The sequence below is a fragment of the Bacillus sp. EKM202B genome (assembly GCF_011066025.1).
Classification (GTDB): domain Bacteria; phylum Bacillota; class Bacilli; order Bacillales; family Bacillaceae_G; genus Bacillus_A; species Bacillus_A toyonensis.
This window is the reverse complement of sequence record NZ_JAAMNK010000010.1, coordinates 1-57671: the sequence shown is the minus strand read 5'-3', so window position 1 is coordinate 57671 and position 57671 is coordinate 1. Positions and strand designations below refer to the sequence as shown.

General features: G+C 33.1%; 59 protein-coding genes and 4 pseudogenes (1 of these 63 running past the window's edge). 46 read left to right on the top strand and 17 right to left on the bottom strand.

Annotated elements, in window-relative coordinates:
• A protein-coding gene (locus G9F74_RS14400) for an aspartate-semialdehyde dehydrogenase (RefSeq protein WP_016108382.1) crosses the window boundary here: on the top strand, positions 1–212 show its final stretch. 832 nt of this gene lie to the left of the window's left edge; only the last 212 of its 1044 coding nucleotides appear in the window; its start codon lies beyond the left edge, outside the window; it ends in the stop codon at positions 210–212.
• Positions 213–321: 109 nt separating this feature from the next.
• Here G9F74_RS14400 and G9F74_RS14395 read toward each other — a convergent pair whose 3' ends face one another.
• Complete coding sequence (locus tag G9F74_RS14395; protein ID WP_080119771.1) at positions 322–1224, bottom strand: LysR family transcriptional regulator; 903 nt, start codon at positions 1222–1224, stop codon at positions 322–324.
• A gap of 130 nt (positions 1225–1354) precedes the next feature.
• On the opposite strand from G9F74_RS14395, the gene gabT reads away from it, so the two are divergent.
• From gabT to G9F74_RS14365, 6 genes are all read left to right on the top strand, one after another.
• Positions 1355–2680, top strand: a complete 1326-nt coding sequence (gene gabT, locus G9F74_RS14390) for a 4-aminobutyrate--2-oxoglutarate transaminase (protein WP_033668506.1) — start codon at positions 1355–1357, stop codon at positions 2678–2680.
• Between the two features lie 11 nt (positions 2681–2691).
• On the top strand, positions 2692–3384 hold the full coding sequence (locus G9F74_RS14385; protein ID WP_002038647.1) for an MOSC domain-containing protein: 693 nt from the start codon (positions 2692–2694) through the stop codon (positions 3382–3384).
• Positions 3385–3641: 257 nt separating this feature from the next.
• A complete protein-coding gene (locus tag G9F74_RS14380) occupies positions 3642–4526 on the top strand; it encodes a GNAT family N-acetyltransferase (protein WP_016108385.1) in 885 nt (294 codons plus the stop codon).
• 33 nt (positions 4527–4559) lie between these two features.
• A complete protein-coding gene (locus tag G9F74_RS14375) occupies positions 4560–5156 on the top strand; it encodes a DUF1349 domain-containing protein (RefSeq protein WP_016108386.1) in 597 nt (198 codons plus the stop codon).
• A 222-nt stretch (positions 5157–5378) separates the two neighbouring features.
• Positions 5379–7133 (top strand): ABC transporter ATP-binding protein, encoded by a 1755-nt coding sequence (locus tag G9F74_RS14370; RefSeq protein WP_016108387.1) that lies wholly within the window; start codon positions 5379–5381, stop codon positions 7131–7133.
• Positions 7126–8922: an ABC transporter ATP-binding protein gene (locus tag G9F74_RS14365; protein ID WP_016108388.1), complete on the top strand. Its 1797-nt coding sequence runs from the start codon at positions 7126–7128 to the stop codon at positions 8920–8922. The genes G9F74_RS14370 and G9F74_RS14365 overlap by 8 nt, the downstream gene beginning before the upstream one ends.
• Positions 8923–9169: 247 nt before the next feature.
• On the opposite strand, the gene G9F74_RS14360 is transcribed toward G9F74_RS14365, so the two are convergent.
• Positions 9170–9430, bottom strand: coding sequence for a hypothetical protein (locus G9F74_RS14360; protein WP_001281132.1), 261 nt, complete (start codon positions 9428–9430; stop codon positions 9170–9172).
• Between the two features lie 459 nt (positions 9431–9889).
• Entirely contained in the window at positions 9890–10474 is a 585-nt protein-coding gene (locus G9F74_RS14355) for a LysE family translocator (RefSeq protein ID WP_001121301.1), read from the bottom strand.
• A gap of 117 nt (positions 10475–10591) precedes the next feature.
• Between G9F74_RS14355 and G9F74_RS14350 the strand changes: the two genes are divergently transcribed.
• Positions 10592–11149 (top strand): helix-turn-helix domain-containing protein, encoded by a 558-nt coding sequence (locus tag G9F74_RS14350; RefSeq protein ID WP_016108389.1) that lies wholly within the window; start codon positions 10592–10594, stop codon positions 11147–11149.
• A 380-nt stretch (positions 11150–11529) separates the two neighbouring features.
• Here G9F74_RS14350 and G9F74_RS14345 read toward each other — a convergent pair whose 3' ends face one another.
• On the bottom strand, positions 11530–12063 hold the full coding sequence (locus G9F74_RS14345) for a BclA C-terminal domain-containing protein (RefSeq protein ID WP_016108390.1): 534 nt from the start codon (positions 12061–12063) through the stop codon (positions 11530–11532).
• A gap of 212 nt (positions 12064–12275) precedes the next feature.
• Here G9F74_RS14345 and G9F74_RS30680 point away from each other — a divergent pair, with 212 nt between their 5' ends.
• The gene (locus G9F74_RS30680) at positions 12276–13205 is read left to right on the top strand and encodes a DUF4183 domain-containing protein (RefSeq protein WP_016108391.1); all 930 of its coding nucleotides are present in this window, start codon (positions 12276–12278) and stop codon (positions 13203–13205) included.
• Positions 13206–13268: 63 nt separating this feature from the next.
• Here the strand turns inward: G9F74_RS30680 and G9F74_RS14335 are convergent, their stop codons facing one another.
• On the bottom strand, positions 13269–13466 hold the full coding sequence (locus G9F74_RS14335; protein ID WP_016108392.1) for a hypothetical protein: 198 nt from the start codon (positions 13464–13466) through the stop codon (positions 13269–13271).
• A gap of 479 nt (positions 13467–13945) precedes the next feature.
• Here G9F74_RS14335 and G9F74_RS14330 point away from each other — a divergent pair, with 479 nt between their 5' ends.
• Entirely contained in the window at positions 13946–15190 is a 1245-nt protein-coding gene (locus tag G9F74_RS14330) for an exosporium glycoprotein BclB-related protein (RefSeq protein WP_016108393.1), read from the top strand.
• A gap of 81 nt (positions 15191–15271) precedes the next feature.
• On the opposite strand, the gene G9F74_RS14325 is transcribed toward G9F74_RS14330, so the two are convergent.
• The 3 genes and pseudogenes from G9F74_RS14325 to G9F74_RS30430 form a co-directional block, all read right to left on the bottom strand.
• Entirely contained in the window at positions 15272–15439 is a 168-nt protein-coding gene (locus G9F74_RS14325; protein WP_002096615.1) for a hypothetical protein, read from the bottom strand.
• 121 nt (positions 15440–15560) lie between these two features.
• Entirely contained in the window at positions 15561–16193 is a 633-nt protein-coding gene (locus G9F74_RS14320) for a cupin domain-containing protein (RefSeq protein ID WP_016108394.1), read from the bottom strand.
• Between the two features lie 294 nt (positions 16194–16487).
• Positions 16488–17024 (bottom strand): annotated as a pseudogene (locus tag G9F74_RS30430) (HD domain-containing protein); the annotation flags it as partial.
• A gap of 155 nt (positions 17025–17179) precedes the next feature.
• On the opposite strand from G9F74_RS30430, the gene G9F74_RS14305 reads away from it, so the two are divergent.
• From G9F74_RS14305 to G9F74_RS14295, 3 genes are all read left to right on the top strand, one after another.
• Positions 17180–17485 carry a luciferase domain-containing protein gene (locus G9F74_RS14305; protein ID WP_000010317.1) on the top strand — a complete coding sequence of 102 codons (306 nt, stop codon included), beginning with the start codon at positions 17180–17182 and terminating at the stop codon, positions 17483–17485.
• 93 nt (positions 17486–17578) lie between these two features.
• The gene (locus G9F74_RS14300) at positions 17579–18889 is read left to right on the top strand and encodes a phytoene desaturase family protein (protein ID WP_016108395.1); all 1311 of its coding nucleotides are present in this window, start codon (positions 17579–17581) and stop codon (positions 18887–18889) included.
• Complete coding sequence (locus G9F74_RS14295; RefSeq protein WP_000447155.1) at positions 18867–19736, top strand: sigma-70 family RNA polymerase sigma factor; 870 nt, start codon at positions 18867–18869, stop codon at positions 19734–19736. The genes G9F74_RS14300 and G9F74_RS14295 overlap by 23 nt, the downstream gene beginning before the upstream one ends.
• A gap of 32 nt (positions 19737–19768) precedes the next feature.
• Here the strand turns inward: G9F74_RS14295 and G9F74_RS14290 are convergent, their stop codons facing one another.
• Positions 19769–19927, bottom strand: coding sequence for a hypothetical protein (locus tag G9F74_RS14290; RefSeq protein WP_001100984.1), 159 nt, complete (start codon positions 19925–19927; stop codon positions 19769–19771).
• A gap of 304 nt (positions 19928–20231) precedes the next feature.
• Here G9F74_RS14290 and G9F74_RS14285 point away from each other — a divergent pair, with 304 nt between their 5' ends.
• The 3 genes from G9F74_RS14285 to G9F74_RS14275 all read left to right on the top strand — a co-directional run bounded on the left by G9F74_RS14285 (position 20232) and on the right by G9F74_RS14275 (position 23110).
• Positions 20232–20825, top strand: a complete 594-nt coding sequence (locus G9F74_RS14285; protein ID WP_002093755.1) for an O-methyltransferase — start codon at positions 20232–20234, stop codon at positions 20823–20825.
• A gap of 314 nt (positions 20826–21139) precedes the next feature.
• Complete coding sequence (locus tag G9F74_RS14280) at positions 21140–22252, top strand: toxic anion resistance protein (protein WP_000137414.1); 1113 nt, start codon at positions 21140–21142, stop codon at positions 22250–22252.
• 24 nt (positions 22253–22276) lie between these two features.
• Positions 22277–23110: a DUF3974 domain-containing protein gene (locus G9F74_RS14275; protein WP_000008388.1), complete on the top strand. Its 834-nt coding sequence runs from the start codon at positions 22277–22279 to the stop codon at positions 23108–23110.
• Positions 23111–23165: 55 nt separating this feature from the next.
• Here the strand turns inward: G9F74_RS14275 and G9F74_RS14270 are convergent, their stop codons facing one another.
• Positions 23166–24725 carry a glycoside hydrolase family 10-like protein gene (locus G9F74_RS14270; protein ID WP_000605563.1) on the bottom strand — a complete coding sequence of 520 codons (1560 nt, stop codon included), beginning with the start codon at positions 24723–24725 and terminating at the stop codon, positions 23166–23168.
• A 226-nt stretch (positions 24726–24951) separates the two neighbouring features.
• Here G9F74_RS14270 and G9F74_RS14265 point away from each other — a divergent pair, with 226 nt between their 5' ends.
• The 7 genes from G9F74_RS14265 to G9F74_RS14235 all read left to right on the top strand — a co-directional run bounded on the left by G9F74_RS14265 (position 24952) and on the right by G9F74_RS14235 (position 31516).
• Positions 24952–25257, top strand: a complete 306-nt coding sequence (locus G9F74_RS14265) for a PTS sugar transporter subunit IIB (RefSeq protein WP_016108396.1) — start codon at positions 24952–24954, stop codon at positions 25255–25257.
• An 11-nt stretch (positions 25258–25268) separates the two neighbouring features.
• Entirely contained in the window at positions 25269–26552 is a 1284-nt protein-coding gene (locus G9F74_RS14260; protein ID WP_016108397.1) for a PTS sugar transporter subunit IIC, read from the top strand.
• Positions 26553–26630: 78 nt separating this feature from the next.
• Positions 26631–26897 carry a hypothetical protein gene (locus G9F74_RS14255; RefSeq protein ID WP_001021950.1) on the top strand — a complete coding sequence of 89 codons (267 nt, stop codon included), beginning with the start codon at positions 26631–26633 and terminating at the stop codon, positions 26895–26897.
• A gap of 21 nt (positions 26898–26918) precedes the next feature.
• The gene (anmK, locus tag G9F74_RS14250) at positions 26919–28073 is read left to right on the top strand and encodes an anhydro-N-acetylmuramic acid kinase AnmK (protein WP_016108398.1); all 1155 of its coding nucleotides are present in this window, start codon (positions 26919–26921) and stop codon (positions 28071–28073) included.
• Between the two features lie 15 nt (positions 28074–28088).
• Positions 28089–28988, top strand: a complete 900-nt coding sequence (locus G9F74_RS14245; protein WP_016108399.1) for a BadF/BadG/BcrA/BcrD ATPase family protein — start codon at positions 28089–28091, stop codon at positions 28986–28988.
• A 138-nt stretch (positions 28989–29126) separates the two neighbouring features.
• Positions 29127–29675, top strand: a complete 549-nt coding sequence (plsY, locus tag G9F74_RS14240; protein WP_000610843.1) for a glycerol-3-phosphate 1-O-acyltransferase PlsY — start codon at positions 29127–29129, stop codon at positions 29673–29675.
• Between the two features lie 245 nt (positions 29676–29920).
• Positions 29921–31516 (top strand): aminotransferase class V-fold PLP-dependent enzyme, encoded by a 1596-nt coding sequence (locus G9F74_RS14235; RefSeq protein WP_016108400.1) that lies wholly within the window; start codon positions 29921–29923, stop codon positions 31514–31516.
• Positions 31517–31620: 104 nt separating this feature from the next.
• Here G9F74_RS14235 and G9F74_RS14230 read toward each other — a convergent pair whose 3' ends face one another.
• Positions 31621–31758, bottom strand: coding sequence for a DUF3956 domain-containing protein (locus tag G9F74_RS14230; protein WP_000443202.1), 138 nt, complete (start codon positions 31756–31758; stop codon positions 31621–31623).
• Between the two features lie 334 nt (positions 31759–32092).
• Between G9F74_RS14230 and G9F74_RS14225 the strand changes: the two genes are divergently transcribed.
• Positions 32093–32305, top strand: a complete 213-nt coding sequence (locus G9F74_RS14225) for a hypothetical protein (RefSeq protein WP_000416118.1) — start codon at positions 32093–32095, stop codon at positions 32303–32305.
• Positions 32306–32553: 248 nt separating this feature from the next.
• Here the strand turns inward: G9F74_RS14225 and G9F74_RS14220 are convergent, their stop codons facing one another.
• The gene (locus G9F74_RS14220; RefSeq protein WP_000415068.1) at positions 32554–32883 is read right to left on the bottom strand and encodes a YkvA family protein; all 330 of its coding nucleotides are present in this window, start codon (positions 32881–32883) and stop codon (positions 32554–32556) included.
• A 204-nt stretch (positions 32884–33087) separates the two neighbouring features.
• Here G9F74_RS14220 and G9F74_RS14215 point away from each other — a divergent pair.
• Positions 33088–33349 (top strand): annotated as a pseudogene (locus G9F74_RS14215) (nucleoside triphosphate pyrophosphohydrolase family protein); the annotation flags it as partial.
• Positions 33350–33475: 126 nt separating this feature from the next.
• Entirely contained in the window at positions 33476–34162 is a 687-nt protein-coding gene (locus tag G9F74_RS14210) for an MBL fold metallo-hydrolase (RefSeq protein WP_000691128.1), read from the top strand.
• A gap of 46 nt (positions 34163–34208) precedes the next feature.
• On the opposite strand, the gene G9F74_RS14205 is transcribed toward G9F74_RS14210, so the two are convergent.
• Positions 34209–35000, bottom strand: coding sequence for a hypothetical protein (locus G9F74_RS14205; protein ID WP_080119699.1), 792 nt, complete (start codon positions 34998–35000; stop codon positions 34209–34211).
• A 29-nt stretch (positions 35001–35029) separates the two neighbouring features.
• Here G9F74_RS14205 and G9F74_RS14200 point away from each other — a divergent pair, with 29 nt between their 5' ends.
• From G9F74_RS14200 to G9F74_RS14180, 5 genes are all read left to right on the top strand, one after another.
• Positions 35030–35299, top strand: a complete 270-nt coding sequence (locus G9F74_RS14200) for a hypothetical protein (RefSeq protein WP_016108402.1) — start codon at positions 35030–35032, stop codon at positions 35297–35299.
• 73 nt (positions 35300–35372) lie between these two features.
• Entirely contained in the window at positions 35373–36773 is a 1401-nt protein-coding gene (locus G9F74_RS14195; protein WP_016108403.1) for a DEAD/DEAH box helicase, read from the top strand.
• 302 nt (positions 36774–37075) lie between these two features.
• Positions 37076–37786: a class I SAM-dependent methyltransferase gene (locus G9F74_RS14190; protein WP_000787488.1), complete on the top strand. Its 711-nt coding sequence runs from the start codon at positions 37076–37078 to the stop codon at positions 37784–37786.
• Between the two features lie 118 nt (positions 37787–37904).
• Entirely contained in the window at positions 37905–38312 is a 408-nt protein-coding gene (locus G9F74_RS14185; RefSeq protein ID WP_000072495.1) for a VOC family protein, read from the top strand.
• 342 nt (positions 38313–38654) lie between these two features.
• Entirely contained in the window at positions 38655–39437 is a 783-nt protein-coding gene (locus tag G9F74_RS14180) for a class I SAM-dependent methyltransferase (RefSeq protein WP_000381789.1), read from the top strand.
• 178 nt (positions 39438–39615) lie between these two features.
• Here G9F74_RS14180 and G9F74_RS14175 read toward each other — a convergent pair.
• Positions 39616–41301 (bottom strand): annotated as a pseudogene (locus tag G9F74_RS14175) (alpha-keto acid decarboxylase family protein).
• Positions 41302–41418: 117 nt separating this feature from the next.
• On the opposite strand from G9F74_RS14175, the gene G9F74_RS14170 reads away from it, so the two are divergent.
• From G9F74_RS14170 to spoIISB, 5 genes are all read left to right on the top strand, one after another.
• Positions 41419–41901, top strand: a complete 483-nt coding sequence (locus G9F74_RS14170) for a MarR family winged helix-turn-helix transcriptional regulator (RefSeq protein WP_000191892.1) — start codon at positions 41419–41421, stop codon at positions 41899–41901.
• Positions 41902–42068: 167 nt separating this feature from the next.
• Entirely contained in the window at positions 42069–42806 is a 738-nt protein-coding gene (gene gpmA / locus G9F74_RS14165; protein WP_000594132.1) for a 2,3-diphosphoglycerate-dependent phosphoglycerate mutase, read from the top strand.
• A 186-nt stretch (positions 42807–42992) separates the two neighbouring features.
• Positions 42993–43733, top strand: a complete 741-nt coding sequence (locus G9F74_RS14160) for a type II toxin-antitoxin system SpoIISA family toxin (protein ID WP_000155917.1) — start codon at positions 42993–42995, stop codon at positions 43731–43733.
• A gap of 112 nt (positions 43734–43845) precedes the next feature.
• The gene (locus G9F74_RS14155) at positions 43846–43971 is read left to right on the top strand and encodes a hypothetical protein (RefSeq protein WP_000588713.1); all 126 of its coding nucleotides are present in this window, start codon (positions 43846–43848) and stop codon (positions 43969–43971) included.
• Between the two features lie 75 nt (positions 43972–44046).
• Positions 44047–44223, top strand: coding sequence for a stage II sporulation protein SB (gene spoIISB / locus G9F74_RS14150; protein WP_000808012.1), 177 nt, complete (start codon positions 44047–44049; stop codon positions 44221–44223).
• 48 nt (positions 44224–44271) lie between these two features.
• Here spoIISB and G9F74_RS14145 read toward each other — a convergent pair.
• A pseudogene (locus tag G9F74_RS14145) lies at positions 44272–44660 on the bottom strand (YxeA family protein).
• Positions 44661–44903: 243 nt separating this feature from the next.
• On the opposite strand from G9F74_RS14145, the gene pepD reads away from it, so the two are divergent.
• From pepD to G9F74_RS14125, 4 genes are all read left to right on the top strand, one after another.
• Entirely contained in the window at positions 44904–46373 is a 1470-nt protein-coding gene (pepD, locus tag G9F74_RS14140) for a beta-Ala-His dipeptidase (protein WP_000287565.1), read from the top strand.
• 310 nt (positions 46374–46683) lie between these two features.
• The gene (locus G9F74_RS14135; RefSeq protein ID WP_016108406.1) at positions 46684–47493 is read left to right on the top strand and encodes a papain-like cysteine protease family protein; all 810 of its coding nucleotides are present in this window, start codon (positions 46684–46686) and stop codon (positions 47491–47493) included.
• Positions 47494–47520: 27 nt separating this feature from the next.
• Entirely contained in the window at positions 47521–48123 is a 603-nt protein-coding gene (locus tag G9F74_RS14130) for a hypothetical protein (protein ID WP_000517300.1), read from the top strand.
• A 515-nt stretch (positions 48124–48638) separates the two neighbouring features.
• Positions 48639–49820, top strand: coding sequence for an agmatine deiminase family protein (locus G9F74_RS14125; protein ID WP_016108407.1), 1182 nt, complete (start codon positions 48639–48641; stop codon positions 49818–49820).
• A 425-nt stretch (positions 49821–50245) separates the two neighbouring features.
• On the opposite strand, the gene G9F74_RS14120 is transcribed toward G9F74_RS14125, so the two are convergent.
• Positions 50246–50497 (bottom strand): response regulator transcription factor, encoded by a 252-nt coding sequence (locus G9F74_RS14120; RefSeq protein ID WP_000827556.1) that lies wholly within the window; start codon positions 50495–50497, stop codon positions 50246–50248.
• A gap of 247 nt (positions 50498–50744) precedes the next feature.
• Here G9F74_RS14120 and G9F74_RS14115 point away from each other — a divergent pair, with 247 nt between their 5' ends.
• The 6 genes from G9F74_RS14115 to G9F74_RS14090 all read left to right on the top strand — a co-directional run bounded on the left by G9F74_RS14115 (position 50745) and on the right by G9F74_RS14090 (position 57293).
• A complete protein-coding gene (locus tag G9F74_RS14115; protein ID WP_000397971.1) occupies positions 50745–51623 on the top strand; it encodes a helix-turn-helix domain-containing protein in 879 nt (292 codons plus the stop codon).
• 140 nt (positions 51624–51763) lie between these two features.
• Positions 51764–52042, top strand: coding sequence for an AbrB/MazE/SpoVT family DNA-binding domain-containing protein (locus G9F74_RS14110; RefSeq protein ID WP_000842219.1), 279 nt, complete (start codon positions 51764–51766; stop codon positions 52040–52042).
• Between the two features lie 469 nt (positions 52043–52511).
• Positions 52512–53762, top strand: coding sequence for a hypothetical protein (locus G9F74_RS14105; protein ID WP_001032371.1), 1251 nt, complete (start codon positions 52512–52514; stop codon positions 53760–53762).
• A 67-nt stretch (positions 53763–53829) separates the two neighbouring features.
• Positions 53830–54588 carry a TSUP family transporter gene (locus G9F74_RS14100; protein WP_000347979.1) on the top strand — a complete coding sequence of 253 codons (759 nt, stop codon included), beginning with the start codon at positions 53830–53832 and terminating at the stop codon, positions 54586–54588.
• A gap of 252 nt (positions 54589–54840) precedes the next feature.
• On the top strand, positions 54841–55500 hold the full coding sequence (locus G9F74_RS14095; RefSeq protein ID WP_016108408.1) for a CatB-related O-acetyltransferase: 660 nt from the start codon (positions 54841–54843) through the stop codon (positions 55498–55500).
• Between the two features lie 479 nt (positions 55501–55979).
• Positions 55980–57293 carry a D-alanyl-D-alanine carboxypeptidase family protein gene (locus G9F74_RS14090; protein ID WP_033658416.1) on the top strand — a complete coding sequence of 438 codons (1314 nt, stop codon included), beginning with the start codon at positions 55980–55982 and terminating at the stop codon, positions 57291–57293.
• Positions 57294–57528: 235 nt separating this feature from the next.
• Here G9F74_RS14090 and G9F74_RS30545 read toward each other — a convergent pair whose 3' ends face one another.
• Complete coding sequence (locus G9F74_RS30545; RefSeq protein WP_472926357.1) at positions 57529–57621, bottom strand: IS3 family transposase; 93 nt, start codon at positions 57619–57621, stop codon at positions 57529–57531.
• Positions 57622–57671 lie beyond the last annotated feature (50 nt).

Here is a 57671-nt window from a genome sequence, read left to right as displayed (position 1 = left end):
GTGTTATTTTACAAGATAACCCTAGTGAACAGCTGTATCCAATGCCATTATATGCAGAAGGGAAAATAGATACGTTTGTCGGAAGAATTAGGAAAGACCCTGATACGCCAAAAGGATTCCATCTTTGGATCGTTTCCGATAATTTGTTAAAAGGTGCGGCTTGGAATTCAGTTCAAATCGCAGAGACGTTGGTGCAAAAGGGAATCATTTAGTATAGAGATGCACAGAACTAGGAAACTATTAATTGTAAAAGTATCCTAGTTCTTATTTTAGTGAGAATTTAAAATAAATTAGTTTTTATAGTGTTTTTATAAATATCCATTAGTTTTGTAAAGAATGTACTGTTATTTTTAGTTGTTCAATAAATTCTCGAGTTGCAGCGCACATATATTTATCTTTTCTATAAATCAGTCCTATATCTATAGTTGGAGTAGGATCTTCTATTTTAATAGCTTGAATGTTTTCGTTTTGCAAAAAGTCTATATACGGTTTGGGTAACACTGTAATTCCCATACCTTTTGAAACCATTTGAATTAAAGATTCCATCGTACTAATTTCTAAAATTGGTTTTGGTTTGAAGCTAAAGTTTTGACAATAGGTCGTAAGTAGTTCTGTTAAATAAAAGTTTTTTGGTAGAAGGATTAAAGGGTAGTTCTGTAATTCTTTAATAGACACGTGATCAAGCTCACTTAAAGGATGACCGATTGGAATAACTAATGTAAGTTCACTTTTATATAGCGGGATAGAAACAATTTCTTTATCTTGTACCGGGAGAAATGTAATACCAATATCTAATTCGTTTTGTAACAATTTTTCGCGAATTTCTCCTGTGCGAAGTCCTAACACAGAAAGCTCAATGTTTGGATAAAGATTATTGAAGTGTAAAAGGGTTGGCGGTAGTAAATAATTTACAACGGTTAACAATGAACCGATTGTTAAGGATCCGTACTGTAATCCATTTAAGTCCTGGATAGCAGAACGGGCTTGTTCGACTTCATGAAAAATGGTTTTACTATGTGATAATAAAATCTTTCCTGCTTCAGTTAAAGATATCTTTTTACCAATTCGATCGAAAAGTGGCATTCCTACTTCATGTTCTAACGCACGTATTTGTTGACTTAGTGAAGGTTGGGAAATGTTTAATTTTTCGGCTGCCTTTGTGAAATGCAATTCTTTCGAAACAGCTAAAAAGTATTCTAATTGTCGTAATTCGATTGGAATCACCTCAAATTTAATCATAGGATATACCTATCATTATTATATAAATAATTGAATTGAACAATGGTTTTGTGCGATTTATAATCACTTTATTAGAAATAGATTGATGATAAAGATTAGATGAGGTGAAGAGGAATTGTTGAAATCGAGCGTATTACCAGGCAGTTATTCAAAAGTACTTCAAAAAAGGTATGAGGAGGCTGTACCGACAGGAATATATCATTTAACACCTTTATATGTAAAAAAAGCTAGCGGAGCGATCATTACAGATGTAGATGGGAATCAGTTTATTGATTTTGCTGGTGGTATTGGAATGCAAAATGTTGGTCATTGTCATCCGAAAGTTGTAAGAGCGGTACAAGAACAAGCAAAGTCATTTATTCATCTTTGTTTTCATGTAACTCCATATGAAAACTATATTGCTTTAGCAGAGAAAATGAATGAAAAAATACCAGGAACAAGTAAGAAAAAAACGATGTTTGCAAATAGTGGTGCGGAAGCGATTGAAAATGCTGTAAAAATCGCACGTAAAGTAACAGGGAGAAGTAAAGTAATTTCGTTTGAACGAGGATTTCATGGGAGAACATTAATGACGATGTCTTTATCAACGAAAGAAAACCCATATAAAGCAGGATTTGGCCCGTTCGTTTCAGACATGCATATATTGTCGTATCCGTACTATTACAGAGCTGCAGAAGGAGTTTCTTCTGAAGAAGTGGATTCTCAAGTCATCTATCAGTTTGAAAAATTTTTAGAGGAAGTATCACCTGAAAAAGTAGCGGCAATCGTAATGGAACCAGTACAAGGAGAAGGGGGATTTATTGTTCCTTCCATTTTATTTGTAAAACGAATCCGGGAAATTTGTGATCAATATGGAATTTTAATGATCATGGATGAAGTGCAAACTGGATTTGGCAGAACTGGAAAATGGTTTGCAACGGAACATTTTAATATAGAACCTGACATTATTGCATTATCAAAATCAATAGCTGGAGGCTTACCATTAAGTGCGATTGTTGGGCACGCTGAGTTTATGGATGTTCCTGGAAGGGGTCAAATCGGTGGGACTTTTGCAGGAAGTCCGTTATCATGCGCAGCCGGTCTTGCTGTATTTGAAATTATGGAAGAAGAAAATCTAGTTGAAAGAGCTCAACAAATTGGAAATAGAATAATGTCACATTTACATGCAATGCAATTAAAATACGAAGTCATAGGTGACGTTCGTGGCATTGGTGCAATGGTTGCAATGGAACTTGTAACGGATCGTATAACAAAAGAACCAGCAAAAGAACTAACAGTACAATTAATTGATGAATTCTGGAAGAATGGGCTTATAAGTATTGGGGCAGGGATATTTGATAATGTACTACGTTTTTTACCGCCTCTAGTTATTTCAAATGAAGAAATTGATAAAGGTTTTGAAATAATAAATCAATCTTTTAAAAAATTGTGCGGAAAGTGAGAGAGGCAATTATGATGAATAAACTATATGAGGTACTATCACTAAATATAGGATTTCCAAAAGAAGTTATGTATGGAGGAAAATTAATTCATACGGGTATAAATAAAACGAAAACAAAGGAACCTATATATTTATCATTTTTAAAATTTAAAGGTGATGGTCAGGCGGATTTAGTTCATCATGGAGGGGTGGATAAAGCGGTTTGTGTGTATTCGGGTGAACATTATAGTTATTGGGAAGAAACATTGAATCAAGACCTTGAATATGGAGCATTCGGAGAAAATATAACAGTAAGTGGTATGCGTGAAGAGGATGTTTGTATCGGTGATACGTTTGAGCTCGGAGAAGCGATAGTACAAGTAACGCAACCAAGACAACCTTGTTTTAAGTTAGCTAAGAAATACAATATTCCAAAGTTACCACTGTATTTTCAAGAAACAGGATATACAGGATTTTATTTTCGTGTATTAAAAGAAGGGTGGGTATCGCCAGTTGATACGTTAAAGTTGCTGAAATCTGATCCAATAAGTATTACAGTAGCGTTTGCTAATCGTATTATGCATAAGGAAAAACAAAATATAGAAGGGATAAAGAGAATTTTAGAAGTACATGCACTTTCTACTAGTTGGAGAAAGACATTTGAAAAGCGACTGAGGGGAGAAGAAATAAATACGAAGGAGAGGCTTGAAGGAATAAAAGAATAAAAAAATATTTTTATAAATAGTGCATTTCTATTAGTAAAAACTAACTAGAAAGCACTGTTTTTATATAATAACCTTATTAATATACAAAAATCTTAATATTGTTTTATTCGACTTTTTTTCTAATTGTGAAAACATAAAATTAATTGGATTATTTTTTTATATTTTATGATAGTATATTGATTTGTAAGACCTATTATTTTAAGGGCAGGTCATATAACCATATATAATTTTATGGAATTGAAGTATGGAGGGACAACATGGGGAATGTTGAAAAATTTGCAAATCTTCTAATAGAAGAACTGAAAAGAGAGCAGTTATTTCCTTTATTTGAAGAAGTGTTTGGTATTGAAAGTCAAACATTACGTGATTTTACGGAGAAAGGATATTGGGATTATACATATAAAGCTTTATCATTTTTACAAGATAACAAAGTGATTGCGAATGTTGCTGCATTTTCACTTCCGCTTTTAATGAATGGTGAAAAAATAAATGCAGTGGGTATTCAATCGGTAATGACACATCCGAATCATCGTCGACAAGGGTTAATGAAACAATTGTTTAGTAAGATGATAGAAGAAATTGATGAGCAATGTGAGTGTGCGCTTTTATTTACTGAAAATCCAGAACTATATAAACCATTTGGTTTTCAAATTGTGCAAGAATATTTGATGAAAGTATCATACGAAAACAAGAGTGATAAAGATTCTCAACTTAAAAAGTTAGATTTTTATAATGAAGAGGATAGACAATTAATACATGAGATGATTGAAAATGGCCAAAGGCTTTCTAATACATTTTCAACGTTAAATTACCGCTCGTCGTTTTATTTAAATATGTATGATTCAACATGGAATGAAAACCTATATTATTCAGAGAAATTAGATACGTTGATTGTTTTTACAATAGAAAATCAAAAACTAAAATTATATGGAGTGTTTGCTCCGGTACTTCCGATTTTAGATGAATTATGTGAGGAAATCTCTGGGGAATTTAAGGAGATTGAATTTTATTTTTGCCCAGATCAATTAGGAATTGATGATGTACAATATACAGAATTACAGACTAGTAAGTATTTAATGGTTCGAAGTAATAAGGAATTAGATTTTAAAGGTTATAAATTCCCGGTGTTAACCGAGTTTTAAATATTAATTTAATTGCTTTTTTATGGAGGAATTATGAAAACATCATATATACCAAATCATATTGAGCAACTTACCGTAATGAATGTACCTGAATATTACAAACTGGAAGAAAATCATACATTCATTGTCCATTCGAAGGCAGAAACAGATTTTTGGCTGAAAACACATTATGGCTTTGAAATAATGAATGGTCATGTATTTTATAATGAGATTATGACAGATTTTCAGGCTGAAGTTCAGTTACGTATGAATCCAAATGCGACATACGATCAAGCAGGTCTTTTTGTTATGATTTCGGAGAACTGTTGGTTAAAAACTTCTTTAGAATATATCCCTGAGGGGCCATCTCATTTAGGTGCTGTCGTAACGAATAATGGATATTCTGACTGGTCAACGCAAGATTATCCAACTGAAGCAGCTAAGCAACAACTTCGTTTTCGAATTATTCGAAAACGCGGTGATTATTCAATATATGTGAAAATAAGTCAGCGATGGGAACAAATAAGAATCGCTCATTTAATGGAGGATATAGGGAATGAGCCTGTTAAAATAGGCTTTTACACGTGTAGTCCTTCTAAAAACAAAGGATTTGAGACTGAGTTTTTCGATTTTACAATTGAAGAAATATAGATAAAAAACCGCATTCTTTTCATTAAGAATGCGGTTTTTGTATTTGTATATTTATAAAGCACATTTATTGACCGAAAAGTCATTAATGCTTATCATTTAATAATGTTAAATATTAATTTGCATAATATAATAAAAGTAAAGAAGAAATTACAAACTATAGGGTTTAAATAAGGAGGGATATGAATTACTCAGTGGTAATTTCATGGAAAAAGGAGATTATGTATGAAATCATTTCGCAAGCTATTACAGTATTTAAAACCATACATGTTCTTCGCTATTATTGGACCGCTATTTATGGTACTTGAGGTTGCGATGGACTTAATTCAACCGACTATTATGCAACATATTATTGATGTTGGGATTGCAAATAGGGATTTGAATTATGTAATAAAAATGGGGCTTCTTATGTTAGGAGCAGCGGCACTTGGGTTAGTTGGAGGACTTGGGTGTATGATGTATTCTACAAAAGCAGCTGTAAATTTCGCTACAGACATACGAAAAGATGTGTTTACAAAAATAGAAACATTTTCTAGTAAAAATCGGGATGCATTTGGAACCGGAAAATTATTAACGATTGTGACAAATGATATTACATCAATTCAATCGGCGATGACGATGACATTACGTGTTCTCGTTCGTGGCCCTTTGTTATTTATCGGAAGTATAATTATTGTTTTTGTAACAGCGCGAGAGTTATTTCCAATATTACTTGTAGTTGTACCAATTTTATTACTGGCGATTATTTTAATTGCAAGTAAAGCGAGTGGAACGTTTAAAAAGGTGCAAGAAGCATTAGATAAAGTGAATACAAAGTTACAAGAAAATTTATCTGGTGTACGTGTTATAAAAGCGTATGTAAGACAAAAATATGAAATTTCTCAGTTTGGAAATGTGAATACAAATTTAACGAAGATAAATATTCGAGCTGTGCAGCTTATTTCCTTAATGATGCCAATTATTATGCTAGTTGTCAGTGGTGGAATTGTCGCAACACTATGGATTGGTGGAGAAAAAGTATTTAATGGAACTCTTCAAGTAGGTGCGATTTTAGCATTTATTAACTATTTGAATATCATTTTAATGGCACTTATGTCTATTAGTATGGTATTTATTCAAATTGCTCGAGCTTTTCCATCTGCGGATCGTGTACAACAAGTCTTAAATACTGAAGTTGATATTATGAACGAAGCTAACGCAATTGAACCTGAGAAAATCGAAGGGAATATTGATTTTAGAGATGTTAGTTATAGTTATACGAAAAATAATGAATACGTTTTAAAAGATATTTCATTCAGCATACGTAAAGGTGAAAAAGTAGGGATTATCGGTTCTACAGGGAGTGGTAAGTCTACTTTAGCTAAACTGCTACCACGCTTATATGATATTGAGCAAGGTGAAATTTGTATTGACGGAATAAATGTTAAGAGGTACGATTTACAAAAATTACGTGCTTCGATAGGTTTTGTACCTCAAAAGGCATTGTTGTTCTCAGGAAGTATAGAAGAGAATTTACGTTACGGTAAAGAAGATGCAATACACGATGAATTGGAAACAGCAGCTTCATCTGCGTGTGCGACTGAGTTTATTAACAAGTTGGAAGAATCGTATCATTATAATTTAACACAAGGTGCGACGAATTTATCAGGTGGACAAAAACAACGTGTATCCATTGCAAGAGCGCTTGTGAGAAAACCATCTATTCTTATATTAGATGATTCTACATCAGCAGTTGATGCGAAATCAGAAGCGAACATTCAATCGGCATTAAGAACAGAATATAAAGGAACAACGACATTATTAATTGCTTCTAAAATCGCATCTATAATAGATGCTGATAAAATTCTCGTATTAGATAATGGTGAATTAGTTGGTGATGGTACACATGAACAACTGCTAGAACAATGTGAGGTATATCAGGAAATTTATCTTTCCCAAGGTGGTAATTTGCATAAAGAAGGTGGGAAAGAACATGCGTAATTTTCAAGGACAATTTGCTAATAAAGGTGGACGTAACGCACCTAAGAGTGGAAAAGTTAAAAATACTAAAGGAACTGTAAAACGGATTTGGAACTATATGGGGTATGAAAAGGCTGCTCTAATGTTCGTTATATTTCTAGTATTTGTTACGACATTACTTGGGTTATTAGGTCCATATTTTATGGGAGTAATTATAGATCAATATATTGTACCGAAAGATTTAAACGGTACGGCAAGAATGTGTATGTTACTTATTGCAATTTACGGTGTAACGGTGCTTTTAACATGGTTACAAACGTATGTCATGATTAATGTTGCATTAAAGACAATTCAAAAAATACGACAAGATATATTTGGGAAAATCCAAACGCTTTCTTTACGGTTCTTTGATGTACGTTCTCAAGGTGATTTAATGAGCCGTGTGACAAATGATATTGACAATTTAAATCAAGCGTTGACGCAAAGTGTCGTACAGATTATTTCATCAGCTTTAACCTTTATAGGTGTGACGATTGCGATGTTCTCATTAAATTGGATTTTGGCACTTGTAACTTTAATTACAGTACCTATTATGTTTTTCGTTACAAAAAAACTTGTTGCATATAGTGGTAAAAACTTTGCAAAGCGTCAAAAAGATTTAGGAGAATTAAATGGTTTTATTGAAGAAGCTATAACAGGCGCGGATGTTACAACGTTATACGGGAAAGAAAAAGAAACCGTACAAAATTTCAATAAAATTAATGAACAACTAAGAATTTCAGCAACGAAGGCTGATACATTTTCAGCTTTTATTTTTCCGAGTATGAACTTTATTAATAACTTAGGAATGGGGCTTGTAATTGGGACTGGATCCGTTATGGTATTAAACGGTATGACAACAGTAGGTGTCATTGCGGCGTTTATTAATTATTCTCGTCAATTCTCAAGACCACTAAGTCAATTTGCAACGTTAATGAATACGATTCAAGCGGCAGTTGCGGGGGGAGAACGAGTTTTTGAAATTATGGATGAGGTACCAGAAATTCAAAATAAAAAAGACGCATTCATTGTACAAAATATACAAGGGCATGTTGAACTTGAGAATGTTTCGTTTGGTTATGTGGAAAATAAAACAATTTTAAAAGAAGTAAGTCTTAAGGCACAGCCTGGAGAGACAATTGCTTTAGTTGGTCCAACGGGATCGGGAAAAACAACAATTATAAACTTATTAACTCGATTTTATGATATACAGCAAGGGCAAATTCATATTGATGGAAAAGATATAAAAGATTATGATATCAATTCTTTACGAAGTAAAATAGGAGTAGTTTTACAAGATACGTATTTATTTGCTGGGACAATCATGGATAATATCCGTTATGGACGATTACATGCAAGTGATGAAGAAGTAATCAATGCAGCAAAGGCTGCATCGGCACATTCTTTTATTAAACATTTACCGAAACAATATGAAACAGAGATTGCTTCAGAAGGATCGAATTTAAGTCAAGGACAAAAACAACTTCTTGCGATTGCAAGGGCAATTTTAGCAGATGCAGACATATTAATTCTTGATGAAGCGACATCTAATATTGATACGAGAACAGAATTGCAAATTCAAGCAGGATTAAACAATTTAATGAGAGGTAGAACGAGTTTCGTAATCGCTCATCGACTCAAAACGATTGAAAAGGCAGATCAAATCCTCGTTATAAAGGATGGGAGTATTTTAGAAAGAGGGAATCATGAATCTCTCATGGAGGATCGAGGGTTTTACTTTGAATTGTATACGAGTCAGTTTAAAATTTAATAATAATATTCATGTGGTGTGGTTTCTTTAGAAAAGAGAAACCGCATTTTTCATGATTGTAAACATCGCTAAACCCAATAGTCTTTCATTAAATGCTTTGACAGTATCACCTTGAATCTCTGGTAAAACATATGAATAGCGTTTTAGATTGCAAAAATGCAGATTAAACGTAGTTAAGTTACAAAAAGGGTGGAATATACAGTTGTTCAGGTATGTAATTTATGTGTTTTTGTAGAATTACGAGTTGTTAGTAAAAACTAGCGGCCTCAGTGACAGATGGTAGAAATAGTTTACGTGGTATTGTAATAATCTCAAGCGCTATCTGCGTTGAATATAGGAGTATTTGAGTTAAATCTAAAGCGAGTGTTAAAAGTATTATGAAGCTTGTAAGAATTACAAAACTACCCCAAAAGAAACTTTTTGAAGTGTTGCGGAAATCTTTTATTAAGGAAAAGAAAGAAAAAAATGCGGTAACAATAAGAATGAAAATTTTATACTTATCAGACATTATAACCCTCCCAAAGAACAGTAACTTATATTATACCGTATTTTTCAATATTATTATAAATAGATTTTAAAGTGAATATTACGAAAAAAGAAAACCACAACTAATGTTTTAAGTTGTGGTTTTCTTTTTTGAGTACTTTGTTTTAGAAGATAGATAATCTAGAATTGAAAAAACTTTAAAGGGATTACCATACTTTATTTCCGATCCAGCATCAGGTGCTCAATGAAACGGTATGAAAGGTTATAGGCTGGTAATACGAGAATAAATAAGGGCGGATCTGTGTACAACAATATTCCCATATCAAAGTTCTACTAGAGAAAAGTAGTTAGTTAAGGGCAGTATGTGAATAAAAAACAGATGGGTGTGGAAACTAAATATTTATGACATTAAGGACAAAGATTAGGAAATATAGATTGGTATGAAAAAGTACAAAAATCTAAAATTAGAATGAGCATTGAACTAGTGTATAACGATTGAAACGGCACTGAAGACTAATAAAACGGCCATAATGATGTTAAATAATTGGTTATGTTTTATTAATAATTTTTGGAATATTGAACCAAATAAACTCCAACTACATGTACTCATTAAACCGACTACACCTAGAAATAATGAAAAAAGTAGAAAACTTGAATATGAATTGTAGTAAGGGAGTATGAAAGTCGATACTACAGTCAGTCCGAATAATATCCCTTTAGGGTTAACGAATTGAAGAGAAATCCCCACTGTAAATAAGTTTTTATTATCTTTTTCACTGGGATTCGTACTGCCTTTACTAGTGAGTATTTTAAAAGCTAAATATAACATGTATGTTACACCTAAAACTTTTAAAGGGAATTCGATTATGGGTAAGATATTAAGTAGTACTACATTAAAGAAACTACATAAAGAAGTGAGGATGAAAAAGCCGAAAGCTACTCCAAAGCAAAATTGCATGCTCCTCTTTAACCCGTATTGATTGGCGTATGTCATAGCTAAAAAATTGTTAGGGCCGGGTGTGAAACTACTTATAAAAACAAATAATAAAAAAGAAAATATAGGCATTTCAAAACCCCCTTATTATTTTTTGTATGTTATAATGACCGAAAAGAACAATATAACGTGTGCTTTTTATTATACATAACGGTCGTTATATTGTATATAGTGTAGGGGTGTTTTTTTATGGAAGAAATTCAACTTATTCTAGCGAAAAATTTAAAAACAATACGAGAAAAAGAAAAATTAAGTTTAGAAAAGGTTTCTCAATTAACAGGAGTGAGTAAAACGATGATTGGACAAATTGAAAGAGGAGAATCAAGTCCGACACTAACAACAATATGGAAAATTGCTAATGGATTGAAAGTGTCTTTTACTTCTTTAATCAATAATCCACAACCCGATACAAAAGTGGTTTTACGGGATGATGTTCAAGTATTGTCTGAAGATAATGGGAAATATAAAGTGTATCCTTCTTTTCCTTTTCAAGATGATAGACATTTTGAAATCTATACAGTTGAAATAGAAACGGAAGGGAAACTAAGTTCAGAAGGGCATAAAGAAGGAGCAGAAGAATTTATAACGGTATTTGAAGGAGAATTGACAATAAAAGTGAATAATTGTCAGTATACATTAAATAGTGGAGATTCCATTCGTTTTAAGGCCGATAGATCACACTCTTATCATAATTTAGGAAAATCTTTGACTCGATTAAGCATGACAATTTATTATCCAGCTACATAAGTGTGCATTTATATATAGAAAAGATAAAACCATCTATGCAAGGTGGTTTTTATTTTGTGTTAAATTACAAAAAAAGACACTCGTTTGAGTGTCAACATAGTATTGCTCTCGCGTATAGGATTGGAGTATGTTTCTCAAATACGTATTGAGAGATGGTTCGTAAAGGAGAAACTGTCTTCTTATTTAATGTAACATCGGTAAGGGTGAGTGTAAATTGATAATGTATATACGGAAAATTTAGTATAGATAGTTTCTACTATAAATATAGTGCAATTTGTTCTGTGTTACGTAATCAACACCATGAAATAATTGGGTGGTTCTTATTATTATGACAGACTTGGTATTTAATAATGTGTATTAAAAAAAGAATGAATCATTTTTTAATCGATTCGTATAATTGTTAGAGAGGCACCTGTTGAACCACCTCCAACTAAATTAACAATGGATAATATACCGAATAATTGAAGTGAAATTGTATTACCAGCAATTAAATTAGTAATTAAATTATTATTATAATTTGAAGTTGATATAGCAGGAGAAAAAACAGAGCCAGAAAGTGGAGTAGAAGTGTTTAATAGTAACCTTGTTCCAGCAAGAAGAGAAGTTGTCGTATTAACTTGATAGGTTAAATGATATCTTCCGGTTACAGGAATTGTAAATACATCGTTTGAAGCGTTAACTGTAAAATTACTGAGGCTTTGGTTATTAGAAAGTGGAATATTAGTTCCACCTAATATAACTGAGATGGGACCACCTAATGTATTATTAGCGAACATAGAGTTTGTTGTAACTATTGACCCAGAACTGCCGGTAGGCCCAGTATTCCCAGTAGGTCCTGTAAGTCTGTATGGAAGAATTATTTCAAGAGCCATTGATAGTAGTTCTTCTTTTATTTTTTCATTTTTATCTTGCATATAAATCACCTCATTTTTAAATTAGAACCGAATAAGTGTAGTATTTTTAGAATGGAACTATCATTTTATTCTATTAATAGAAGTAGTTTATAGTAACGGTAAAATGTTTAATAAATATATGAATCATTTGGAAAGAAAAAGAGTAGTTATTCCTTAATAATAGAGCCATAATAATGTATGTTAGTTAAAAATATGTGGAATGAGGTTTTGAATTGAAGCGGAATGATAAATTATCAATGAATAAAGGTAGGATAGGACCTGAGAATATTGGCCCTACATTTCCAGCTCTTCCACCAATTTATGTTCCGACTGGAAGTACAGGGCCAACAGGAGCAACCGGAGCAACAGGAGCAACCGGAGCAACAGGAGTAACAGGAGCAACCGGAGCAACAGGAGTAACAGGAGCAACCGGATCAACAGGAGTAACAGGGCCAACGGGAGTAACAGGAGCAACCGGAGCAACAGGAGTAACAGGAGTAACAGGAGTAACAGGAGTAACAGGAGCAACAGGAGCAACAGGAGCAACCGGAGCAACAGGAGTAACAGGTCCAACGGGAGTAACAGGAGCAACCGGAGTAACAGGAGTAACGGGATCAACGGGAGTAACAGGGCCAACGGGAGTAACGGGATCAACGGGAGTAACAGGGCCAACGGGATCAACCGGAGTAACAGGGTTAACGGGAGTAACGGGGCCAACGGGAGTAACAGGAGTAACAGGTCCAACGGGAGTAACAGGGTCAACGGGAGTAACGGGGTCAACAGGAGTAACGGGAGTAACAGGTCCAACGGGAGTAACAGGTCCAACGGGAGTAACAGGGTCAACAGGAGTAACGGGGTCAACGGGAGTAACAGGAGCAACAGGTCCTACTGGGGGGATTGGCCCCATAACAACAACCAATTTGTTATATTACACTTTTTCAGATGGAGAGAAAATTATATATACAAATGCAGATGGCATAGCTCAATATGGTACAACGAATATATTATCACCTAGTGAGGTTTCATATATTAATTTGTTTATTAATGGAATTCTGCAACCACAACCATTTTATGAAGTTAGTACTGGTAAACTAACTTTATTGGATAATCAACCACCATCGCAAGGTTCGTCAATTATTTTACAATTTATCATTATTAATTAAAAAAGACAGATCCTTAAATGAAAAGGAATCTGTCTTTTTTGTTCTACATTAAAGTAGTTAAAATTAAGTGACGATAAATTCGATTGTGATTGGAATTCCGCCGTCTAATGCATCTCCACCAGGAATTGTAATAGCGCCAGTAGTACCCGCATCGTTTAAGCAAGCTGTGGCAGCAACCGCAAAGGCTGCGCCTGTGCCAGTCCCGGCTCCTAGTGTAGATGTGAATCTTCTAGATGCCATAAATGGTTGAATGATAGGCAATTAAGTCTCACTCCTATTCATATTTTATTGGAACGAAGTATTGAATAACTTGTCCACTATATTGTATGAGAGTTTTCTATAATAGAAACGGCTTTAGGATTAGAAGAGTGGCATAATTTTATTAAAGGTATAATTTTTACTACAATTAAAAAGCGATGTTGATATTTGTGGAATATATGCTAAGGGTTAATTTGAATTTTTGTATTCAAATTAATATGTATTCTTTGGTTTAAGAGATAAACGTGGAAAAATAAAATAAACTCTTAAGTTTAGGTGTTTAATCTAAGCACTCAATTATTAAAAACATATAATTAATATGTGAGTCATGAACATAATTAAATGACGTTTTCAAGTTTGATTATCATTCATGTTTCCTATTTTAAGAGAAACATATAACTTAACTACTTTTTTCAATCGCATCTTTTATAGTACTTAGAATAGGAAAACACTCAACTAAAAGAAAAGTAAGGAGGAAATAAATGAAACATAATGATTGTTTTGATCATAATAACTGCAATCCGATTGTTTTTTCAGCAGATTGTTGTAAAAATCCACAGTCAGTCCCTATTACTAGGGTACAATTAAGTCAATTAATTACTTTACTAAACTCATTAGTATCAGCTATTTCAGCATTTTTTGCAAATCCAAGTAATGCAAACAGATTAGTATTACTCGATTTATTTAATCAATTTTTAATTTTCTTAAATTCCTTATTACCTTCCCCAGAAGTTAATTTTTTGAAACAATTAACTCAAAGTATTATAGTTTTATTACAATCTCCAGCACCTAATTTAGGACAATTGTCAACATTATTGCAACAATTTTATAGCGCCCTTGCACAATTCTTCTTCGCTTTAGATCTTATCCCTATATCCTGCAACTCAAATGTTGATTCTGCAACTTTACAACTTCTTTTTAATTTATTAATTCAATTAATAAATGCTACTCCAGGGGCGACAGGTCCAACAGGTCCAACAGGTCCAACAGGCCCAGCAGGAACTGGAGCAGGTCCAACAGGCCCAACAGGCCCAACAGGTCCAACAGGCCCAGCAGGAACCGGAGCAGGTCCAACAGGAGCAACAGGCCTAACAGGAGTAACAGGTCCAACAGGTCCAACAGGTCCAACAGGTCCAACAGGTCCAACAGGTCCAACAGGTCTAACAGGTCTAACAGGCCTAACAGGAGCAACAGGCCTAACAGGGGCAACGGGAGCTGGAGCAGTTATTCCGTATGCATCAGGTGGGCCAGTAGCATTAGCAACTGTTTTAGGTGGATTAGCAAACACAGGAGCACTTCTTGGATTTGGAAGTTCATTCTTCCCTGTAATTGTCCCACCTGGTGGCCCGATTACTATAGGCCCTGTACCTCCAGTATTTGATTTCGCATTTGTAGCTCCTCGCGCAGGTACAATTACTTCGTTAGCAGGATTCTTTAGTGTAACTGTAGCGGTTGCTTTAGCGTTAGGAAGCATACAAATTCAAATGCAGTTGTACAGCGCACCAGCAGCAAGTAATACTTTCACTCCAGTAGGTACACCGTTACTATTAACACCAGCATTTAGTGGTCTTATTGCTATCGGTAATACCGCGAGTGGTATTAGCGCACAAGCAATTGCGGTCGCTCCACAAGATAAGATATTACTTGTTGTTTCATCAACTACACCAGGTTTTGATATAGCTACTGCTATTACAGGATTCGCAAGTGCAGGGATAACATTCGTCTAAGCATCGCGTCTTAAATGGTGACCATTGAAAAAAGGAATACTCTTTTTAAGAGTATTCCTTTTTGTATAGCTAAAAAAGATCTTATTTATTTTTATTGCAGTTACATCCTTTTTTCTTTACATAGCCTTGCTCGGCTAAATCTCTTTGTGATTGGGAATTGGAAGACTGAGAATTGGAAGATTGAGAGGATGCTGATGAACTACTATTTTTATTATTAGAGTAGTTTTTTCGATAATTATAATTACTCATAGTACTATCACCTCCAATTAAATATATAACTATTATATGTATGTACTCTATTAATTGTTACGATAAAAAATCTCCTAGGTATTTTCCAAGGAGATAAATGATTGTTTCTTTATGGTATAAATTAATATCCCCAGTAAAGAGGGAAATAATATGAATCTTGGTAATATAAATTTTGTTTTTGATTAGGGTGTGGAGTCGGTGGATTTATCATTCCTCGGTTTTGATTACAGTTTGCTGGGGGACCAATTACTGTAGTAGATTGAATGGGGGATAGCGCTTGTTTCCATTGTTGTTCATTGAGGCAATAAGTATGAGCCATCATATTGGCTGGAGTTAATCTTAAAATATCAGAACCAAAAATAACTTCTGGGGTTGGGGCATCGAAAATAGCTAATAAATGAGTATTATCCGCTGAAGCGATTTCGTAATGCCACCATGCTTGTGGAATGTTGGCAACTTGCCCTGGTTTTATCGGTAAGTTTAATATTTGATTTGTAAATGGATTAAGTAAAGAAACAACAGCAGATCCTGAAATGCAGTAAACAAGTTCAGCTGCATTTTGATGAATATGTGGTTCTACAACATTGCCTGTACTTAAATAAATATCTAGTAAAGAAGTATTTTCTAAAGTATTTAATTGTTTTATGCCAAGTACGTTTATATAGTTTTGGGCATCTTTCTTAAAAAAATTACTTTTACTTACATCATGAGTGAAATTGGTTGAAGGAGAGGTGTAGTCGATATTGGAAGTCAATTGTATTACCTGCCTTTCTATTGGAAAGTATGGGTACAAATTTAGGATATGTGCCTAGTGTTAGTTATGTGCATTTGTTTATATCGTAATACATTCACTTATTTTATAAACAATATGGCCTGTACTTCTTATTTCTCATAATGTTAATACGGATAAAAATTAGAGTGAACGAATGAAAGACGGAATTCGTGATGTTAGGTAAGGAGTAAAAATATTAAAGTATATTTTAATGGTTACGTTATATGAAAAGACCAATGCCTTTTAGAAAGGAATTGGTCTTGTATTTAAGATAGGTTATTGCTGAATAATTAATTGTGCTTTAGCGGTATAGGCGTAATTTAGCCACAATAATGCCAAGTTTTATTTTAAACTAAAATGGATTTCTATGACGTCAAAATGGGATACCGTTGTTTTAAGTGTAACAGGTATGCCAATTACTTTTACTTGTTTCATGTTATATGCAATTCTTGGAAATGCAGAGAAAGTAAAATCAATAATTGTAGCACCATCTGGTAAATAAATGGGTTATAAATCTGAAGTATAAGCCGTAATGATATTTTCAAATAGTTCATACGATACTAGATTGTGGAAAGCGATTGGATCTGTAGTTAATAAATTGTTATTAAAATGGCTATTTTCAAGTGCTATATTGTCTTCGAAATCGTTTATAGTTGGTTTGTAAAATTGATGAATCATTCCAAGGATTTTATAGCAATCTAACACACTTGTAGTGGTGATACATATTCGTGAAACACTTGATACGTTTTGAGATTCTTGTAGTTGTGAGTAGGCAGAGTAAATGGGGCTGAGTTCATAACGTATTTCAATAGAATAAACCTCCTTTAAAATTGTTTTAAATATGTAAAAAATAAAGGTGTTGAGATTAAACTATATTCGTATTCCCATTCATACTTTGGATTGATGGAAAAAAGTAATGAAAATGTTAATTTAAAAGTACATCAATCATTTATAAGGAGTGAATGTTCATGTCATTTAGTGAAATGATTAGAAATGAAGTACTCAGCTGGGCGGGTGTTTCTGAAAAACCGCACCGATTTGGTGGTATTGAAATAAATTATGGTAAGAAAGAACTTGGCCATCTTCATGGTGATAAATTAGCTGATTTACCATTTCCGAAGTTAAAGCGAGATGAATTAGTGAAGCAAGGATTGGTAAAACCACATCACGTATTACCTGAATCAGGATGGATCAGTTATTATATAAAGAGTGAAGAGGATATTCCATTTGCAATTGAGTTATTTCGTATGCAATATGACCGAATTAAAAAGTAATGAAATAAAGTAGGGTAATAAAAATTTATTTTTATGTCACATCCCTCCTTAATCGTTCGTCTTGTATGTAGAACGATAAGGAGGGATTTTATTATGAAGAAATTTGATGTAGCAATTGTTGGTGGTGGGCTTGCTGGATTAACAGCATCTATATATTTAGCGAAAGCAGGAAGGAAAGTGATTGTATTAGAAAAGTCCAGTCACTTCGGTGGCCGAGGGATGACTATAAATAAAAATGGAATCTGCATGAATCTTGGTGCACATGCTTTATATAGAGGCGGGGCAGCGTTTATAACTTTTAATGAGCTCGGTATGAATCTTCCAGGTGGAATACCATCTACAAAAGCACATGGAATATGGAAAGGGGATATATTCACTATCCCAACAGATTTTCGCTCAATTTTATCAACACCACTACTTTCGTGGTCTGCAAAAGTACAATTCTCACGTCTTATGATTCGTTTAGGAAATTTAGATGTAGGAGAAGTTCCGGAAATGAGTCTAACTACATGGGCAGAAAATGAAATAAAAGATCCAATGGTTCGCAATATATTTTATGCGCTATGCCGGACAACAACATATACGTTTGCTCCTACAATACAATTAGCATCATCTGTACTAAAGCAAATACAGCTTTCTATAAAAGAAGGAGTGCTTTATGTAGATGGTGGTTGGGAGACGATTATAACAAAATTAAGAGATATAGCCAATAATGTCGGGGTGCAATTTTTGGCTAAAAAGCATGTTTTGGAAATAGAGCATGATGAAGATAAACAAAGAATACATTGTTTTGACGATGATGTATTTGAAGTAGGTACAGTCATCGTGACGACTCCACCGAAAGAGGCTTGTAAAATAATAAAAGGGACAGAAGGAACAAGTTTGCATAGATGGAGTGAACAATCGGTACCGGTTACCGTTGCTGCATTAGATATTGGTTTGAGACGATTACCCAATCCTACACATCAATTTGCATTAGGGTTAGATCAACCTATATTTTTCACAAATCAATCAAGAGCAGCTAGATTAAGTGAAGATGGATCCATTGCAGTGAGTCTAATTAAGTACCATAATCCTGCGCTAGAGATGAATCATATTCATGAAGATAAAGAACAGTTAGAAAGTGCGATGGAGTTGTTACATCCAAATTGGAAAAGAGAAGTTGTTGCGCAGCAATATTTACCGAAAATAACAGTAGCATATGATTTTCCTCATATTGAACGAGTTGAAACTCCAGGTCCTAATATCCCTGAAATGCCAGGTGTTTACGTTGCAGGTGATTGGACTGGGCAGGATGAATTATTAGCTGATGCTGCAGTAGCAAGCGGAAAACGTGCAGCGTTACACATTTTAAAGCAATTAGAAAGTGAGGGTGTTCATCATGGAAACGGAGCAGTTATATGAAGCGTATCAACCATTATTATTTTCGTTAGCATATAGAATTCTTGGGAGTGTTATGGATGCCGAGGATATCGTTCAGGATGTATTTATCTCGCTGAATAACATAGAGAATATTCAGTCTATCGAAAATATGAAAGCATATTTGTGTAAGATGGCAACAAATCGTTCAATTGATAAATTACGTTCGGCAGCGCATAAACGTAACGTGTATGTGGGGATGTGGTTACCAGAGCCACTTGTAGAAGAGAGTGATGAGCCATCAGAGTCATTTGTAATGAAAGAATCCCTTTCCACAGCATATTTATTACTTTTACAACAACTGTCTGAAGTAGAAAGGATTGTTTTCATATTAAGAGAGGTTTTCAGTTATGAATACGAAGAAATAGCTTCAATTGTTGATAAGAGTAGTGTGAACTGCAGGAAGATCTTTCAACGTGCACGAAAAAGCATTTTGGAGAAACCGAAGCAATCAAAATTAAGCACAGAGAAAATGGCTGCTTATGTTGAAAAGTTTGTATCATCATTACAGTGTGGGGATGCGGAAGGCATGCTAGAAGTATTAAAAACAGATGCTATACTCAAAGCTGATGGTGGTGGTAAAGTTACGACTGCGATCCATCCGATTTATTCTGCGGATCGAATTATACGTTTGTTCTTTGGAATTGCACAACGATTGACTGAAGAGTACACTGTTGATTTCAAAATGGTAAATGGTATACCAGGAGTTATAGTTACAATAAATAATAAAGTAACTTATGTTCTTTCGTTTGCATTTGAGGATGAGAAAATTTCAAATATTTATATGATGGTTAACCCTGAAAAACTTATGCATTTAAATGTAAAAATATAAAAAAGCGCATTTCTTCAGAAATGCGTTTTTTATTATTTTTCTAACATTTCAAGAGGTACATCTTTTTCGCCAGCTACCTCAAATTTAATTTCCCCGTCTTCTTCATAAATACGTGTAATAATCGGTATAGTAATCATTAATTTTTTATGCTGCTTTCGTTTTCGAGCAGCATCTAAGCTAATCACGTTCATTTGTAAGCATCCTTTCTTCTGGAAATATATAAACAAAGAAAATGCGTCCGAAAAGGGCGCTTAATTGAATTTGAAATACCGATTCATTTAAATGGGGTTTATATAATTTAATAACTGCAATTTTAATGTGAAATAATATGAATGGAATAATTGCACGTAGAAATTAACTTTACCAAAAAACGAAACAATATGCTATAAAAAATTATAAATCTTTGTCATATAACAGGAAAAAGGTTTTTGTTTCGCATATAATAAAAAGTAGACGGGCAGCAAGAGCTTTTTCATCATATTGCTTGGAAAGGCGATGAAAAGAATGGATACAGTAGATTCATTATTATTGCAACTTGAACAATATGGAGAAGAGCATGATCGAAATAAAAAAACAAGGGAAGAAAAATTACGGAATGTTTCTCGTGAAATGGGGCAATTTTTATCAATTTTAGTAAAAGGGTGTAATGCAAAAAAAATTTTAGAAATTGGAACTTCTAATGGCTATTCTACATTGTGGTTAGCGAATGCGGTAGAAGAAACAAATGGAAATGTAACAACTGTAGAGCTTTCTTCAGAACGAGTTGGAGAGGCACTTGCCAATTTTGAAAAGGCACACCTGTTACAAAGAATCGATATTCATAATCAAGAAGCAGGGGCATTTTTAGATTTGCAATTAGATCATTCATTTGATTTTATTTTCCTAGATTCAGAGCGTACGCAATACATGTGGTGGTTTGAGCATATAAAACGTATGTTACAACCAAAAGGTTTTCTTGTTGTTGATAATGCAACTTCTCATGCGAGTGAATTAGGTGAGTTTATAAAAATGATTGAAGAAGATGATACGTTTGAAACGGTGTTATTAGCTTTTCAAAAGGGGGCATTTGTAGCGCGCAAGAATAAATAGAAGTGAACGTAATATAATTATCACATTGAAAGCGGGCAAATGTCAAAAGATTGACTACAGCATGACAGAAAGAATGTAAATTATATAGATAACATACGAAGAATCCGCCTTCAGCATGTTCTTCTCTAGGTCTTAAGTCTGAGGAAAATAATGTGGATAACAGGTATACTTATACTAAGAAACAGGGAATGACTGCATAAGCAGATATTTCTTGAAAAATCGATTTCAAACAGACTGATTGTACATGAAATACGATAAATGAAATGAAAAATAGTGCATATAAATTCGCACATATAAATAAAGGAGCGATTTTGTTGACTGAACTCGAGAAAAAAGAACCCGTATCAATTGTGAAAGATAATAATGTAGGAGTAGTAGTTGATACAGTTATAAAAGATGAAGAACTTGATGAATTGAATAAAGAAGCTGATCTTTATGTACAAAAGTTAAATAGCGAGCAAAATACAGATTTATCAAAAGTATTGTCTCAGCTAGGAGATTTAGGGGATAAAGAGCAACAAGCAGCAGGACAAACGTTATCGGCGTTAAAACGTCCTGTAACAGCGATGATGAATGGGAAAAATGAAGAAATTCCAAATACATTGTTAGAGTTACGAAAAGTGGTATCAGAGCTTGATCCGAATTCATTAAAAGCAAGTGGTATGAAGAAAATAATGTTTAAAGTATTCAAAAAAAATCCACTTGAAACATATGTGCATAAATACCAATCTATAGATAAGCAAATCGAGGAGATTATTAGATCCCTTCTAATTGGCCGTGACAATTTGCAAGAAGATACGGTTGGCCTTGAAATGTTAAAAGAGCAATCGCATGATAAAATTCATGCTCTTGATAAACAAGTATACTTAGGGAAAAAACTTGCTGGGATGCTTGAAGCTGAGAAGCAAAACCCAGAGCGTCAAAGAGATATTCCATTAATAAACGATGCATTAGAAAAGATACTTGTACGTACACGTAATATGCAGCAAGCGAAAAGTGTACTATTACAATCGATTGCATCTGTAGATATCATTAAGAAAAATAATGAAAAGTTAACAGAGGCAATTCGTAATGCAATTACGATGACGCAAAACGTTGTAACAGTTTCAGCTGCTATTCAGCTAGCATTAACGAATCAACGTAAAACAATTGATGCTGTTAATGCGACAAATGAAGCAATTGAATCAATGGTATTAAGTAACTCTCAAGCATTGAAACAAAATACAGAAGAAACAACAAAGTTGCTTGAAAATCCTGCTATTAGCATGGATAAATTACGTGAATCATTCCAAAATGTATTCGCAGCGATTGAAGCTTCTGAGAAATCGTCAGAACGTATTATTGAGTCTAGTAAGAAATTTGTCATTGAATTAGACACATTTAATGATGAGATGAAGCAGAAACTCATTCAACGTCCAAGAAAATAACAGATTATTAGAGGAGGTGAAAAAATGAGTTTCATTCAAACAGTATTAGTACTATTAGGTACATTACTTTTAATCGCATTTACTGTCGTTGTTTTAGTAGTATATTTCGGACGTAAACTGTATTTTTCATGGACGAAACCGTACAAGAGGGCGCAAGATTCTATAGAAAAGTTATCGAATAAATCGACACCGTTTTTACAAGAGTTTACGCAACATCCACTTTTTTATCGATGGATTCGTACAGAAGGAAAGAAAGAACAACATACATTGAATACTCTTTTCTGTACATCAAGTCAACGTACGAGAGAGCAAGTATTTTCAATGTTACCGAAAGAAAAACAGAAAAAAGTGCATGTAATGGCAAAAACAACGAAAAAGCTTACAAATGAAGATATTGATGTGGCCGCGATGAAAGTGAAAGATTTCTTAAGACAAGAAACGCAGCAAACTGTAAAACCGTCAGACCTATCGTTTTATAAATTGTATTTTTATGATCGATATCCAGATGCATTGAATACAATTCAAACGTATAAACGCTCGATAAATCCTTCATTACAAAGAACAGTTGATGATATTACAATTTCAGTATTAAATGCATTGCCGTATTATCAAGAGCAGCGTATGTTTGAACAACAACATAAACTTGAAACGTTCTTAATGAAAGATTTAACTGCGATGTTATCTTTAGTGGTGCAATTACCTCCGTCACAACGACCAGAAAAAGAAGAAGAGTTAAAAGTCTACTTGCAAAATTTCAAAAAAGAAATGGAAGTAGTAGAGCGTGATATTCGGGACTCCATTGATCATGATTTGAATGTGAAGATGAGAGCAGCGACTGAGAAGTTTAAGAATAAATAGAAAAAGCGCCTTAAAAGCTAAGTGTTTCTCAGCTTTAAGGCGTTTTTTTGAGATTTTATTTTGCCTTAACGGTAGTATAACTAGAAGCAACACTTTCGTTATGCAATCGATCAACTGCAGTTACCACATACGTATAAGTTTCTCCAGAAATAGCCGTTTTATCTACGTAAATTTCTCCAAGTTTTGTTTTTCTTACAGTGGTAAGTAAATGTTTTGGGTTGTGTATATCCACTTCATTTTTTCCATTCACACGGTAAATGGCGTAATAAGCAGAGTCATTATCTCTATTGTCAATTATTCCTACAGCAATACCGTCATCTCTTGGAATGGCACCTTTTAAAGTAGGTTGTTTTGGTGGATCATGATCAAGCCAAGGCATGGGCGGGATTAATGCAGGATGTATATATATGTCTTTGGAGAGTCTATCTTTTATTCCAAGTGGATTGTTATTTATATCTTTTAAACTGAAATGCATACTACCTTTTATTTGTGGATATTGATGGTTTAAAGCGATTTGCTTCGGATATTCTTCTGGATTAGACCAAGCAGGGACAGAGTTGTTATTAATTTTATAAGCCGCTTGACCGATGTAAAGGTGAATAGGTTTGTTATTTGTTTCTTTTACCCACCAATCTACTAATATGTCATATGCAGCAGGTGTGAAACCGATATTCCAATATATTTGCGGTGTAATGTAATCAATGTACCCTTTTTGTATCCACTCACGTGTGTCAGCATAAAGATCATCGTAGTTTCTTTGACCTGCAGTTGTGTTAGAACCAGTCGGATCGTCAGCTATATTTCGCCATACGCCGAACGGACTAATGCCAAACTTTACGTATGATTTTTCTTGTTTTATAGCAGTATTTAAACCTTTTACGAGTTCATTTACATTATTGCGACGCCAATCTTCGATAGTTGAAAAATTCCCGTTATTATATAATTCAAATGTTTTTTGATCAGGAAATTCTTCGCCAACTACTTTATAAGGATAAAAATAATCGTCCATATGAATTGCATCAACATCATAATTTTTTACGATTTCTAAAGCGCCTTCTGTTATAAAGTTTTTCACTTCTGGAATACCAGGGTTGTAATATAGCTTCCCGCCGTAAGGTACAACCCAATCGGGATGTTGTCTTGCAGGGTGATTTTCTGATAGTCGATTTATATCAGTGTGATTCATCGTTATTCGGTATGGATTAATCCATGCGTGGAATTCTATATTTCTTTTATGTGCTTCTTCAATCATAAATGCGAGCGGGTCGTATCCAGGGTCTTTTCCTTGTGTACCTGTAATGTATTCAGACCAAGGACCGTAATTTGAAGGATAAAAAGCATCAGCGGTTGGTTTTATTTGTACAACGACTGCGTTCATACCAGTGTTTTTTACATCGTCTAATAATTTTATAAATTCTTGTTTCTGCTTTTCGATAGGTAAGCCAGTTTTTGAGGGCCAATCAATATTAAGAACAGATGCGATCCATACAGCGCGTAATTCATGCTTTTTGTAAGTAGTATTTACTTCAGCATAGGTAGAGTGAGGGGAAATGAAAGAAAAAGGAGTAAACAAGATGATGATACAACACATCATTAATAAACGTTTCATAATCATTTATACGCCTCCCTATTATACGATTATTTAAAATAATATATGATGTGAGGTTGGCCTTGCAATTGAGAAAAATAAATATTGAAACATTAATTTAATAGGAAAAATATTTTTAGTGAAATTTACTTTCAGTATAACTAAATCGTTTCATGTCTTCATATGCTTGTTAGTAAAGTGAAACTTTCTTTCATTTGAAGGAAATAATTTATAAGTATAGGAGGCTTCAATAATGAAAGTTTTATTCGTTTGTTCTGGAGGAATGTCCAGCGCAATTATTGTAAACGCTTTAAAAAAAGAAGCGGAGAAAAAAGGTGTGAGTATGGAAGTGCATGCAATTGGAACGAATGAGGTAGAGGAAGAAGTAAAGAATGGTTGGGATGTTGTAATGGTTGCACCTCAAATAAGACACCGATTTGACTCTGTAAAAAAATTTGCAGAAGAGGAATCCATTCCGTGCGGTATTATTCCACCGCAAGCATACACACCGCTTGGTGGACCGACTTTGTTGAAAACTGTAAATGAATTAATTAGTTAGGGGGAAGCGTTATGAATAAGTTTGTCACGTTTCTTGATAAAAACTTATCTGGACCGATGGCAAGGCTTTCTGAACAGAGGCATTTACAAGCAATCCGTGATGGAGTTATTTCGGCGTTACCATTTATTATCGTAGGGAGTTTCTTTTTAATAGTAGCATTTCCACCATTACCGAAAGATAGTTTCATATCAGTATGGGCATTGAAAAATCAAACAAGTATATTAATACCATATCGGTTAACGATGTTTATTATGTCTTTATATATAGCATTTGGAATAGGATATAATTTAGCAAAAAGTTATAAGCTAGATGCTTTATCAGGAGCACAGCTTGCGGTATGTTCACTGCTATTAACGTTAACCCCTGAATTAATTGATAAAAAAGGATTTATGCTTCCGATGACAAATCTCGGAGGTCATGGATTATTTGTGACGATGATTGTTTCTATTTTATCCGTAGAGATTTTAAGGTTTTGTAAGACGAAAAATGTAATGATTAAAATGCCAGAACAAGTACCGCCATCTGTATCACGTTCATTTGAAGCACTTATACCTGCTGCATTCGTTATTATTATAATGAGTCTAGTAACTGTCGTTTTTAGCATTGATTTACACCATGTTGTTGATAAATTAGCAGCACCATTAGTAAAAGCTGGTGATAGTTACTTCGGTGTAATCATTCCAGTGTTTTTAATTACATTTTTTTGGTCATTCGGAATCCATGGTGTGTCGGTTGTTGGAACTGTTGCTCGGCCATTATGGGAAGTTTACTTAGGGAAAAATGGTGAAGCAGTTGCTAGTGGAGCAGATCAGTTACCATTCATATCACCAGAGCCGTTATATCAATGGTTTATATGGATTGGCGGTTCTGGTGCGACGTTAGGGCTTGTATTAGTTATGATTGTATTTGGTCGATCAAAATATTCGAAAGCATTATCAAGAACTTGTATTGTTCCTGGTATTTTTAATATTAATGAACCTGTTATTTTCGGATTACCGATTGTACTAAATCCAATTTTAATTATCCCGTTTATCATTACACCACTCGTAACAGCAACTGTTGCATACTCAGCAACTGCGATGGGATTTGTAACGCCAACACATATTATGCCGCCGTGGACATTACCAGCTCCAATTGGCGCGTATTTAGCCACAGGTGGGGATTGGCGCGCAGTGGTATTAGTTTTTATAAATATAGCAATATCATTTCTTATTTACCTACCATTCTTTAAAATGTATGACAAAAATATGCTTGAAATTGAAAAGAATGGTAACGGGGAATCTGTTAGTTCTTAAGCTTTATACGGTTATTTTAAGTGATAGACTTTTTGTCTATCACTTCTTTCGTATTAAACTGAGAGAAGGTGTAAAGGAATGAATATAAAATTTAGTTATAAAGGTGTATTTATATTATTGTTTGGAGTAATATGTGCAAATTTACTCTTAGTACCTGTATTAAGAATGCTAAATCTATCACAAATGCATAGTATATGGCTCGTTACAAGTATTGCGGCAAGTGTTTTGCTTACGATCGTTGTTTCTTTCATTGATGGCACCTTTGTATCGAAAGTCCAGTTGTTTATTAGATTTATATTGTTTTCTGTAGGTTGTACGTTGTTTACTTACATAATTGTTTTTTAGTGAATAGGGGGCATGCATAGTATGTATATTGCAGGGATAATGTCCGGTACATCGTTAGACGGAATAGATGTAGCGCTCGTTCATATTGAAGGAAACGGTGTAGATTCTAAAGTTGAACTCATTCATTTTACTACTGTTCCGTTTTGTAAGGATATAAAAAATGAGATACAGCAGGCTTTATCAAATAATACATCTAATGTTCAATTAATATGCAGTTTGAACTTTAAGCTTGGTTTATGTTTTGCTAATGCTGTAAAGGAAGTTTGTAAAAAGGCTAATTTTTCATTGGAACGATTAGATTTAATAGGTTCTCACGGACAAACGATTTATCATCAGCCAAAGCAAGAAGGCAATTTTATTTCTTCGACATTACAAATTGGAGAACCAGCAGTTATAGCATATGAAACGGAAACAACAGTAATCTCTAATTTTCGAACGATGGATATGGCAGCAGGAGGACAAGGCGCACCACTTGTACCATATTCAGAGATTATTTTATACCAGCATCAAACTAAAAATAGGATACTGCAAAATATTGGTGGGATTGGTAATGTTACAGTCATACCAAGTAAACGAAGTAATAAAAGTGTTATTGCTTTTGATACTGGTCCAGGAAATATGGTAATTGATGAAGTGTGTCAAAGATTATTTCATTTACCATATGATCGAAAGGGTGAAATTGCAAAACAGGGGGTAGTTGTAGATGAAATATTAACATACTGTATGAACCATCCATTCTTAAAAATGAAACCACCAAAATCAACAGGTAGAGAACAATTTGGAAAAGAGTTTGTGAGTGAATTATTAAAGCGATTTGAAAAGTATAGTAAAGAAAGTATATTGACGACTGTCACGATGTTTACAGCAAGTTCAATTGTTCAGCATTATAAGGAGTTTATTTTTCCATTGTATGAAATTGATGAGGTAGTTCTAGGTGGAGGCGGAAGCTATAATGACACACTTGTCGAAATGATACAGAATAAATTAAGAGAAGAAAGATGCAGAATATGTATTCAAGAAGATATTGGGTATTCTTCAGCGGCGAAAGAAGCAATCGCATTTGCAGTTTTAGCAAACGAAACGTACCATCGTAATCCGAGTAATGTGCCGAGTGCTACAGGTGCTAAGGAACCGGTTGTTTTAGGGAATATAACTTTCCATACGACTAGAAGATGAAAGTAGGGCAAGTAAATGAAGTATATGATTGGAGTAGATGGTGGGGGGACGAAGACAGAAGCAATTGCATTTGATCAAGACGGAAATGAGCTTGCGAGAGGTACAAGTGGATTTGGAAATATAGTAATAAATTATGAGAATGCACTCACACATATTATAGATGCGATTAATCAATGTTGGGAACGTTTAATAAATGAGCATTGCGTTTGTATTTGTTTAGGATTAGCAGGTATAAGTGGAGCAAATACAAATGAATTAACAATACGTCTAAAAAAGAAGTACGGAACACAAATTGAAGTTTTTAATGACGCAATGATTGCACATGCAGCTGCTTTAAAAGGGAAGGAAGGAATTTTAACAATTGGCGGTACAGGTGCGATTTGCCTAGGAAAGAAAGGGACAGTATACGAGTATAGCGGTGGATGGGGACATATTTTAGGGGATGAAGGAAGCGGATATTGGATTGCATTACAAGCTTTAAAGAAAATGGCATTACAATTCGATCAAGGAGTTAGCCTTTGTCCATTAAGCTTGAATATTCAAAGGCAGTTTCAACTTTTGACACCGTCTCATATAAAAAGCCTAGTATATACTTCTTCAAAAGATAAAGTTGCAGCAATCGCACCATTAGTTATTCAGGAAGCGAGAAATGGGAATGAGGGTGCACATGAAATTATGATGCAAGCTGGTAAGGAATTAGCGAGAATTACAGTAGATGTTTATAATAAGATGCAATGTAAGTTTTCAACTCCAATTGCAGTAAGTGGTAGCATATTACGTTTAGTTCCTGAAATATATGATGTATTTAAGAAGTGCTGTGAGGAAAGGATTGAAGAACTTACATTTTTATCACAATCAGAAATGGCAGTGAAAGGAACATACTATTTAATGAAGGATTTATATTTTAAAGTGTAAATAGATAAATGAGAATTTTTGTCTGATTTGTAAAAATATGATGTTAAAATGTACAAAGGGATGTAGATTAAAAAATGTACAATATACGTAGTAATTGAATAGTGTATATGTATTCCCATGTAGAAAGTGAATGATTACATGATTAATAGTATGCAGTTTTTGTATTTGGTGGCTTCTTATTTATTTGGTAACATCTTGACCGCTTATATAGTAACAAAGTTGAGACATAATGTTGATATTAGGGATGAAGGAAGCGGAAATCCTGGCGCAAGAAATATGGGGCGCGTATATGGAAAATGGTATTTCGTCGCTACATTTTTAGGTGATGCCATTAAAGGTGCAATTGTAGTTTGTATAGCAAAATATCTTTTTGAAGATGCTACATTCGTAATGTTAACATTATTGGTCGTTATTATTGGACATATTTACCCAATGTTGTTTAAAGGTAAGGGCGGAAAGGGCATTTCAACATTTATCGGAGGACTCATCGCATTTGATTATTTGATAGCGCTTACTCTCATAGGTATTTTTATTGTTTTTTATTTAATATTTAAAGGATTTACAAAGCCAGGGTTAATTACAATCGCTTGTTTACCAATTTGTATGGTTTTTTATTCTTACTCTATTGGTACGACTATATTAAGTGTACTTATTATTGTTCTTATTTTATATGTAAATCGAGAATAAAGTGGACCTTTTATCCCACGCTATTTGCCGGGCAGTAAGACCCCCATCTCAAAATTCAGCGGAAGCAAAGAAGTTAGGTGGGGGTCGGGCTGCCCGTAAAAGCCCGATTGGTGAAGGCTAATAATCAGTGGGGGATGAAAAAAACCCCCACTGATTAAAGTTTCACTTTATAAGTGGGGGTATCTCCACTTATAATTTTTATGAATTAAACAACGAGCAATAAGTAGAGAGAAAGGGGATAGGACATGGGGATAATTTATAAAATTGCTGATCAAGCTTGGGAATTTGAAAGTATACATAAATTGAACTATAAAACATTTGTAGAAGAAATTCCGCAACATGAAGAAACGGAGGAACGTTTTCGTATAGATCGATTTCATGAAGAAAATACATATTTAATTTGTTTAGACGGTGTGAAGTTAGTAGGTATGGTCGCGGTAAGAGGAAAACGCCCATTCTCATTACATAATAAAATCTCAAATTTAGATGTATATTTAAACAAACATGGTGAAAACGTATATGAAATTCGTTTGCTTTCAGTAGAACGTGAATATAGAAATGGTAGAGCGTTGTTAGGATTAATTCGCTTTTTACATCGTTATTTGCTTCTAAATGGATATGAATTGGCACTCATTTCAGCTACAACACGTGAGCTGCCTTTATATGAGCAAATGGGGTTCAAATCTTTCCATACGTTAGTTGGAACAGAAGAAGCAGCTTTTCAGCCAATGTATGTTACACCTACTATGTTCGAAGAATCGAGTGTTGGAGGTATTATGACGAAAGAATTTACGTTTTTACCTGGTCCAGTAGACATGGAAGAGAATGTTCAAAAGGCGTTTTCTACTAAGCCTATTTCGCATCGTTCTAAGTCATTTCAAGTGACAATGGACAATGTAAAGAAACGATTACTTCAAATGACAAAAGCAAAACATGTACAAATTATGTTAGGAACAGGGACGTTAGCGAATGATGCGATTGCTTTACAGATACGTTCTTTAAAAGGTAAAGGGTTAGTTTTAGCGAATGGAGAGTTTGGTAATAGATTAATTGAGCAGGCAAAACGAGCACATTTAAATTTTGATACGTATAAAAAACAAATGGGAGAGTCGTTTAAACAAATCGAATTAGAAAAAATAATTGTAAGTGGAAATTATGAATGGCTTTGGTTTGTTCATCATGAAACATCAACTGGAATGTTAAATAATTTGGACGAGCTAAATGTCTTTTGTAAAAAGTATCATATGAAACTATGTGTAGATTGTATTAGTTCAATTGGAGCAATACCGATAGATTTGAAGGATGTATATTTTGCAAGTGGCGTTAGCGGGAAAGCGATTAAATCATTTACAGGATTATCTTTCGTTTTTCATAATCACAATATAAAGAAAAACGAAGCAATACCTGCGTATATGGACATTGGTATGTATGAAATGAATGACAGTATTCCATATTCACATTCATGGAATTTAATTTACGCACTGCAAGAAGCATTGAAGAAATTTGAGGATGAAACGGTGTTTGTAAAAATAAAAGAGACATATGCTTATATGGAAGAAGCTATTACTAATATGGGTTTAAAGCTTGTTTCACCTAAAGAGCACACCGCGCATATTATACTCACCATTCAGTTAAATGAAGGGTATTCTTCTAAAGCAGTAGGCGATGCATTAGCATTGCAAGGATACATTGTTCATTATGAGTCATCTTATTTGCAAAAAAATAATTGGATCCAAATTGCATGTTTAAATCATTATAAAGAACGTGATAGGAAGAGGATGTTGAATTGTTTGCAGGTGTGTGTTACAGAAAGTCCTTTTAGCGTAAATAATTATTTATAAATTTTATAAAGTTATAATTTACACTTGCTAAGCGAATAGAAGTACATGTATTGACAACAGTTTAAAAGAGAGCGAAAGCCCTCTTTTAAACTTACTTAAATGGACTACTCACAGATTGGAATACCGAGAACTCTCAAAGCTAGTGCTACTTGAAGAGTAATTTCCAATCTAGCAATTTCGATGCCAGCAACTGTGAGTACTAAAAAAGGTTGGCCGTTTACGAACACAATACAACTTTCCATATATACGCCTCCTTTCTAGTAATCTACTACAGTATATGAATAAAACTATAATACGTTATAGTCGGATTTATGAATTTTATGAAAAATAATAGATTTAACCTATGTTCACGAAATAAATGGGCTCATAGTGTCAATCATATAATAAAAAGCATCTAAAATAAGATGCTTTTTATTATATGTACGTTTTAAGTGTGACAATAAATAAAGCGAATCAATAATCAATAGAGAGGGAAATATATTGATAAATATTTGTATGAGGTAAACTAAGAAGGTTTTAGAAAAACAAAAAGGAATTTTTATACTTGTAACATAAAAATTCTAGGGGGATGTTAATATGGAAAAAACTATGATGGTAGAAACAACAAACATGATGATGTCTATGGAAAAAATGATGTGTGAAATGAAGTGTATGAAAATGATGATGAATAACATGATGCAAATGGATGTAGAAATGGATAAGGCAATGATGGTAAAAATGAACGAATGTGATGAAATGATGAAGACAACTATGTCTATGATGAAAGCGATGAAAGAGAAATGTTGTTGAAGTAACAAAGTATAGCGTAAAATGATGCGGATTTTGCAAATTTGAATTAGAAAAGAGCCTGTATTAGTTGGTACACTAAAATAGGCTCTTTTTAAAGATTGTTCAAAAATAAATTGATTTGATAAAAAAAGAACTAAAGATTATTTTAGTTCTTTTTTCTGTTTTAACACTGTTCAAATCATTGGATTAAAAGCTATAGAAGATGGATAAATAGTGAACAAAGACAAGTGAGAGCCTATCTTTCTTCGTTAAATGTGTGCTGAAGTAAACAAGGACTCCATTTTAATTTTACTCTTTTCACGAATTTCAGCGTCTGCATGCCTCATAACGTATTTATGCGCTACAGCAATTGCTAAAACATCATCTAATAAGCCAATCCCGATAATAGCAGCTATATCTGGAATGAAATCGATTGTTAATACGTAATAGGATAAAGCAGCTAATATTATGAGTTTTGCTTTAGTAGGTAACGTTTTCTTTTTCATTGTGTAAAATAAAATAATACTTTCATATACGCTGGATTTTCCAAGGTTTGCGGAGCTTTTTTTGAATTTTTTCCAAAGCGTCTGTTTCTCCATATAAACACTCCTTTTACAAAAACATATATTTTTTAAAAGGATGGACAAAGAAGTGAGGGAATAATCCATTTTATTTTTGTTTCTTAATTTATAATTCCATAAGAATAGGAAATTACCTGTTCAAAATAATATAATGTTTATGATGCAACGACCTACAGTGTTTCATTACATAGTATGGATAATAAAATTTATGTAGTCAAAAATGGTGAGGTTGCTGATATTGTAAGAAAGGCTATTTTCCATGGGCATGGATTTGATCCGGTTCATTGTTTATGAGAAGAGAACGGCAATACTTATAGGTTAGCTTTAGAATTGGGTGACATTATGTACTATAATCTCTATCACGGCTCATGAGGTGGAATATACGTTAGATGACATCGCTCAAATGAATATATCTAAATTAGCAATAAGATACTCAGACGGATTTAATCGAGAAGCTTGTCGGAAATCTGTTGATGGGAAGTGAGACCAAGTTTGAATTTTGTACAGAAACTAAAGAAGCCCATACTTCAATTCGTGATATGTATAGTAAAATGTATGTGGATGATGCAGTTATTATTAAACATTTAATAAACGGTATGGGGGAAGGGAAATGAAGATAATAGAATTACCAATTGAATTTGAATGTAACGGGCGAAAACAATGGATTTATCCGAGCTTAATTGTATTAAACAATGAATTAACTTTAGTAGATACAGGTTATAAAAATTTTTTACCTTTAATTGAAAATGAAATTTTAAAACATGGATATGAGATGAAAAACTTAAAAAATATAATTATTACTCATTATGATGATGATCATATAGGGTCTTTATACGATTTCAAAGTGAAATATCCTCAACTTCATGTTATTGCTAGTGAAATAGAATCCAACTACATTAATGGTGAAATAAAATCGGAGAGACTAGTTCAAGCTGAAGAAATGTTAGAACATATGCCAATTGAAGAGAAAGAATTTAGTGAATGGTTTATACAACAGTTAAAAAATATAAGACATATTTCTGTCGATGAAAAAGTATATGATGGTCAAATGATTTTGAATGATAAATGTCAAATAGTAGCGACGCCAGGACATACTTCGGGGCATATTTCATTATATTTTCCGGACTTAGACTGTGTAATTACAGGGGATGCGGCCGTTCAAGATAATAATGAATTAGTAATAGCTAATCCAAATTTTTGCTTAGATATAGAAAAAGCGGAAGAATCTTTAAAGAGAATTAAAAACCTTAAAGCAGCAAGTTATTATTGCTATCATGGAGGAAAACTCATTATATAAAATATATAAAAAAACCGATCTTTCTTATATTGAAAAGATCGGTTTTTTAATTCATAGATTCCGCAATTCTTATTAAATCAGTAACATTGTATTTTCTTTTTATGTATAGTTTGTTACCAAGGGCGATTTTATATTGAAAACCGTCCTTCTGAAAGATAAGTTCGTATGCTAAATCAAAATGAGGATTATATACTGCCTTTATATTATGTTTTAAAATGTAAAATTTAGTGCCCTTATGTACATATTGATCTAATTTATGTTGAACTGGTAAAACAGTGATTTTAAAAATCCCATTACTATCTTTATTGTAGTATCGTAGTTCTAAGTAATCGTTATAGATGTACCCTTGAAATTCATGAATTTCGAACGGGAATTTTGTAGGAGTAAGTATATGTTCCTTACACTTCATTTCATATTTTTTTACAATAGTAGCTTCTCTCATTAGAGGATTAGTTCCATCATAAATTTGATTAATTTGAGATATTTTATTGTTTTTTGTTATTATTTCTAAAATGTAACCGATAGTAAATTCATCATCAGTGTCTTTGAAATAGGAAATAAGAATTGTAGTATCCTCTTTTGGAGATGGTATTATTTTAATTTCATGAATAGGTTTTTCCTTTTGGAATGTAGGTAGTTCAATCCCTTCTGTTACATATGACCGCATTAATTTTTTATCATTTTGGAGTAAAGCTTGTTTAAATTCACTTATCACATTTGTTTGAGATTTCGCCATAATAATTGAGGTCGAATGAAAATATAGTAAGAACAATATACAAAATATCTTTATGAATGTATTGGTCAATTTTATCACCTTGTAACTATGTTTCCTTAACATTGAAATATATATGTATAGGAGGGGAAAAGATGAGTTTATTGCTTGATGTAATAATGGCTATAATTACATTTTATCCTCGAAATGATATGAAATTAAAACATCATATTGCAAAGTTAAGTGAATTCGAGTGGTTTCGAAAGCTAGACGAAGATACAAAGTATACAAGACTAATTTGGAGTAATAGAAAAATTAAAAAGTTCATTTTGTCTACTACTAACATGGAAGCATTAATAAATTCCGAGACAAAACAAAAAGAATTTGTCCACCTAGTACATGATGAATATAAAAAAAGAAGGTAAGAATTTTTTTATTTTTCATATTTGGCGAAACAAATGGTACAATGAAAGCTAATGTGAAAAATAAGGAAAAGAAGTGGTCTATTTGAAAAACTTTTTAGAATTAGGAATTAGTGAAACTTTTAATCATACATTACGTGAAAATGGAATTACGGAAGCAACACCAATTCAGGAAAAAGCAATTCCTGTTATTATGTCAGGTAAAGATATTATTGGGCAAGCGAAAACAGGAACGGGTAAAACATTAGCATTTGTCTTACCGATTTTAGAAAAAATCGATCCAGAGTCTAGTGATGTTCAGGCTTTAATTGTTGCACCAACAAGGGAACTAGCATTGCAAATTACAACTGAAATTAAAAAAATGCTTGTTCAAAGAGAAGATATTAATGTACTAGCGATTTATGGCGGGCAAGATGTAGCACAACAATTGAGAAAGTTAAAAGGTAATACACATATTGTTGTAGCAACACCAGGACGATTATTAGATCATATACGACGTGAAACAATTGATCTAAGTAATCTTTCAACGATTGTACTAGATGAAGCGGATCAAATGCTTTATTTCGGTTTCTTATATGATATTGAAGATATTTTAGATGAGACACCTGGTAGCAAACAAACGATGTTATTCTCAGCAACGATGCCAAAAGATATTAAAAAATTGGCGAAACGTTATATGGATGAGCCGCAAATGATTCAAGTACAAAGTGAAGAAGTAACGGTAGATACAATTGAACAGCGTGTTATTGAGACGACAGATCGTGCAAAGCCAGATGCACTTCGTTTTGTTATGGATCGTGATCAGCCATTTTTAGCAGTTATTTTCTGTCGTACAAAGGTTAGAGCAAGTAAGTTGTATGATAATTTAAAAGGACTAGGTTATAATTGTGCTGAACTTCATGGTGATATACCTCAAGCGAAACGTGAAAGAGTTATGAAGAGTTTCCGCGAAGCTAAAATTCAGTACTTAATCGCAACGGATGTAGCAGCTCGTGGACTTGATGTAGATGGTGTAACGCACGTATTTAACTATGATATCCCTGAAGATGTAGAAAGTTATATTCACCGCATTGGCCGAACAGGACGTGCAGGTGGATCAGGTCTTGCAATTACGTTCGTTGCAGCGAAAGATGAAAAACATTTAGAAGAAATTGAAAAAACGCTTGGTGCACCAATACAAAGAGAAATAATCGAACAACCGAAGATAAAACGTGTAGATGAAAATGGAAAACCGGTACCAAAGCCGGCTCCAAAGAAATCAGGTCAAAATCGTCAAAGAGATAGCCGTGAAGGTTCAAGACGTGATTCGAGAAATAGCTCAAGAAGTGATTCGAGAAATAGCTCAAGAAGTGATTCGAGAAATAGCTCAAGAAGTGATTCGAGAAATGGTTCGAGAAATGAAAATAATCAATCATTTAATAAGCCAAGCAATAAGAAAAGTAGTACAAATCAAGGTCAGAAAAGACGTGGGCGTTAAAATATGAAGTGGTAATTGGGATGAAGAGATATATTGTTTGTTAATAGAGAAATCGATATATAATAAAACAATCCTGATACAATTATGAATGCAGAAGGAGTCACAAAAATTTGTGGCTCTTTTTGTATTTTAAGATTAGGTTGGTATGCATTTGCTCAATGCGAGTAAAGTTGATAATTTCATTTACCGTATTTAAAGTGAATTGAAAAATAAAGAAAGAATAAAATGTGGAGTTTCATTTGTCTGAATGTTCAGGAGGTTATATAATGATTTTCTGACTATTAAAATATGGAGGAGTGCAAATGAAAAATGAAACGTTACACACACAAGAAGACATTTTAAAAATGCTTGATTCATTATTAAGACCTGCAGAACCATTTTGGAATGAATTTTATGCCAATAGAGAAAAGGATGTTCCGTTTTTTGAAAATATTCCAGATGAGAATCTAGTTTCGTATATACAAAAAGAGAGAGTTTCAAAAGGGAAAGTATTAGAACTTGGATGTGGTCCAGGTAGAAATGCCATTTATTTAGCGAATGAAGGATTTGATGTTACAGCAGTGGATTTATCTGCAGAAGGCATTCAGTGGGCAAAAGAGAGGGCGTTGGCAAAAGGGGTACAAATTCACTTCATTTGTGATTCAATTTTCAATTTAGAGGTTCAAAATGAATTTGATTTTATATATGATTCTGGTTGCCTTCATCATATTCCACCACATAGAAGAATGAATTATATAGAGTTAATTGATAGATATTTAAAATCAGGTGGTTATTTCGGATTAACATGTTTTGCAGCAGGTGATTTGGATGAACGAAATGGATCAGAAATAACAGATTGGGACGTATATAGAGGTTGGAGTTTACAAGGTGGTCTTGCATATTCTGAAGAAAAATTGAGAGAGATATTTAAAGAGTTTGAAGTAATTGAAATTAGGAAGATGAAACAAATGAAACAACCGAATGATATGTTTGGGGAATCATTTCTTTGGACAGCATTGTTTAAGAAGAAATGAAAATTAGATAATTGACAAATTTACCGTTTTTATAGACAATACATTTATAAGAATGTACGTTCGGTTTTGTTGAACGATGTATGTTTTGCATAAATACATAACAAGGGGCTGTCTCTATATGAGTAACACAAATCAAAAAATTACTACATTTTTAATGTTTGAAGGAAAAGCTGAAGAAGCGATGAATTTTTACACATCCCTATTTGATCAATCAGAAATTGTAAGTATCTCTCGCTACGATGAAAATGGACCTGGTAAAGAGGGAACTGTAATTCATGCAACTTTTACGCTAAACGGACAAGAGTTCATGTGTATTGATAGTTATGTAAATCATAATTTTACATTCACTCCAGCTATGTCTCTTTATGTAACTTGTGAGACAGAAGAAGAAATTGAAACGGTCTTTCATAAACTAGCGCAGGATGGAGCAATTCTTATGCCTTTAGGTTCTTATCCGTTTAGTAAAAAGTTTGGCTGGTTAAATGATAAGTATGGTGTATCTTGGCAGTTAACTCTTGCTGAATAAAAAAGAAGCATCACTTATTTGTATAATGTGTTCAGTTAAGAGTTTGAAAAATTAAATAACTTTAAAAAGCGTTCCAACTGTCAACAGGTTTGGAACGCCTTTTTTGTTGGTATATCATTTTTGGGGAATTGTTAATTAATATCGTTTATTTTAAATGAATTGAATAGTTGTCTAATTTCGTGTTTATTTAGAATGTTTTTATATTTACGGTCGATTATCTGTTAAGATAAATATATACAACTAAGTATTTACTATCTGGTAGGTTAATAGAAAAAGGAATGTATAAATAGTTAATAATCTTACACTTAAATTGCAACTAGATAGTTAGGGGGAAGAATCGTAATGGATACTACACAACAAAACAGTAATGCATGGGATAAGAAGGTTGAAGAAGGTTCTAGATACACGCAGCCTGTAAGTAGCGAGGTTATTGAGAAAAGCAAATCAGGTGAATGGGAGATTACAGTAACTACGGAAAAATCAGTTCCTAGAGAGTGGTTTCCAAAGTCATTAGATGGATTAAAGATACTTTGCTTAGCATCAGGTGGCGGACAACAAGCACCAGTTCTAGCTGCTGCTGGAGCAGATGTAACAGTTACTGATATATCTAAGAAGCAATTGGCACAAGATGAAAAGGTAGCAAAACGGGAGGGTTTGACTTTAAAAACAGTACAAGGAGATATGTCAGACCTTAGTGATTTTGAAGATGGATATTTTGATATTGTCGTAAATCCTGTTTCTAATTTGTTTGTAAAAGATGTTAATCTTGTATGGAATGAAGTTTCAAGGGTTTTAAAGAATAAAGGTATTCTTATTTCTGGATTTACAAATCCTTTACTATGGATTTTTGATGACAACCAAGAACAAAAAGGTATTCTTGATGTTAAACATTCAATACCTTCATCAACATTGGATTATTTACCAGAGGATGAAGTTCAAGATTACATCAATTCAAATCAAACAATAGAATACGCACATACTTTAGAAAACCAAATCCAAGGTCAAATTGAAGCTGGTTTTGTTATAGTGGGTTTTTATGAGGATGATTTTGGTGGAACAAGGATATTAGATAAGCATATTAAAACCTTTATTGCTACAAAAGCTATAAAGTTAAAGGTTGATTAAGAATTTTAGCTTGTTACACAGGGTGTTAATCGAAGAAGGGGTTTATAAATAGTAAAAGTTCAATGTATGTCAAAAAGGATGGCACTTACCATCCTTTTCCTTGTGTATTTTGAGTGGCAAACCAAGTTTTACAACTTTTAGCTGAACCTGTTATTACTTATAGCGACGCTTTTTCTTTTTAAGAATTTTGGCTGCCGAATCTTTTTCCAAGTTTAGCTAACAATTCAGGCTGATCCCCTTGACTCATTACAACTTAAATAAAGATAAGTCGATTCATATTAAAACTTATTTTATTTAAGACTTCTGCTAACTCTATTTCATTTTCTACTTTAAATGTGAGACTTTTTTCTTCTGATCCGAATACATTTGGTAGTTTATTATAATCCCACATTTGTATGTCATTATATGGTTGGTCTCGTCCATGAATCGCGCGTTCAACAGTATATCCGTAGTTATTAATTAAAAATATGATTGGTTTTAAATTATGACGTAACATAGTGGATAATTCTTGAACAGTTAACTGGAATGAACCATCAACAATAATTAAAATGTTACGCCGTGTTACATTAGCGAGTTGTGTTCCTAATAGAGCGGGAAGTGTATATCCGATAGATCCCCATAACGGTTGTCCTACAAATGTAGCGTTATTAGGTAGAGGGATAGCGGCACTACCGAAGTATGGTGTTCCTTGCTCTGCAATTAAGACGTCGTTTTCTTGTAAGAAGTGGTACAATTGTTGCCAAAAACGTTGTTGTGTAACGATTTGTGCTTTTGGATTGAACTCTTTAGTAATAGATGATGATTCTGAAATAAACGACTTAATTTCCAGTGTTTCTTCATTACGATGCTCGATCGAATCACTTAAATGTTGTAGTACATCTTTCATTACAACCGGTCCGTATTTTTTATCTATAATTTTCACAGTATAGGGATGGATTTCAATAACTTGTTCTTTCGTAAAACCTTGTGTAAAGCCACCGGTAATAGTATCAGTTAATTTCACACCGATACTAATGATACAGTCAGATTCATCAACTCTTTTTCGCAAGTATGGAGGACTAACATCGCCAGTATAAACCCCTATAAATTGAGGGTGTTTTTCTGGGAATATTCCTTTTCCCATACTTAATGTCGCGATAGGGAAGCCAGTTTTTTCTACGAGTTGATGTAAATCCTCCTGAGCATGAAATCGATCCACTTCAAAATCAGCTAAAATAACAGGTTTTTTTGCGCTATTTATTTTGGAAGTGGCATGTAGAAGCATTTTATCTAATGCGTCTTTATTACTTACTATGGGATGATTTAAGATTGGTTCGGTAGGTTTATTAATTGGTTTATTATATACATCGATCGGTAAATTAATATGAACTGGACGTTTTTCATTCCAACATGCACGGAGTACACGGTCAATTTCCTCAGCGGCATGCTCAGGGATTAAATTTGTTTGTGCTACCGTAATTTCTCGATACATATTGGAAAAGTGATCGAACTTTCCATCACCTAATGTATGATGAACGAGTTCTCCATTTTCTATTACGGTTGTTGTTGGTGTACCGGTAATTTTTATAACTGGTACGTTTTCGGCATATGAGCCGGCAATGCCGTTTATGGCGCTCAATTCCCCCACACCAAAAGTGGTAATAAGAGCAGCAACACCTTTTATGCGAGCATATCCATCTGCTGCATATGCCGCATTTAATTCATTACAGTTGCCAATCCACTCTAAATTTTTATGTGCAATCACATCATCTAAAAAGGCAAGATTATAATCACCAGGAACACCAAATATATGCTCAATTCCTAATTCGTATAATCGATCTAATAAATATGTACTTACAGTATATTGCGTTTTCAAGAGAATCATCTCCTAATTATTTTAGTTTGTGTAGCGAATGCTTCAATGGACTACAGAAGTTCAAGTGCGTTGATTAAAATATTCATTACTGGATTGTGGTATAATTTACATACAGGGGGAAAGTAGATGACACAACATAAAGAAGAACAGATGAATGAGGCATTGGCATTATTTTATTTTGCATATAAGACATTTACTGAAAAGCCAGATGAAATTATAAAAGAATATGGTATACAACGAGTGCATCACCGAATTTTATTTTTTATCGCACGTTTTCCAGGGATAAGTGTAAATGAGTTACTATCGCTATTAGAAATAAGTAAACAAGCTCTTCATGGACCACTGCGTCAACTTGTGGAAAAAGGACTAATTGAAAGTAATGAAGCTACTCATGATCGTCGAGTAAAACAATTATCCTTAACAGAAGAAGGGACAGATTTAGAGAAAAAACTAAGTGATGTTCAAAGAAAGCAAATGGGTGCTATTTTTTCAAAATTTGGTGAATCATGTGAAGAGAATTGGCATCAAGTTATGAACGAAATGGCGAATAGCCGTTCAGGTCATGATGCATGGATAGCGAAAAGAGAAATTCCAGTTGATCAAAAATAATGAGAAATAGGCCTTTCTTTATAGTTTGAAAAAGAAAGAATTTTATCCATGCATTTGGCAACTATGGATAAATCATAGAGTGAATGGATAAAAAGGTGCATTACTAGATACTTTATACGTGTACGCGATGGAACAATAAAATTCACATTTCCGAGAGGGGAATTATAATGATAAAACTTGTACTAATTCGTCACGGACAAAGTTTATGGAACCTTGAAAATCGTTTTACTGGATGGACGGATGTAGATCTATCAGAGAATGGATTAAGTGAAGCAAGAGAAGCAGGAGCAATATTAAAGGAAAACGGTTATACTTTCGATGTTGCTTACACATCTGTATTAAAACGAGCAATCCGGACTGTATGGATTGTTCTTCATGAAATGGATCTTACTTGGGTGCCTGTACATAAATCATGGAAACTAAATGAAAGGCATTATGGAGCGCTACAAGGATTGAATAAAGAAGAAACTGCAAAAAAATACGGTGAAGAACAAGTTCATATTTGGAGAAGAAGTGTCAATGTAAGACCACCGGCTATTACTGAAGAAGATCCTAGATATGAAGCGAATGATCCGAGATACAAAACACTCAAAAAAGGTGAATTTCCATTGACAGAATGTTTAGAGGATACGGAGAAGAGAGTGCTGGAGTATTGGCATTCAGAAATTGCACCATCATTAAAAAGTGGTGAGAAAGTAATTATTTCATCGCATGGTAATACAATTCGATCGCTAGTGAAATACTTAGACAACCTTTCAAATGATGGTGTGGTTTCATTAAATATTCCAACTAGCATTCCGCTCGTTTATGAATTAGACGAAAATTTACGTCCGATTCGCCATTATTATTTAAGTATGGATGGAGAAGTACCTGAAGGGGAAATTCCGAAACATATTTCTTTTTAACATGAAAATTTGAAATGCATGCTTGTCTACATATACAATGTAGACTCATGATAAAAGACGTGGCCTCCTTCTAATGTATATGCGATGTAGCTAAATTTAGAAGCTTGTCCACGTCTTTTGTCATAAAGAGAGCTGCTTGCGCATGTAATGATATCGTGAGTAGTTTTTGAATGGAGGGTGATGTAATTGACGATCTCTAACATTCGAATTGGCTTATTTATTTTAGCAATCGTTTTTGTAGTTCTTGTTTTCTTTTATTGGAGAAATGAAGAGTTGTATGAAGAGAAAAAGCAGCGAATTCGAAAAACTTGGTATGGATTATTCATAACATCAGTCACAGTTTATTTCATGATTAAAGGAATCGATTTAACCCTCTGGAAAAATTTATTAATGTTCACTGCGATGGTCATTTTCGTTGATATTTCATTTATTTTAACACCTAACATTTCGGAAATATGGGGAGCGAAATTTAGCGATATCGGTAAAACTGTTCAATCCATAAAGCGGTCATTAATCGCTTCAAAAGCAAGAGGGGAAATATATACGAACATTATCCAAAATATTAATCCAGCAGCATTTGGGACGATGGAATGGCATACGGAAGAGGAATATACAAAAAGCTTAAACACATTTTTAGATTCATATGGGGAAAAAATCGGAGCGAAAATTGTTGTATTTGAAGCAGCGAATGAATTAAATACGGGCTTTCGTGGTATTCGTTCTCAATTTAGTATTACAATACCTATAGAGCATATAGAGCAATTGAATGAACAAAAAGCAGTACAAGTAGAAAACGTGGGAATTATACCAGCAAAAATAATGAATGATGTTTTTATCGTTATTGATGGGAAGAAGAATAGCCTGCAAGATCGAGATTTTGAAAATGTATATAATTTAACAATACATCATAGTTATTTTAGTAAGTAGGACAGAATCGTTTTTCTGTCCTTTTCTTCTATACATAAATTCAAAACAAAATTCGACAAAGTTGAATAAAATAGGACAATCATTCCTACACTAGCAGGTAGAGGTGATTGTAGTGATAAAAGATTATGACAATGATTTTTTTAAAGAAGAAAATGAAGATACAACAGATTTCTCTTTAATCAAAGGAGATACGTTGCAGCAAGTAGAAAAGTTAGAAGAAGAATTAAAAAGAAAATGATTCGTGTACACTGTGTCTTTATTTGCTATATAATATAAATAGAAGGTTGTATCTTTTTGAAAAGGGGGAGAAGAGATGGCTGAAATAAATGTACAAAAGTCTTCGTTTTTTAAAGAAAAAAAAGAAGAATCAAATACAGATTTCTCTCTAGTGAAAGGTGCATTAACGGAAAATATAAATCGGTTAGAAAAACTTATGAATAATAGCAGTTCAAAATATATACGAGTACAAAAAACAAAAGAAAATGCATAGAGCATTTTCTTTTGTTTTTTATTCCGTTATTTGCGGGTTAGTTTCAAGTTAGTTAACATTTAATTTTTCTTTTACTTTTCCGGGTAAATCTACTTTCTGAATTTCTTCATAGGACTTCACTTCAATAGATGATATTTCATTTTTATCTATATCATCTTGATCTACATAAAGACGTAAAAACGCATTATCATTTAATTTATGGTCGTTTTCTTTTTTTGTACTTCTAAATGTAATTTGTTTTTTTCTCCGTCTTCATCATATGCGGGCAACGTATAGTTCCGTAAGCTTCTGCCTTCTACTTTTTCAATAGCGCCTTCACCTTTTATCTGTACGTAATATACATCCTTACCAATTCTATTTAGTGATGCTCTCTCACATCCAATAGTAATGCTTGAAAATAATAAACATAGTGTCATAACAGCAAAAAGCTTTTTCATATTATTTATCTCCTTCAATTTGTTTCTTTAAAAAGTATACAACTATTGTTAAATTAGAAAAATCGATATAGATTACAACATTCTTACAATGATGTAAGAGTATAAGGTATAGAGCGCAGAAGGATTAAATTGAACTGTTCATAACAAATTTTTAATACGTTTAAGGAAAGGTAAAATAATGAATCATGGTATAATGATAAAAGACTTACATACTATTTTTTCATTTTGAGAGGAGCTTGAAAAATGTATTCTACTTTAGAACAATTAACAAAGCACCCTGTATTTTATCATTTTGCAGAAATTTCAAAGATTCCTAGAGGATCAGGTAATGAAAAGGAAATTAGTGATTATTTAGTGCGCTTTGCAAAAGAGCGTAACTTAGAAGTGATTCAAGATCAAGCATTGAATGTCATTATTAAAAAAGACGCAACTGCTGGCTATGAGAGTGTACCAGCTATTATCATTCAAGGTCACATGGATATGGTTTGTGAAAAAAATCAAGCAACAGTACATGATTTTGAAAAAGATCCAATTGAGTTACGAATTATTGGAGACATGCTATATGCGAATCAAACAACTTTAGGTGCTGATAACGGTATTGCTGTTGCATATGCATTAGCTTTATTAGATTCAAAAGATATTCCGCATCCAGCACTTGAAGTAGTAATTACTACTGAAGAAGAAACGACAATGGGCGGAGCTTTTGCTGTTGATGCAAACCACTTTGATGGAAAGATCTTTATAAATATTGATTCTGAAGAAGATCATAAATTACTTGTAAGTAGCGCAGGTGGTGCGAAAGCAGTTGAAACAATTGCAGTAATTTGGGATGAGGCACCTGCACATATGGACGCATACCGTCTATATGTTGGTGGACTTAAGGGCGGACATTCTGGTATGGAAATTGATAAACAACGCGGAAATGCGAACAAAGTACTAGGACGAGTTTTACGTGATTTATCAATAAATATTCAATTTGATATATGTGAGGCTCACGGCGGATTAAAAACGAATGCAATTCCACGTGAAAGTGTAGCTACAATTTTATTACGTCAAGAAGATGTAGAGCAAGTTGAAGAAAAGTTAAAATCATGGACACGAGTATTACAAGAAGAAATGCGTGCTGTTGATCCAGATGTTCATGTTACACTGACAAAGTTAGATGAGAAAGTAGAAAAAGTATTTGCTAAAGAAACACAAAAACAGCTGATTTCATCATTATTCTTAATTCCAAATGGCATTCAAAGTATGAGCATGGATATTAAAGGTCTTGTAGAAAGTTCAACAAATTTAGGGGTTATTGAAACGCTGCAAGATGAAATTAAATTGCGAAACGAAGTAAGAAGTTCTGTAAGTAGTTTAAAACGACATATTGCAGATGAAATTAAATATATTGCTGAATTAGTTGGAGCAACATTTGAATTAGAGTCAGAATATCCGGAGTGGCCATACAATCCAAACTCACAAATTCGTAATTTGTTTGAAAAAGTACATCAAGAAAAATACAACAAAGATGTTGAAATCTTCGCTGTACATGCAGGGATTGAATGCAGTGTATTCGTTCAAAAGATGCCTGAATTAGATGCAATTTCATTCGGGCCAGATATATTCAACGTCCACACTCCAGATGAGCATATTAGTATTTCTTCTGTTGTGAACAACTGGGGATTCTTCGTTGATGTAATGCAGGGAATGAAAGAATTAGCTAAATAATAACGATAAAATGAAAAGTAGCCTATAAAAATTTATAGGCTCTTTTTTTGTGTTGGAATTTATCCCGCATTAACAGGTAGTAAGACCCCCACCTCAAAATTCAGCGAGGGCAAAGAAGTTAGGTGGGGGTCGGGCTGCCCATAAAAACCCGATTGGTTTAACTAATAATCAGTGGGGGATGAATAAAACCCCCACTGATTAAAGTTTCACTTTATGAGAAGTCATTTTTCGTTAGTATGTAATATTAAGCTTGAACAATTAATAAGGATGAATTGTTGATGTTTTTTAATACTTATGAAGGGGTGGAAAAATGAAGGGAAGAAAGCAATGTATTGTTTGTATGTTTTTATTGTTCTTTACATTTAGTTTCATTGGTGTTTACAAAATAATAGCAGAAGAAGTTGAATTTTCAGGAACAACTGCTCCATTGAATGTAAATGTTAGAGAAGAAAAAAGCTTGAATGCAAATATTGTAGAGGTGATTCCCGGAAATACAAAAGTATCCTTTAAAGGATGGGAGTATGGTGAAGCGGTTAAAGATTACTGGACAGGAAATTTAGATAATCGTTGGTTTTATTATTTTAAAGATGGGAAAAAAGTATATGTAACGTCAGCTTATATTAATGGGAATCCTCCAAATACATCAACAGATCGTAAATTATCTGTTCCTAACATATTACAAGAAAGATCAAATTGGTGTTGGGCGGGCACTTCGGTTTCAGTTTTAAATTATTTTGGGAAAACTCCTTCACAAGATCAGTATGTTAGGTATGTCAAAGGTGGATCATATAATAATCCTGCAACTTCACGTGAAATACAATATGGATTATCAGGATATGGTGTTAGCTCAGCTATAAGTTCTGGAGCAAAATCGTATGATTGGTTCAAAAATCAAATTAATAGTAATCAACCGATGATTGCACTCATTATGTGGCAAAATGGAGCTAACATCGGACACTTTCTAGTACTTGATGGATTCTATAAAGGTACAAATGGAACAGACTATATAACTTACATGGACCCTTGGTATGGTGATCATTATAATCATAATTTCAGTACGTTCCATAACAATAATAATTTTTGGTGGAATGAAACTGTTTATAATATCCGTGCAAATTAATAATATTAAAAGTGTGGGGGTTCATGAATGGGAAAACTACTTAGGCTTGTGATACCATGCATTTGTTTAATGACTGTTATTATTTTCGCTAGTAAAATTAGTTATGCATCAAAAAATAAAAGTGAGCCAGTACAATCGATCGCATTAAAAGATTATCAATATAGTAAGAGTAGTTCTTCTGAAAATGTAAGTTTTGAAAAAATAACAACCTCACCATTTTCGTTACCAATCTATGAAACAATTCCAGCACAGCAAATGTTAAATAGCTCTGAATTTAAGCATATACTATTACCAACAAATGAAAAGTTGTGGTTTATTATGAAAGGTGAGCAGCCGGAGGGACTAATTGTTGCGAATGATACTGAACCGATTCGAACGGGTGGAGAAAATAGAAGTAAAGATTTATATGGGTTATATAAAGCAATAAAAAATAATACAAATGAAACAAAAAATATTAGTTATTTTGAATTTGAAGGGCAAGGAATATTGGTAGTAAATCAAAATAATGACCAAGAAATATATCTTAGTAAGGGTGCTGCTGCTATATTAAAACTTCCTGCTGGTCAAAAAATAGTAAGCAGTGAAGTAATACAGAAAATGAAAGAGAGAATCGTAACTGCTTTTGAATAGTTAATTATAAACTGAATAAATATATACGTATGTAATATGAAATTTCATGTACTGTATTAGTTTTAGAAATGAATACATTCATAAAAAATACAGTAGACGGAGCAGAAAAGATAACAAGTGAAAAAAAGCGCGAGATGTTATAGGGGTCAATGGTGATTATAGTAGGAATTGTTGATTCTTATTTGTTATTTATATGAGGTTGAACATGGAACAGGCAAAAGGCAAAAGGCAAAAGGATTGATGTTAGAGGTATAAACATAATAGTGCATATAAAAAGGTTAGAGAAGCTAATTCTCAAACCTTTTTATATGCATTCCAAAGTTTTTATAAATGGTGGAGTTACACATGCTCATCAAGTTAACATTTCATACCACCCCCGGAGTGGATTTTTTGCATTTTGCACAGAAAGATATTGTTCGATTTAAATCGTGCTTCATACGTAATAATTTAATTAAAAAAGCTTGACCTTAACACTATGTAAAGGTTTACAGTGGAACAGAAAAGGAGGTTAAGAAATGCAAAAAATAACGAAATTGTGTATGAGTGCTGTACTAACCACATCTATTATTAGTGGTTATGCTCAAATTAAGGGAATTGAGAAAGTCCAGGCGAAGGAAATTGAAAAACCGCAGAGAGAAGATAGGAAGAAAGTAGAGGCGCAAAAAATAGTAGGAAAGTATACAATGCCAGATGAAAAAAGCAAACATGAAGGAACATGGCTACAATGGCCTCATGAACTTACATACGGGTCAAAATATCAGCAAGAAGTAGAACCGATTTGGATTCAAATGACAGAATCTTTAAGCAAAGGAGAAAAAGTTCATATTGTTGCATATGATCAAGAAGAGAAAGAAAGAATTATTGAAGTTCTAACGGATCAAGGGGTAAATATGGAGAAAATTGATTTCTTTATCGCACCTACTGACGATGTATGGGCTAGAGATACTGGACCAATTTTTGTTTACGATAATGACAAAAATTTAAAGATATTAGATCCAGGCTTTAACGGATGGGGAAAGAAAACGCCATATAAGAAAGATGCTCGTCTTCGTGAGAATCTTAGCAATCAGTTAGGCATTGAAAGAATAAATTGGAATAAATTTGTTCTTGAAGGTGGCGCATTTGAATTGGATGGTAATGGAACTGTTTTATTAACTAGAAGTGCTGTGACGAATAAAAATAGGAACGCTAAATTGTTAGAAAAGGATATTGAAAAATATTTTAGTGAACTTGGGGTAACAAATTTTATTTGGTTAGATGGAGCACCTAACTTAGATATTACTGATTTTCATATTGATGGATTTGCCAAATTCCACGATAAATCTACTATTATAACGTTAAAAGAAAAAGATTTGGCTGAATGGGGAGCGTCTGGCAAAGATATTAACAAGTTGCTGCAGGCAAAAGATGCTACAGGTAATAAGTACAAGTATGTATATCTACCGCTAAGTAAGAATAATGTTACATTAAAAAATGGGGAGAAGCTTGATTATAAAGGTTCCTATATTAATTATTATATAGCGAATGAAGTCATCTTAGTTCCAAACTATAATGATCCTAATGATAAAATAGCAAATGAGATGATTCAAAAACTTTATCCTGATCGTAAAGTGTTGGGGATAGATGTAAGAGAGCTGTATAAAAATGGTGGTATGATTCATTGTATTACTCAACAACAACCAATTAATTTAAAATAATATATTTATAATTCTTTGGGAAGTTGTCTATTTCTTATGAGAATCTGTTTATCCATAGGATAGGTAAAGACGCGATAGCATTTTTACCTATTTTATTGTATTTTTTTATGAGTTTAGTATAACTTTCCTATAAACTGAAGAAACCTACCCTTTTTGAAAAAATCTTAATCAAAATGATAGGTTTTTTAAATGAAAAGCTATACTTGCTGTTGCGGAAGAAACATTGTTTAAAGGTATGTTTTCACCTTTTAAAAGTTTCTAGTACAATCATTCTTACTAAAATATCTATAAGAATAAGATTTATATGTTTTTTTTAACAATCCATACATGCCCATCAACTTCAGAATGCAGAATTACCATAAATAATAAAAGTTCAGCGGTTTTTCTGTTTTTATTTGTAACTTAAACGAATTATACTTGGACAATTATTGTGCAATCTTTTCAAATAAATGACTTTCTTTATTTGAAAATAAGGGTGCATCTATAAACCCAAAATGATAAACTAAAATACCTAATTCCACTCTAGAATGAATACGCCATTTTTCTTTAATATGATTAATTATCGTTGAAATTCTTCTAGGGCTAATATATATCTTTTTGGAAATTTCTGCATCTGTTAATCCTTTTGCTACATAAATAGCCACTTCTAACTCTCTTTCGGTTAACATTCTTTTCATAAAATAAGCTCCTTCGAAATTATTCATATAAAAATCAAAAGAAACTATTATTTGAAATAAAGCTGAAAAATCATATCCAATACTCTTTATTCCCTTTAATTGTAATAATTTCTCTCATTTTAATACAAGTTTGTAAAAGAAACTATAAATCAATATAATTAGTAATTGTAACTATATTAATTTTACATCACATTAAAAGTTGGAAAATATTCTTATACTCATAAATTGTTACATTTGAGGGGGAGAAATGGAATTCTATAATCTCGGTATTATTATTAAAGAACTTAGAAAGAAAAAAAATATATCACAATCTGAACTATGTCGGGGAATATGTTCACAAAGTCAGATTAGTAAGATAGAAAAAGGTATTATTTATCCATCTAGCATATTGTTGTATCAATTATCTGAAAGACTTGGTGTTGATCCGAATTATATATTTGCGCTAACTCAAAATAAAAAATTAAAATATGTAGAAAACGTAAAATATGTAATAAGAGATTGCATAAAACAAAAACAATATGAAGAACTTTATGAAATAGTGAAAAAAGAGAAAAACGAAAATAATTTCGAGTCAAAAGAAAATAAACAATTTCTACTATGGCATGAAGCAATTGCTATATTTATGGTGAACAGATCAACAAAAACTGCTTTAAATCTTTTAAATCATGCATTAAAACTAACTGTAACCAATGCTGATTTTTTATCAGAAAGAGAAATAGATATTATGCATACAATGGCAGTAATCTATGCGGAAAATGGAGAATATGAAAAAAGTATAGGCATATTAAAGAAATGTTTAAGTAATTTTAATAAGATAGAATTTCCTAGAAATAAAGAAATTAAATTAAGAATTATTTATAACTTAACAAAATGTTTACATCTTACATATGAACATGTAGAAGCAATAAAGTACAGTGATATAGGTATTAAATTAGCCATTAATATAAATAGTTTATACTTATTAGGGGAACTAAATTTCGAAAAAGGTTCAAATTTATTAGAACTTCAGCAATCTAGTGAAGATGGTTTTAACTATATTAATAAGGCTTTATTTATTTTTGAACTAACAGAAAGAAAACAATATATTAAGATAATCAAGGATAAATATTTTAAAAACCAGAAATAAACATGAGAAAGCTTTAATATGAGCTATTCCTTATTGGAATTTCCTGTTAAAATAAGTGCTGTAATACGAACTATTCCTTATTGCTGTTTATTGCTAAAATAAGTCCTGTAATAGTAGATAAAAATAAAGGGTGACATTTTATGAAATCAAGAGGGAGTACTCGTAAAGCAGATAGTATGGGGCGTATTGTTATTCCAATGGAAATAAGACGGAGTTTAGGAATTGTAGAAAAAGATGCGCTAGAAATGTTTGTGGAAGATGATCAGATTATTTTGCGGAAATATCAATCTTCGCAAGCTTGTGCAATTACAGGTGATATTTCAGATAAGAATATTTCGTTAGCGAATGGGAAGATTATTGTAAGTCCAGAGGGAACAGAACTGTTAATAAAGAAGTTACAGCAATATCTTTTAAAATAAAAGATAAGTAAGAACTTTAAAATAAAATATACTTGTAAAGAAGGTCCTCTATCATTCAGGGGACTTTTTTTATTGCATGTTTAATTGTTATAAATAAAATAGAGGGGAATAGCTGGTCCAATGAAATGCGAATTATCCTAAAAGTAGTCTGACTATTTTTTATAAAAAATCCTAACTATTTACATTTTTTGGTTTCGTGTTATATTTTTACTGTTAGTATGAAGAAAATTCTGATTTCGATTTTCGGAAAGTTTTAGAAAATGAATTAGATTTTCAAATTAAATATGCTAATTCAAGGGGAATTCGTTGGAGAAATGTAACTAAGAGGAAATCTCGTATCATTCACGTTTAGTATCTGTAAATTGGTGGTTCTAATAGTTCTGACGAAAAGCAAAGGAGCAAAAAAGAAGTGGGTAGTTCATTTAACAGGAGATATGGTGTAGAAAAATAAAATAACGGAGGTTTTATAATGAATAAAGGAATACTGCAGATTACGGAAATTGAAGAAATTACTATTCCTAATGTATTAAAGGATAAAATCAAGAATCTGATAGACAATGAATTAAAAACTCATAATCCTTATACTTGTGATCAAGAAATAGCTGCAAGCTTTTCAAAAGAGTGGCTCATTTGTTTGATTGACTATTCAAAGAAAACTCCGAATTCAGATGTAAAAAAACTACTTCATATGATAAAAGAAGCGAATTGTGGTGGAAACGTACCGCCTATCCTTATTAAAAATATTCCGTGTGATCCTATGGAAACCCTATTACCTGGAGAAAATCGCAAAGGCTTTAATTATGGTGAAAACGAACACGATAGAATGAAAAAATATTTTTATGCTGAATGGGTCACATGGCTTTTTGCCACACTTTTTAATTATGATGCTTTGATTCATCCGTCCGAACATGCAGGGAAAAATAGATTTCATCTCATTTCCCCTTTAAACAATGATGAAGTTTTGCGAAATGTCGGTGCAAGCACTGGTGGCGGAAACTTTTATCAACATAACGATGCGACAGTGTATACAGATATGAAAGATCAATTACATATTGAAGAAAGATTGAAATCGTTCAATACGAATTTAGACATTGTATCGAATAGACTTAATAAATCCGTCGAACTAATAGTTTCGGAAATTACTTGCGGCAAATTTACGAGGGTTGATGCTCTTTTATTAAAAGGAGTGTTAAATTTAAAAACCAATACTCATATTGGAACACCAAAATTACTTCAAAAGCATCTTGAAGAAAATCACTTCAGTAAAGATGATATATTGGCGATAAGTAAAATGCCTATTGCTCATATCGCAGGAATGGCGGATGGTGAAATATCGGGATTCGTAGGGGAAATAAACCAAATTATATTTTTGGATGATAATGGTGATATTATTGCAACTTGTTTGAATGGAGCAGAAAATAGATTGATTTATGTGGGAGGAAGTGAAGAAGAAAAGTTAAAATTCGACATGTTTTTGGAACTGTTACGGACAATGCCTACTTATAAAGTCCCGCTTACATCTGAAGATTTATTGATTATGCCAAATTCATACTATGGTAAGCAAACAAATGTAACCCATGGTAGAGAAAGGTTATCGGAGGAAGAATATAAAATTCCGATTGGTGATAATAAGTATGGACGTAGAATTGTTTGCAGGCAATACGTTTCCAGCCGATTACGCGACCAGAAAGAGAGTTACTTTACAGATATCATAAACTAGTTTAAAGAGAGGAGGGAGAATGGGAAGGTTTGGGCTGTAATAGCTCAAACCTTCCCATTTCCTTTATATGGATTTTACTATTGAATTACTCATATTACTATTTTTAGTAGCTATTTTAGCAGGATGGATAGATACAATTGCTGGGGGCGGTGGTATGATAACTATCCCAGTAATGTTATTAGTAGGTATGTCTCCTTCTGTAGCGATAGCAACTAATAAACTACAAGGGAGTAGCGGAACCCTCATGGCAACTGTGATTTTTATTAAGAAGAAAGAAATTAATCTCAAAGAAATGCGTTTGTCCATCTTAATGACCTTTTTTGGATCTATTTTGGGTGGATGGCTTATTTTACAGATACGAGCAGAATATCTAATCATGATATTACCTTTCTTACTTATTATTATTGGTCTTTATTTTCTATTATCTCCAAATATAGCAAACGAAGATCGACCGAGAAAAATAAGTATGTTGTTATTTGCGTTAACAGTGGCTCCATTCCTTGGATTTTATGATGGTTTCTTCGGCCCAGGAACAGGTAGCTTAATTGCTTTAGCGTTCATTCTTTTATGTGGATATAGTGCTACAAGAGCAACTGCAAATGCTAAGATTTTGAATTTTACTAGTAATTTCGCTGCTTTGTTATATTTTATTATTTTTGGCCAAATTGATTGGACAATTGGGCTGATTATGATGCTTGGTCAAATTATAGGGTCATATATTGGGGCAAAGATGGTGCTTACAAAAGGGACGTCATTAATACGACCAATAGTGGTTATTGTTTGCTTTGTCATGGCAATTAAAATTTTTTTACAAAATATGAACTAAATGTAATTAATATATTATTTGTATCAAAGTTAGAGTGTTTTAATGTTCTTGTTGCAGTATTACGCTGTTTAAGATGTGTTCAAAATTAAACAATTTGACTAGTGTAATGTATTGCGTTATGCTTTTTTTAGTATAAAAGAAAGGCTTGAAGATAATGATTCGTCGTTTGAAAAAGTTTAAAAATGTAGCTGTCGTATTAAGCTTCTAAGTAAATTATTAAATCTACCATACTTAGAAGCGAGGAATGTAATTATGAAGCATCCATTATATAATCATTGGTCTGAAACGAAGTATTTAAAAGATATAGTAACAAATCCACTTATTGAAGTAGGAGAGTACTCCTATTATTCAGGATATTATGGCGATCAAAATTTTGAAGATGGTTGCGTTAGATATTTATGGGGCGATGCTAAGTCTCGAGTACTTTTCAATCCAATTGAACAGATGGGTTGGCAACTTGATAAACTCATTATTGGAAATTATGTTTGTATTGCAAGTGGAGTTGTCATTTTAATGGGTGGGAATCATAATCATCACCCTGAATGGATTACAGTTTATCCATTCATTGAGCAAATAGAACAATCATATGAACCGAAGGGTGATACAGTCATTAAAAGCGATGCCTGGATTGGTATGAATGCTATAATAATGCCTGGCGTTACAATCGGTGAAGGTGCAATTGTTGCGGCAGGATCTGTCGTAAGTAAAGATGTTCCGTCGTATACAATAGTTGGTGGAAATCCTGCTAAGGAAATAAAGAAACGATTCACTGATACAGAAATAAACATGTTAATGGAAATGCGTTGGTTTGATTGGGATAGGGAATTGATTGAGAAGGCAATTCCTCTTTTATCTAGTCCATCCATCGAACCATTATTTGCTTTTTATAAAAATGAAGTGAAAAATAAATAAATCAGTTAGAAAAACTACATCCAGTATAGGGTGTAGTTTTTTTATTACAAAAAACTAATAGTTTAGACTAAAGGAAATTTATCTCTAATATAAGTCTAGCAAATAGCTGAATTGAATAATTAAAATCCTTGATAGCTAATAAACGAATGCTTGATTACCAGTGTGTCTCGATATTTAATCGGGACACACTGGTTTTATTTTTTGTAAATGTGGAACAAATGTATTATTTAGATTGTCTATTAAGTGTAATCCTAAAAAATATGAAAGTACGGATCATTTTGAAAAATACGAAGGTATTAAAAAGAGGGATGTGTGTGGGAATACGAAGTGTCATTGTCCTAAAAGGGTTTGATGAGATGGTCTATATGAAAGTTATCCTAACGTCTTATATGTATATAGAATTTGATAACACTGTCTATTTTTTGAGGATTATGTTAGAAGAACGTTTTTTGAGTACAAAGATATTGGAGGTAACAGAAGTGAAAGGTATGTTTTGCAAGAGATTTATTGCAATAGTAACAGTGCTTGCACTATTTTGTAGCATTGTTGTTACATCTGGAAGAGCATCAGCGGAAACAGTTCCTGCTATAGACGTTGAAGCAGGATCAGCAATTTTAATAGAGGCAAATTCCGGAAAAATTTTATATCAAAAAAATGCAGATGAATCATTGGCAATTGCTAGTATGACAAAAATGATGAGCGAATACTTAGTGCATGAAGCGGTAGATAAAGGAAAACTTAAATGGGATCAAAAAGTTAAAATCTCTGAATATGCACATAAGATTTCGCAAGATCGTTCATTATCAAACGTTCCATTAGAAAATGGTGGCTCTTATACGGTAAAAGAGTTATATGAGGCAATGGCAATTTACTCTGCAAATGGTGCAACAATTGCTTTAGTTGAAGAGATTGCTGGTAAAGAAGTCAATTTTGTAAAAATGATGAACGATAAGTCAAAAGAGTTTGGAATGAAAGATTATAAATTTGTAAACTCTACAGGCTTAACAAATCAAGATTTAAAAGGATATCACCCAGAAGGGACAACTCTAGACGAGAAAAATAAAATGTCTGCAAGGGATTGTGCAATTTTAGCACAACGTCTTATTCAAGATTTCCCCCAAATATTAAATACAGCAAAAATTCCTAAAAAAACATTCCAAGAGGGTGGTAAATATCCAATTGATATGGCGAACTTTAATTGGATGTTAAAAGGTTTAATTAAGCAATATGAAGGTGTAGATGGTTTGAAAACAGGAACGACTCCAGAAGCGGGAGATTGTTTCACTGGTACAGTAGAAAGAAATGGTATGCGCCTAATTTCTGTAGTGATAAAAGCAAAATCTCATACGGCACGTTTTGATGAAACAAAGAAATTATACGATTATGGATTTGCGAATTTTGAAGTGAAGAATGTCTACGGAAAAGATGCAGTAGTAAAAGGACATGAAACAGTTCGAGTAGCAAATGCAAAAGATAAAGATGTAGTAGTTCAAACGAAGCAAGCTGTTGCACTTCCAATGCCGAAGGGCAACAATGACGTTTATAAAAAAGAATTTAAAGTATCGAATAAAGAACAAGAAGCGCCTATTAAAAAAGGTGTAACAATTAGTAAAATGATTATCTCGCCTAAAGATAATATAGATCCTGGGTTCTTATCAGGTAAATCATTACAAATAGACCTTGTAACAAAATCTGATGTAGAACAAGCAAATTGGTTTACACGTTTTATGCGCCAAATCGGATCTTTCTTTAGCGGTATGTGGGATAGTGCGGTTGATATAGTAAAAAGCTAACTTTATAGGATAAAACTAAATAGTAATCTGGAACAAAAAGTTTCAAAGTACTATAGATTCTTATGAGGGTAGCTTGGAATGGAAGATTGTATTAATTCTCAAATTTGGTTCTTCGGAACTTTTCGTATTGCAATTAAGCTAAAATAAATTTGTATCCATATAATCAAAAAACGCTATTCTTTTTGTAGAAATATACAGTGGTCTGACCCCATTTGGTGAGACAAAGAAAAAACACCTAGATAACATGTTTCCTATAAGCTATAGGTGACATATTATCTAATTTTCTCTGAATCCGTTCATAATTATAGTAGTGGATGTATTCATCCACAGTTTGTATTATACTAGCATTATTCGATTGTTTTATATTTTGCGCATAGA

Excerpts from the sequence above, each read along its gene's own strand:
- G9F74_RS14385 (WP_002038647.1), top strand. The coding sequence starts at position 2,692 with ATGATGAATAAACTATATGAGGTACTATCACTAAATATAGGATTTCCA.
- G9F74_RS14380 (WP_016108385.1), top strand. The coding sequence starts at position 3,642 with ATGGGGAATGTTGAAAAATTTGCAAATCTTCTAATAGAAGAACTGAAA.
- G9F74_RS14375 (WP_016108386.1), top strand. The coding sequence starts at position 4,560 with ATGAAAACATCATATATACCAAATCATATTGAGCAACTTACCGTAATG.
- G9F74_RS14370 (WP_016108387.1), top strand. The coding sequence starts at position 5,379 with ATGAAATCATTTCGCAAGCTATTACAGTATTTAAAACCATACATGTTC.
- G9F74_RS14365 (WP_016108388.1), top strand. The coding sequence starts at position 7,126 with ATGCGTAATTTTCAAGGACAATTTGCTAATAAAGGTGGACGTAACGCA.
- G9F74_RS14360 (WP_001281132.1), bottom strand. The coding sequence starts at position 9,430 with ATGTCTGATAAGTATAAAATTTTCATTCTTATTGTTACCGCATTTTTT.
- G9F74_RS14355 (WP_001121301.1), bottom strand. The coding sequence starts at position 10,474 with ATGCCTATATTTTCTTTTTTATTATTTGTTTTTATAAGTAGTTTCACA.
- G9F74_RS14350 (WP_016108389.1), top strand. The coding sequence starts at position 10,592 with ATGGAAGAAATTCAACTTATTCTAGCGAAAAATTTAAAAACAATACGA.
- G9F74_RS14345 (WP_016108390.1), bottom strand. The coding sequence starts at position 12,063 with ATGCAAGATAAAAATGAAAAAATAAAAGAAGAACTACTATCAATGGCT.
- G9F74_RS14330 (WP_016108393.1), top strand. The coding sequence starts at position 13,946 with ATGAAACATAATGATTGTTTTGATCATAATAACTGCAATCCGATTGTT.
- G9F74_RS14325 (WP_002096615.1), bottom strand. The coding sequence starts at position 15,439 with ATGAGTAATTATAATTATCGAAAAAACTACTCTAATAATAAAAATAGT.
- G9F74_RS14305 (WP_000010317.1), top strand. The coding sequence starts at position 17,180 with ATGTCATTTAGTGAAATGATTAGAAATGAAGTACTCAGCTGGGCGGGT.
- G9F74_RS14300 (WP_016108395.1), top strand. The coding sequence starts at position 17,579 with ATGAAGAAATTTGATGTAGCAATTGTTGGTGGTGGGCTTGCTGGATTA.
- G9F74_RS14295 (WP_000447155.1), top strand. The coding sequence starts at position 18,867 with ATGGAAACGGAGCAGTTATATGAAGCGTATCAACCATTATTATTTTCG.
- G9F74_RS14290 (WP_001100984.1), bottom strand. The coding sequence starts at position 19,927 with ATGAACGTGATTAGCTTAGATGCTGCTCGAAAACGAAAGCAGCATAAA.
- G9F74_RS14285 (WP_002093755.1), top strand. The coding sequence starts at position 20,232 with ATGAAAAGAATGGATACAGTAGATTCATTATTATTGCAACTTGAACAA.
- G9F74_RS14275 (WP_000008388.1), top strand. The coding sequence starts at position 22,277 with ATGAGTTTCATTCAAACAGTATTAGTACTATTAGGTACATTACTTTTA.
- G9F74_RS14270 (WP_000605563.1), bottom strand. The coding sequence starts at position 24,725 with ATGATTATGAAACGTTTATTAATGATGTGTTGTATCATCATCTTGTTT.
- G9F74_RS14265 (WP_016108396.1), top strand. The coding sequence starts at position 24,952 with ATGAAAGTTTTATTCGTTTGTTCTGGAGGAATGTCCAGCGCAATTATT.
- G9F74_RS14260 (WP_016108397.1), top strand. The coding sequence starts at position 25,269 with ATGAATAAGTTTGTCACGTTTCTTGATAAAAACTTATCTGGACCGATG.
- G9F74_RS14255 (WP_001021950.1), top strand. The coding sequence starts at position 26,631 with ATGAATATAAAATTTAGTTATAAAGGTGTATTTATATTATTGTTTGGA.
- anmK (WP_016108398.1), top strand. The coding sequence starts at position 26,919 with ATGTATATTGCAGGGATAATGTCCGGTACATCGTTAGACGGAATAGAT.
- G9F74_RS14245 (WP_016108399.1), top strand. The coding sequence starts at position 28,089 with ATGAAGTATATGATTGGAGTAGATGGTGGGGGGACGAAGACAGAAGCA.
- plsY (WP_000610843.1), top strand. The coding sequence starts at position 29,127 with ATGATTAATAGTATGCAGTTTTTGTATTTGGTGGCTTCTTATTTATTT.
- G9F74_RS14235 (WP_016108400.1), top strand. The coding sequence starts at position 29,921 with ATGGGGATAATTTATAAAATTGCTGATCAAGCTTGGGAATTTGAAAGT.
- G9F74_RS14230 (WP_000443202.1), bottom strand. The coding sequence starts at position 31,758 with ATGGAAAGTTGTATTGTGTTCGTAAACGGCCAACCTTTTTTAGTACTC.
- G9F74_RS14225 (WP_000416118.1), top strand. The coding sequence starts at position 32,093 with ATGGAAAAAACTATGATGGTAGAAACAACAAACATGATGATGTCTATG.
- G9F74_RS14220 (WP_000415068.1), bottom strand. The coding sequence starts at position 32,883 with ATGGAGAAACAGACGCTTTGGAAAAAATTCAAAAAAAGCTCCGCAAAC.
- G9F74_RS14210 (WP_000691128.1), top strand. The coding sequence starts at position 33,476 with ATGAAGATAATAGAATTACCAATTGAATTTGAATGTAACGGGCGAAAA.
- G9F74_RS14205 (WP_080119699.1), bottom strand. The coding sequence starts at position 35,000 with ATGTTAAGGAAACATAGTTACAAGGTGATAAAATTGACCAATACATTC.
- G9F74_RS14200 (WP_016108402.1), top strand. The coding sequence starts at position 35,030 with ATGAGTTTATTGCTTGATGTAATAATGGCTATAATTACATTTTATCCT.
- G9F74_RS14190 (WP_000787488.1), top strand. The coding sequence starts at position 37,076 with ATGAAAAATGAAACGTTACACACACAAGAAGACATTTTAAAAATGCTT.
- G9F74_RS14185 (WP_000072495.1), top strand. The coding sequence starts at position 37,905 with ATGAGTAACACAAATCAAAAAATTACTACATTTTTAATGTTTGAAGGA.
- G9F74_RS14180 (WP_000381789.1), top strand. The coding sequence starts at position 38,655 with ATGGATACTACACAACAAAACAGTAATGCATGGGATAAGAAGGTTGAA.
- G9F74_RS14170 (WP_000191892.1), top strand. The coding sequence starts at position 41,419 with ATGACACAACATAAAGAAGAACAGATGAATGAGGCATTGGCATTATTT.
- gpmA (WP_000594132.1), top strand. The coding sequence starts at position 42,069 with ATGATAAAACTTGTACTAATTCGTCACGGACAAAGTTTATGGAACCTT.
- spoIISB (WP_000808012.1), top strand. The coding sequence starts at position 44,047 with ATGGCTGAAATAAATGTACAAAAGTCTTCGTTTTTTAAAGAAAAAAAA.
- pepD (WP_000287565.1), top strand. The coding sequence starts at position 44,904 with ATGTATTCTACTTTAGAACAATTAACAAAGCACCCTGTATTTTATCAT.
- G9F74_RS14135 (WP_016108406.1), top strand. The coding sequence starts at position 46,684 with ATGAAGGGAAGAAAGCAATGTATTGTTTGTATGTTTTTATTGTTCTTT.
- G9F74_RS14130 (WP_000517300.1), top strand. The coding sequence starts at position 47,521 with ATGGGAAAACTACTTAGGCTTGTGATACCATGCATTTGTTTAATGACT.
- G9F74_RS14125 (WP_016108407.1), top strand. The coding sequence starts at position 48,639 with ATGCAAAAAATAACGAAATTGTGTATGAGTGCTGTACTAACCACATCT.
- G9F74_RS14120 (WP_000827556.1), bottom strand. The coding sequence starts at position 50,497 with ATGAAAAGAATGTTAACCGAAAGAGAGTTAGAAGTGGCTATTTATGTA.
- G9F74_RS14115 (WP_000397971.1), top strand. The coding sequence starts at position 50,745 with ATGGAATTCTATAATCTCGGTATTATTATTAAAGAACTTAGAAAGAAA.
- G9F74_RS14110 (WP_000842219.1), top strand. The coding sequence starts at position 51,764 with ATGAAATCAAGAGGGAGTACTCGTAAAGCAGATAGTATGGGGCGTATT.
- G9F74_RS14105 (WP_001032371.1), top strand. The coding sequence starts at position 52,512 with ATGAATAAAGGAATACTGCAGATTACGGAAATTGAAGAAATTACTATT.
- G9F74_RS14100 (WP_000347979.1), top strand. The coding sequence starts at position 53,830 with ATGGATTTTACTATTGAATTACTCATATTACTATTTTTAGTAGCTATT.
- G9F74_RS14095 (WP_016108408.1), top strand. The coding sequence starts at position 54,841 with ATGAAGCATCCATTATATAATCATTGGTCTGAAACGAAGTATTTAAAA.